Genomic DNA, 57671 nt, shown 5'->3' with positions numbered 1-57671 from the left:
GATCAGGGTTGCGGGGCTGGCAACGATGATGCCGGCGGTTTTCAGGCCGATCACCCCCAGGAACAGGCCTACCCCCGCGCCCATGGCGTGGCGCAGGCTCACCGGGATGCTATTGAGCAGCCATTCGCGGATGCGCGACAGCGTCAGGATCATGAACAGCACGCCCGAAATAAATACCGCACCCAGCGCGGTCTCCCAGGTGTAGCCCATGGTGCCGACCACGGTGTAGGTAAAGAACGCATTCAAACCCATGCCCGGCGCCAGGCCTACAGGCCAGTTGGCGTACAGGCCCATCAACAGGCAGCCGAGGGCTGCGGCGATGCAGGTCGCGACAAAGGCGGCGCCGTGGTCGATGCCGGCGTCGGCCATGATGTTGGGGTTGACGAAGATGATGTAGGCCATGGTGATGAATGTGGTGAGGCCGGCGATCAATTCGGTCTTCACTGTGGTGCCATGCAAGCTGAGTTTGAACAGGCGCTCCAGCCAGCCCTGTTTGGTGGTTGAACGGTCGGGCGGACTGAGGTCCAGGGTCGGGGCGTCGGATTTATGGCTTTCCACAGCAAGTACTCCTCAAGAGTTTTATTGTTATTTCCAGCGCCGGACACATGAGTGGGCAGCGGCGCTTTGAGGTACCAGCGGGCTTTGTTGACCAGTAGGTCAGGAACTCGCACGAAGCGAATTATGCTTTTGTATACAAAGAAAGCAAATAATGTTTGCGATTATGTGTGCAAAAAAGATGAAAGGCCAATTTCAGGGCAGGGTCAGGGCCTTGTTCACCGCCAGCCAGCCATTCACGGCGTCCTCGCCGGCCTCGGCAAAGGCGCGCTGCAGCAGCTTGACTTGCTCACGACGCAGGGCGTGTTCGAAGCGCTGGCCTTCTTCGGTCAAGTGCAGCAGGCGCTTACGTTTGTCGGTGGTCGAGGCCGTGCTGTCGACCAGGTGCATTTCCTGCAATTGGCGCAGCGGCATATTCAGCGCTTGCTTGCTTACCCCCAGCAACTCCAACAGTTGCTTGACGCTCAAGGCGGGGTAGCGGGCGATAAAAAACACGATGCGCTGATGCACCCGGCTCAAGCCCCGGCGTTCGAGCATTTCGTCGGCCTTGGCGGTAAAGGCCTGGTAGCCGAAGAAGAACGCTTCCATGGCGGCTTGCTGCGAGGTCTGGTTTTTAAGGTCAAGCATATTGACGTATCTACCTGGGGCGTCGTAATTTCGGTCAACCAGTTTGACGTATTTTCCCCAGCCTTTGCTACCGGTGACCCTATGGCTTTCTCTGAACGTGTTTCGCGCCTTAAAAGCTCCTTGATCCGTGAGATCCTCGCGGCGGCCCAACGCCCGCAGGTGATGTCATTTGCCGGTGGCCTGCCAGCCGAAGCCATGCTGCCGGCGCTGGATTGGCAAGGCATGCCGCCTGCCATGGGCCAGTACGGCATGAGCGAAGGCGAGCCGCAATTGCGCGAATTGCTGGCGGCCGAGGCGCGGGCGCTGGGGGTGGCCTGTGATGCCAGCCAGGTCCTGGTGGTCAGCGGTTCGCAGCAAACCCTGGACCTGGCGGCCAAGCTGTATATCGACCGAGGCACGCAGATCCTTCTGGAAGGCCCGACCTACCTGGCCGCCTTGCAGATCTTCCAACTGTTCGGTGCCGACTGCCTGAGCGTGGAACTGGAAGCCGACGGCCCGAACCTGGCGGCGCTGCGCAGCAGCCTGGAACGTCATCGCCCGGCGTTCATCTACCTGATCCCGACCTTCCAGAACCCCTCGGCCGTGCGCTATAGCCAAGCCAAGCGCGATGCGGTGGCGGCGCTGCTCGATGAGTTCGGCGTGACCCTGATCGAAGACGAGCCCTATCGCGAGCTGACCTTCGACGGTGGCAGCGCGCGGCCGATTGTCAGCCAGTTGCGCAAGGCCAGTTGGATCTACACCGGCACCGTATCCAAAACCCTGCTCCCGGGATTGCGGGTCGGCTATCTGATCGCCAGCCCCGACCTGTTCCCCCCTCTGCTCAAGCTCAAGCAGTCGGCGGACTTGCACACCAACCGCGTTGGCCAGTGGCAGGCCATGCAGTGGATCGGCACCGAGCGCTACCAGCAGCACCTGGGGCAACTGCGCAGTTTTTATCGTGAGCGCCGCGATGGGTTCCAACTGGCGCTGACCCGGCATTTCCAGGACTTGGCCGACTGGCAAGTGCCCCAGGGTGGATTATTCTTCTGGCTGACCTTGAAACAGCCCCTGGATACCCGCACCTTGTTGGCACAAGCGCTGGACCAGGACGTGGCGTTCATGCCCGGTGAACCGTTCTTTGCCGAGCCGGACCAGCACCACGGGCACCTGCGGCTCAATTTCAGCCACATCGACCCGGCGCGCCTGGACGAAGGTCTCAAGCGTCTCGCGGCGGTGATCCGTCAAGCACAGCGCGCGCAAGCGGCATAAGGGGAGCTTCATGTACAAGGTTTATGGCGATTACCGCTCGGGCAACTGCTACAAGGTCAAGTTGATGCTCAACCTGCTCGGCATCGCGTATGAGTGGGTGGATGTCGATATCTTGAACGGCGACACACAGACCGCCGAGTTCCTGGCGAAGAACCCCAACGGCAAGATCCCGGTCCTGGAGCTCGAAGACGGCACCTGCCTGTGGGAATCCAACGCGATCCTCAACTTCCTCGCCGACGGCAGCGAATTCCTGCCCAGCGAACCGCGCCTGCGTACCCAAGTGTTGCAGTGGCAGTTTTTCGAGCAGTACAGCCACGAGCCGTACATCGCGGTGGCACGGTTTATCCAGTTTTACCTGGGGCTGCCGGAAGATCGGCTGGAGGAATACAAGACCACCCACAAAGGCGGCTACAAGGCCCTGCGGGTCATGGAGAAACAGCTGCAAGCCACGCCATACCTGGTGGGCGACCAGTATTCGATCGCCGATATTGCGCTATATGCCTACACCCACGTGGCCCATGAGGGTGGTTTTGACCTGAGCCCTTATCCGGCCGTACAAGCCTGGCTTGCCCGCGTGGCCAGCCATCCGCGGCATGTGCCGATGCTCGACTGATAGGCGCGATTCCACTGTGGGAGCTGGCTTGCCTGCGATGGCGGCGTGTCAGTTGATGGATAGTTGACTGACACGCCGCCATCGCAGGCAAGCCAGCTCCCACAAGGGGTGATGCCTGCCTGTCAGATCGCGGCGAAGCGCTTGTCCAGGTAATCGATGATCACCTTGGATTCATACATCCAGGTGGTCTGGCCGTTTTCTTCGATACGCAGGCACGGCACCTTGATCTTGCCGCCTTGGGTAAGCAGCGTCTGGCGGTCTTGCTCGTTGTTCTTCGCATCCTTGAGCGCCACCGGCACATTGAGGCGGTGCAGGGTGCGGCGGGTCTTCACGCAGAACGGGCAGGCATGGAATTGATACAGGGTCAGGCCCTTGGCCGCTTCATTGACCTGCGCCTGTTGCTCGGCGGGGCGCTGTTTTTTCCGCGGGCGGGTAAGGAAGTCGCCCGCGATGATGACGTGGCCGAGGCCCACTCGAAGTGCTTTGACGAACATGGCTGAAACCTCTTGCCCATGACAGAAGGGGCCGCAGCTTACCTGATTTCTACAGGCGAAAAAAAACCGGCGATGAATGCCGGTTTTTTCTGACGCAGCCTGTTACTTGATCAGGCTGAGGAACTCGCTGCGGGTCGCCGCGTTTTCGCGGAACTCACCCAGCATCACCGAGGTGATCATCGACGAATTCTGCTTCTCCACACCGCGCATCATCATGCACATGTGCTTGGCCTCGATCACCACCGCAACGCCCAGGGCACCGGTCACCTGCTGGACCGCTTCGGCGATCTGGCGGCTGAGGTTTTCCTGGATCTGCAGGCGACGGGCATACATATCGACGATCCGCGCGACCTTCGACAGGCCCAGGACCTTGCCGCTGGGGATATAGGCGACATGGGCCTTGCCGATGAACGGCAGCAGGTGGTGTTCGCACAGCGAGTACAACTCGATGTCCTTGACCAGCACCATTTCACTGTTGTCGGAGCTGAACAGGGCACCGTTGGTGACCTCTTCCAGTGTCTGCTCATAGCCGCGGCAAAGGTACTGCATGGCCTTGGCGGCACGTTTTGGCGTGTCGAGCAGGCCCTCGCGGGAAACGTCCTCGCCGATTTGGCCGAGGATCGCTGTGTAATTCTGTTCCAGGGACATGAAACTACCTGTGGGATTTTCGCAAAGTGCAAGGGTACGGTGGCCGGCAGATCGCTGCAAGCTTGGGTTACTCGTCACGTCCTTCGAGCATCGTGCGCTTGAGCATCACATACACCGCCCCGGCACCGCCGTGGCGTGGTTGGCAGGAGGTGAAGCCGAGCACCTGGGGATGCTGGCGCAACCAGGTATTGACGTGGCTCTTGATCATCGGGCGCTTGCCGTCCAGGCGCACGGCTTTGCCGTGGGTCACGCGCACGCAGCGGATTTCGAATTTGGTGGCTTCGGCGAGGAAGGCCCACAGGGTTTCCCGGGCCTTTTCCACGGTCATGCCGTGCAGGTCGAGGCTGCCCTCGAAGGGGATCTGCCCGGCCTTGAGCTTGCGCACCTGGCTTTCCTGGACCCCATCGCGGGACCACATCAAATCGTCTTCGGGGCCTACGTCAATCACGAACTGGTCCGACAGACCGTCCACCGTGGTGGCGTCAGTGCGCACCGTGGCCGCCTGGCGCAGCTTGGCGATCTGCGCGCGGTCGGCCTTGGGTTTGCCGGTGTCGGCGCGGTCGTGCTTGATCGGCTTGACGCCGCGCAGCTCGTTCTTGAACAGGGAAAAATCGTCGTCTTGCATGTCAGCCTCCGCGAAGGGCGGGCAGTTTACCCAAATCGAGGCGGTTGATGCGGGACAAAACGCTATCAGTGTTCCCTCAATCGTGCTTTTTCATCAGGTGCGAAGCAATGTTCAGCGCCAGGGGCTGGCGCATACGGCGTCGGCAACGGCGCCACAACCAGACACCCAGCCACAGGATCAACAGCCCGCTGCCCAGCAGCACGGCGGCACCGCCCGGGCTGGCATTCAGTTCGCCCAGCGCGGGCGAGTGGCCCAACAGGCCGGCACCACCGGCCAACGCAAGCAGTAAGCCAAACAACGCGAGCAACGCGGCAAATGCCACGCCCAGGCGCAGACGCCAGTTGCTCGGGCCCTTGGGGCGCAAGCGACGAGCGTCAAAACCATCGGATATCTTCATTCCGACCTTTCCTCCAGGGTATCGGCCCTTCGACCGGAAGATAAACAACTTGTTCCGGGCTGGGAGGCAATTGCGGTAAATGACAGGCTTTAGCGGATGAGCGGGGCCGTTGCGGTGGCCGCGCCGCTCATCGACAGGGCGATCAGATCAGATCTTGGGTCAGGGCGAGGGTGGCGAAGTTGTCGGCCATGATGGCCATTTCGGTCTGCTGGACATGTTCGGCGCTGAGGATGCCGCCTTTGTAAGGCAGGTCACGGGTGGCGCAGGCGTCTTCGACCAGGGTGCAGCGAAAGCCCAGGTTCTTCGCCGCGCGCACGGTGGTGCTGACGCTGGAGTGGCTCATGAAGCCGCAGACGATCAGGTCCAGGGAGCCCAGGTCCTGCAGGGTTTTTTCCAGGAGCGTGCCGTGGAAAGCGCTGGGCAGCAGCTTGCCGATGATGGTTTCGTCAGCTTGCGGCTCCAGGCCGGGGATGAACTCGCCGCGCTCGCCCTGGGGGTCGAACAGGCCACCAACGGTGCCCAAGTGGCGGACATGCACGATGGGCCGCCCGGCCCTGCGTGCGGCAGCGCTCAGTTGCTTGATATTTTCTACGGCGGCGTCCATGCCTGACAGGGCGAGCGGGCCGCTCAAATATTCTTTCTGGGCATCGATGATCACAAGGGTCGCGTGGCTCAAATTGGCCGGTGCGTAACCGCGACCGCTGAGTTGAAACATCGTCTTTGGAACGGACATTCTGGGGCTCCTGTGAGTGGGGCTTTTGCGACATTGTCCTCTGGCTGAGCGGTTCTGTGAATCGCTACTAACGTAAGGTGCGCCGTTGTTGGCCTACAGCCATGTCAAGAGGGACTGCGGTGTAACAGAAAAACCTTGAATCAGGTTAAATCCGACGTGTCGCAAAGGTTTTTCATACATCGTCCGTACAGCTTAAGGCTGTTAGAATTGCCAGTCGTTTTTTCCTGGAGCTTGCCCCCGTGATCACTTCCCGCCTGCGCACCTTGCGCGACCATATCCGTTGGGCTGTCAGCCGTTTCCATGGGGAAGACCTGTTTTTTGGCCATGGTACCGACAATGCCTGGGACGAAGCCCGGCAATTGGTGTTGGGTGCGCTGCACCTGCCTTGGGAAATTGCCGACAGCTATTTGGACTGTAACCTCGAAGAAGAAGAGATTTCCCACGTACAGCGCCTGCTGCATCGGCGTATCCACGAGCGCGTGCCCACCGCCTACCTGTTGAAAGAGGCCTGGTTCTGCGGCATGTCGTTTATTGTCGATGAGCGCGTGCTGATCCCGCGCTCCCCGATTGGCGAGTTGATCGAAAACCGTTTCGAACCCTGGCTGGCCCAGCCACCGGCGCGCATCCTCGACTTGTGCACCGGTTCCGGTTGCATCGGTATCGCCTGTGCCTACGAGTTCCAGGAAGCCGAAGTGGTGCTGGGGGACTTGTCCTTCGAAGCGCTGGAAGTGGCCAACCAGAACATCGAGCGCCATGGCGTCGACGAGCGCGTGTACACCGTGCAGGGTGACGGCTTCGACGGTTTGCCCGGCCAGCGTTTCGACCTGATTGTGTCCAACCCGCCGTATGTCGATGCCGAAGACTTTGCCGACATGCCCGACGAATACCAGCACGAGCCCGAGTTGGGCCTGGCCTGCGGTGACGACGGCTTGAACCTGGTGCGCCGGATGTTGGCCGAGGCGGCCGACCATCTGAGCGAGAAGGGTTTGCTGATTGTCGAGGTGGGCAACAGCCAGGTGCACGTTGAAGCGCTGTACCCGGAAGTGGATTTTGCCTGGCTGGAATTCCAGAACGGTGGCCATGGCGTGTTCATGCTGACGGCGCAGCAGTGCCGGGAGCATCAGGCGGTGTTTGCCTCCAGGGTCTAACCCGGTCCATGTAGGAGCTGGCTTGCCAGCGATGGCATCAACTCGGTGTCGCTGATACACCGAGTCGTCCGCATCGCAGGCAAGCCAGCTCCTACATTTGGTTTGATCAGTTAAAGCGTGTTGTCAGCGGTGCGTCGCAATCCAGATCAACAGCCCCGCCTGGAACACGGTGAACGCCACCAGGCAGGTGATGGTGAAACGCAGGCCGCTGTCCTCGCGCTTGAACTTGATGACCTTTTCTTCTTCGTGGCGCAGCTTCACTTCCTGCTCCGCCAGGTTCTGCTCAGCCTGTTGCAGCATCTGCGCGGCTTCGAGGATTTCCACGAACTGCACCTTCTCGGTGTTCCAGCTGTCCAGCACTTCGCTGACCTTGCCCGGCTGCACATGCCCCTTCAGATGCTGGACATCGGCATAGGCCACATCAAAACCCTGGATCCGCAAAAAGTGGTCGCGGCGCAGGCGGGTGGCTTCGTTCAATGCATCCTTGTTCGCCAGGTCCACGCCGTCGACGCGATAGTGCGACCACTTCTTTTTCGCCCATGCGGCACCCTGGGCCACCAGGAAGCGGCCCAGGCCTCGGTTGGCCGGCTCGATTTCCAGGCTGTTGCCCGGGCCAAAATGCACGCGGTGGGTGGCGTGGTCGACCCACACGTCCAGGTGATTCTGTTCGCGTCGCACCCGTTGGGCGGGTAATTGGATGACCATGCGCAGCAGGCTGTGGTCCTTGTTGTTGCGCTCGGCATAGCCAAATTGCACAAAGCGCAACGGTCGGGCGCCGGTGGCGCGGTCGGTGGCCAAGGGGGCCAGGCGCAGCATCTTGAAGTGTTCGGCCTCAACCTCTGCCCACGGCAGCGCAGCCGCAGCCGCAGCCGCCGCTTCGGTGTCGGCGGTGGTTTCGGCGGGAGGTTGTGGTACTGCTTCGGTGTTCGTCATTCGGCGCGATCCTGTCCAAGCCCAGCAAGTCGACAGGCTTTTTGCTGTCGACCCTGTGCTTATCGGCCGTTTTCTCCAGGACTGGAGGGGCAATAGTCGCTTATCGGGGGCGAAGTCCGTCGATAAAGCCAACCAGGCGCCTGCCCAGCGCATCGGCGAGGGGCAACTGCGGGTCGTTGTAGGAGATCAATTGCTGTTTCACATCGCTGGGTACGATGCGCATCACGTGGTTCATGCCGGGGATCACCGCCAGTTCTGCGTCGGGTTTGGCCTGCTTGAGCCTTTCGGCATCGGCCACTCCCACTTGCAGGTCGGTGGTGCCCTGGACGATCAGGGCCGGCATCGTCAAGCGGGCGAACGCCGCGGCGGGGTCGGCACGAAACAGGCTGATCAGGTATGGCTGCACGCTGGGACGGAAAATCCCTTGCAGCGGGCCTGGCACATCGGCATCCACCTGGCCGGCCTTGAGTCGATCAAGGATTTGGTTGCTGCGTAGCAGCAGCGCCGGCGGCATGTGATCTGCCAGTTGCTGGCGAATCACCTGGTCTACCGGGCGGGCACTGCCGGACAGGGAGATCACCCCGGCAGGCTCGAGTTCAGGGGCGGCGAGGGCAGCCACCAAGGCGCCCTCACTGTGGCCCAGTACCACCAGGGGGCCGAAACGTGGATCGGCCTTGAGCAATTGGCCCCAGGCCACCGCGTCGGCCACATAGGCGTCCAGGGTCAGGTTGCGCTCGTCGGGTGTGGCCTTGAGGCTGGCGGCCACGCCGCGTTTGTCGTAACGCACGCTGGCAATGTTATGCCGGGCCAGGACCCAGGCTAGGCGCTTGAGGCTGTCGTTGCGTGCACCTTCGGCGCTGTTGCCGTTGCGGTCGGTGGGGCCGGAGCCGGCGATGATCAGCACCACGGGCACCGGTTTGTCAGACTGGGGTAGCAACAACGAGCCAAACAACTCGCCGCTGCCGGTGTCCAGGCTGATGGGGCGTTGCAGCACCACAGGGCTGGCGGCGTGGGCGACGGTACAGAACAGGGTGAGGGTGAACAGCAAAACTCGCAGCATCATCGCGCCATCATGAGGAAGGTGCCGGTTGGACCAACGTCTACCGGGAAGGTTTCGAGGATGAACTACTGGGTGAGCCTGCGTATACTGGCGCGCTTAGTTATCACGGTTGAGTTGATTCAACTGATTTCACGGAGCGCTCTGCATGTCCGGCAATACCTACGGCAAGCTGTTCACTGTCACCACCGCGGGCGAAAGCCATGGCCCGGCGTTGGTCGCCATTGTCGACGGCTGCCCGCCCGGCCTTGAGCTGTCCCTGGACGACCTGCAGCGCGACCTCGACCGCCGCAAGCCTGGCACCAGCCGCCACACCACCCAGCGCCAGGAGCCCGACGAAGTCGAAATCCTCTCCGGCGTGTTCGAAGGCCGCACCACTGGCTGCGCCATTGGCCTGCTGATCCGCAACACCGACCAGAAGTCCAAGGACTACTCGGCAATCAAGGATCTGTTCCGCCCGGCCCACGCCGACTACACCTACCACCATAAATACGGCGAGCGCGACTACCGTGGCGGTGGCCGCAGTTCGGCGCGGGAAACCGCAATGCGCGTGGCGGCCGGGGCCATTGCCAAGAAGTACCTGGCAACCCAGGGCATTGTGATCCGTGGCTACATGAGCCAGTTGGGCCCGATCGAAATCCCGTTCAAGAGCTGGGACAGCGTGCAAGACAACGCCTTCTTCAGCCCCGACCCGGACAAGGTGCCGGAGCTGGAGGCCTATATGGACCAACTGCGCCGTGACCAGGATTCGGTGGGTGCAAAGATCACCGTGGTCGCCGAAGGGGTGATGCCGGGCCTGGGCGAGCCGATTTTCGACCGCCTGGACGCCGAACTGGCCCACGCGCTGATGAGCATCAACGCGGTCAAGGGTGTGGAAATCGGCGCCGGTTTCGCCTGCGTGGCCCAGCGCGGCACCGAGCACCGCGATGAGCTGACCCCAGAAGGTTTTATCAGCAACAATGCGGGCGGCATTCTTGGCGGCATCTCGTCCGGCCAGCCGATTGTGGCGCACCTGGCGCTCAAGCCAACGTCGAGCATCACCACGCCGGGGCGCTCCATTGATGTGCATGGCAACCCGGTGGACGTGATCACCAAGGGCCGCCATGACCCGTGCGTTGGCATCCGCGCCACGCCGATTGCCGAGGCAATGATGGCCATTGTGCTGATGGATCACCTGCTGCGGCACCGTGGGCAGAATGCCGATGTGCGTGTAAGTACCCCGGTACTGGGCCAGCTGTGACGGTCTGACCGTGACCGCACTCCCGTACTGGCGACTTTCCAGCTTCTATCTGTTCTATTTCGCCCTGCTGGGGGCGACGGCGCCGTTCCTGGCGCTGTACTTCCATCATCTGGGGTTCTCCAGCGCGCGTATTGGCGAGTTGGTTGCAATCCCGATGCTGATGCGCTGCGTGGCCCCCAATATCTGGGGCTGGCTGGGGGACTACACCGGTCGGCGCCTGGCCATCGTGCGTTTTGGCGCGGTGTGTACGCTGCTCAGTTTTTCGCTGATCTTTGTAAGCCAGAGCTACGCCTGGCTGGCGCTGGTGATGGCCCTGCATGCGTTCTTCTGGCACGCGGTATTGCCGCAGTTCGAGGTCATCACCCTGGCGCACCTGCAAGGCCAGACCTCGCGCTACAGCCAGGTCCGCCTGTGGGGTTCGGTGGGGTTCATCCTCGCCGTCGTCGCCCTGGGGCGGCTGTTCGAGGCACTGAGCCTGGATATCTACCCGGTGGCGATCGTATTGATCATGGCCGGTATCATCGGTGCCAGCTGGTGGGTGCCCAATGCCCAGCCGGCTGCCACGGGCGAGCGCGGTGCCGGCGACGGCTTCCTGCGGCAACTGCGCAGCCCAGGTGTGCTGGCGTTTTATGCTTGTGTCGCCTTGATGCAAATGAGCCACGGCCCGTACTACACCTTCCTCACCCTGCACCTGGAAAGCCTCGGTTACAGCCGTGGCGTGATTGGTCTGTTGTGGGCTCTGGGCGTCGTGGCGGAAGTGCTGATGTTCATGGCCATGAGCCGGATCCTCTCGCGCTTTTCGGTGCGCCGGGTGCTGGTGGCCAGTTTCCTGTTGGCGGCGTTGCGCTGGTTGCTGCTGGGCGCGTTCGCCGAGTTCCTGTGGGTGCTGCTATTTGCCCAATTGCTGCATGCCGCAACCTTTGGCAGCTTTCATGCAGCGGCCATCCAATTTGTGCAGCGCAGCTTCGGTGCGCGCCAACAAGGCCAGGGCCAGGCCCTTTACGCCGCGCTGGCCGGTACCGGCGGCGCGCTGGGCGCCTTGTATTCCGGGTATAGCTGGAACCAGTTGGGGCCGACCCTGACCTTCAGTATCGCCAGCCTCGCAGCCCTGGCCGCTGCGTTGATCATGGCGCAGCGCTTGCCCGAGGAGCGGCCGTGAGCCCGGCCCATCATCTGCAGACTCTTACCGCCCGAGGACCCTTTTTATGAGCATTCTTTGCGTTTATCACGTTTCTACCCCGGACACCCCGAACAAGGTCCTGACCCACGCTGACGATATTGCCTCGACCCTGGCCGAGCAGGGCGTGGGTTTCGAGCGCTGGCAGGCGAGTACCCGTGTCGAGGCCGGCGCCAGTGCGGCCGAGGTGAGCGCAGCGTACCAGGCGCAAATTGACACCTGCATGACGGCACACGGTTATGCGCAGGTGCAGGTGTTGAGCGTGAGTCGCGAGCATCCGCAAAAGGATGCCGTGGCTGCAGGTTTGCGCGACGAGTATCGCCATGATGCCGACGAAATCCGCCTGTTTGCCGCCGGGCGTGGGTTGCTCGGCTTGCACATCGACGATTACGTGTACACGGTGCTCTGCGAAAAACACGACCTGCTGCGCATCCCTGCCGGCATGCCGCGCTGGTTCGACTTGGGGGAAGAGCCGCGCGTGGTCGCGATCAGCCTGTTCCAGACGGCGTCCGGGGCCGTTGCGCAAGTAAGCGGCAGTGACATCGCGCAACATTTCCCTGGGTTGGATGATTGACGTTAGTTCACTCTCCGAAAACTTATTCAATACACCTAAGTTGGAAAAGTTTGTGGGAATGGGCTCTATAGTTTGTAAGTTCCAGCTATTTGTCTGTGGGTCGATGTGTTAATCCCAGGCTTTATGTAACTCTCCCGTCGCTGTGTATTTCGTCTGTCAATAGGAGGAATCCGATTATTGACAGTGCAAATCAATAAGAGACGGAGAGGTATGTATGAGCAGCCCAGAGGAGCCAACCCCATCCGTGGAGCCTGCGGCAGACGAAGCCTGTGTACAGGCATGCGACGGCCAGGCCGGCGGCGCGCAACTGGCGTTGCCGGATAAACCGTTGACCGCCAAGGAGTTGGAAATACTGCGCTGGGCCACGGAGGGCAAGACAGTGTGGGAAATCAGCCGGATCCGCTGTGTCTCACAGGCCACGGTGAAGTTTCATTTGCGCAATATCTACAGCAAGTTGCACGTCAATAACCGGGTCCAGGCGGCAAGCGAAGCGATCCGGCGCGGTTTATGCGGGTAAAAAAAGGGCCGTGAAGCGCAACGGCTTCACGGCCCTGGGAAACAAGCTGGTACTCAGGCCGAGTGGTAGGTCGGCAGGGCAAAGCGATGCTGGCTTTGCAGCATCGAAATCTGTGGCAACTCGCTGGCCTGTTCTGCCAGGTCACGGCGGATTGCGCTAATGACCCAGGTCAGTTGGTCGGCGGTGTGCAGTTGCTGGTACGAGATCGAGCGCTTGATCTGCTTGCCCTCGGTGTTGCGCAGGGTCAGCAGGATGCCACCGTCGGGACGTGGCTGGGTGGTGACGTCGTAGTTGGAGAATACAGAAGCGAATTTGTCTTGGATCAGGCTCATGTCTATCGGCTCCATTGGCTCGTGTTGTGCGGCATGGAGTGATAGGTGCAGTGATTGTGCCAGTATCGCTATTTATAAAAACATCATATAAATCAGCATCTTATAAAAATTCGAAATTTTCAGATTCGTGCAATATGCATGAATGGCCATCGTGCATCCTGCATTTTGCGCTATTGGCCGCTGACGAGCGGTGCTGGCGTTCACCTCTGGGCGGGATACAAAACATTGCAAATCCTGCGTGTACAGCCAAGGAACGGCTGGCGTATTTTCCTGCAAGGCATTCAGGAACGGTCCTACGCCGCATGAAGGCCCGCGCACCCTACCAACAATAAGAAAAAGGACTTCTGTGCATGAGCAATCCGAACAGCGAGATGATCACCCTCGGCATGATGTTGCGTAAGGTGCCGACCATTGTCAGGGCCCTGCCACGGTTGGTGCGCGGGATCCGCGTCGCCAACATCACTGACCCCGACCAGCCCTGCGGGCTGGGCTGGACCTTCGAGCAGGCTACCCAGCGCAACCCCGAGGGCGCCGCGCTGTTATATGGCGACCAGGTGCTCAGTTACCGCCAGGCCAACCAGCACGCCAATCGCATCGCCCATCACTTGCAGGCCCAAGGCATTGGCAAGGGCGATGTGGTCGCCCTATTTATCGAAAACCGCCCTGAGCTGTTGCTGACTGTACTGGCGGTGGCCAAGGTCGGCGGTATCTGCGCCATGCTCAACACCGCGCAAACCCAGGCGGTGCTGGTGCATAGCCTGACCCTGGTCAACCCCGTGGCGATTGTAGTCGGCGCCGAACTGGTCGAGGCCTTCGACGCGGTGCGGGGGCAGGTGGCGATTGATCCGCTGCGTACCTGGTATGTCGCCGATCAGCAGGCGGCGCCGGTGCCCCAGGGCTATATCGACCTGATGGCCGCCAGCGCGGACTGCCCGACGGATAACCCGGCCAGCAGCCAACAGATCTACTTCAACGACCCTTGCTTCTATATCTACACCTCCGGCACCACGGGCTTGCCCAAGGCCGGCATCTTCAAGCATGGCCGCTGGATGAAGTCCTCGGCCAGCTTCGGCACCATTGCCCTGGACATGGGGCCTGAAGACGTCGTCTATTGCACCCTGCCGCTGTACCACGCCACCGGGCTGTGTGTGTGCTGGGGCTCGGCGATTGCCGGCGCGTCGGGGTTTGCCATCCGGCGCAAGTTCAGCGCCAGCCAGTTCTGGGACGATGTGCGCAAATTCAACGCAACCACCCTGGGTTACGTCGGCGAGTTGTGCCGCTACCTGATCGACCAGCCGCCCAGCGAGCGCGACCGCGACAACCGCGTGGTGAAGATGATCGGCAACGGCTTGCGTCCTGGTGTGTGGGGGCCGTTCAAGGAGCGCTTTGGCGTCGATCATATCTGCGAGCTGTACGCGGCCAGCGACGGCAATATCGGCTTCACCAACGTGCTGAATTTCGACAACACCATCGGCTTTTCCCTGATGCACTGGGCGCTGGTGGACTACGCCCACGACACCTGCGAGCCGATCCGTGGCAGCAATGGGTTTATGCGTGAAGTGCAGAAGGGCGGCCAGGGCCTGCTGCTGGCCAGGATCGACGACAAAGCGCCGTTCGATGGCTACACCGACCCGGAAAAGAACCGCAAGGTGGTGTTGAGTGATGTGTTCGAGAAGGGCGATCGCTATTTCAACACCGGCGATCTGTTGCGCAGTATCGGCTTTGGCCATGCGCAGTTCGTCGACCGCCTGGGCGACACTTATCGCTGGAAGGGCGAGAACGTCTCCACCACCGAAGTGGAGAACATCTTTATGCAGCACCCGCAGATCACTGAGGCGGTGGCCTACGGGGTGGAAATCGCCAACACCAACGGTCGTGCCGGTATGGCCGCGATTACCCCGTCCGAATCCCTGGCCACCCTGGATATGCAGGCGTTGCTGCAGTTCGCCCAGAGCCAGATGCCAGCCTATGCGGTGCCGCTGTTCCTGCGGATCAAGGTGAAGATGGAAACCACCGGCACTTTCAAGTACCAGAAGGTGCGGCTCAAGGAAGAAGCGTTCGACCCGGCCCGGGTTGGCGACGATCCACTGTATGCCTGGCTGCCGGGTACGGATGCCTACGTACCGGTAACCGGCCAGGTGCTGGCGGATATCCAGGGTGGAAAGTATCGCTACTAAGGCACTTGATAGAGTCTGGCTATCGAAGCTTTCGATAGAAAAGGGGTGACAGGCGTGGCGCTGCTCGGGAAACTGACGGCCTTACGCCACACCCTCCAGGGAGCCGCAGATGTCAGATCAAGCCAAACAAATGACCGAAGAAGAAGCCGCCGAATTTGCCGAGCAGGTCTTCGACGTCGCCCGTCGAGGCGATGCCGCCATGCTGGCCGCGCTGCTGGCCAAGGGCTTGCCGGTCAATCTGCGTAACCACAATGGCGACACCTTGTTGATGTTGTCCGCCTACCACGGGCACGCCGAGGCGGTGAAGGTGCTGCTGGAGTTCAAGGCCGACCCGCAGATCGCCAACGACAAGAACCAACTGCCGATTGCCGGCGCGGCATTCAAGGGCAACTTGGCGGTGGTCAAGGCATTGATCGAAGGCGGCAGCCCGGTTGACGGCGCTTCTGCCGATGGCCGCACGGCGCTGATGATGGCGGCGATGTTCAACCGTACCGAGATGGTCGAGTACCTGCTCAGCGTCGGGGCCAACCCCAAGGCCACGGATGCCCAGGGTGTGACCGCGCTGGGTGCGGCCCAGACCATGGGAGCAGCGGATACGACGGCGCAGTTGCAAAAACTGGTGTAGGCTTTGCGCCCTCAAAATCAGCCTCGCCACAGGATTCGCCCATGAACACCGCGCTCGTCGAACTCATCACTAAAATCAGTTCCGGTTGCCTGGGCGACGCCGAGATCGTGCGGATCGCCGATGAGGCCAGTCAGGCCTACGCCGATGCCGATGGGTTCCTAGCGGCCAACCCCGATATCAACTACGACGACAGCTTCCCCATCCCCCTGGGCGAGTGGATTGTGGTGGGCAGCCTGCCGGAGACGGTGCTGTTCCAGGCCGATACCTACCAGGACCTGTTCGCCCAGATCGTCGCCTCCTTCGGCCCCGACGTAGCGTTCAACCTCAAGCCCAAGCAACTGGCCAAGACCGAAGCGCTGACGGCGCTCAATCGCATCCAGATCCAGCTCGACGCCATGAACCCGGAAAACGGCGGCTATACCCTGATGAATTTCAGCCAGTTGCTCGATGACGAAATCCAGGCGGTGTTGGTGTATGGCAACGACGTGCCACGGGTGCTGGCGTTGTGTGCCGAACTCGGGATCAAGGGCGAACCGTCCCTGGAAGCCCTGCGCATCGCAGTGCATGTCTGAAATAAAACGGAACCCTGGCCAGGGCTGGCTATCCTAAACAGGCAAACCCTCACTTAGGAGCGACACCATGGGTTCCACATTTAATGGTCTGATCGGGTTGATCATCCTGGCGCTGGATATCTGGGCGATCATCAACGTGTTCAAAAGCGGCGCCAGCACCGGGGCCAAAGTGTTGTGGATCCTGTTGATCCTGCTGTTGCCGGTACTGGGCCTGATTATCTGGGCCATCGCCGGGCCACGGGGCAATGTGCGGATCTGACCCTTAGCGCGCACAAGCAGATAAATAATGTGGGAGCGGGCTTGCTCGCGATAACGGTGTGTCAGCCAATCAATCTGGTACTGATACACCGCTATCGCGAGCAAGCCCGCTCCCACCTTTAATTACGCTGTGTTCTGTAGATTTGTGTTTCGAGATATTCGCTGCACAAAATTTTCACACTTCATCCAAGACAATTCCCCCGCTTTATTTTCCTGCCACGGTCCGTCTGTGCCGCCAGGAGCCCTGCGCAATGAGTAATCAATAGCGTTGCCGATGTTGATCGGGCACCATCTGCCCACCGCGTAATACCCTGGACCCTGCGCCTTTATTGGCGGGGCAGGACGCCGCTGCATTATTTCGCAACTTAAACTTCCAATGGGTCCTCAAACAACATGGCAAACCCGGACGCCCTGAATCAGCAGCGAGCTGCTAATCGCCTGCTGCAACCGACCGTCAAATCCCACCTGGCCTACACGCTGCTCTGCGCCCTGGTCATGATGGTGATGCTTTCCCTGCTGCGCCTGGGACTGTTGGTGTACAACCGCGACATGATGCTCGACACCCCGGCCGCGACCTTCCTGGAAGCGTTCGCCAATGGCCTGCGCCTGGACTTGCGCCTGGTGGTGTACCTGAGCATCCCGCTGATCCTGGCCCTGTTCAGCGTGCGCGCCATGGCCGCCCGCGGGTTCTTCCGGCTGTGGCTGACCGTGGTCTCCAGCATTGCGCTGTTCCTTGGCCTGATGGAGATGGACTTCTACCGCGAGTTCCACCAGCGCCTCAACGGGCTGGTCTTCCAGTACGTCAAGGAAGATCCGAAAACCGTGATGAGCATGCTCTGGTACGGTTTCCCGGTGGTGCGCTACCTGCTGGGCTGGGCCGTGGGTACGTTTATCCTGAGCATCGCCTTCAAGGGCGCCGACCGCGCAACGCGCCCCCGTGGCCCGTTCAGCGGTGGCACCGTCGGCACCCGCCAGGTCGCGCCGTGGTACAGCCGCATCGCGGTGTTCGTGGTGTGCCTGCTGATTGCCGTGGTCGCCGCGCGCGGCACCCTGCGCCAGGGCCCGCCGCTGCGTTGGGGTGACGTGTACACCACCGACTCGAACTTCGCCAACCACCTGGGCCTCAACGGCACGTTGTCGCTGATCGGGGCGGCCAAGGCGCGGTTCTCCGAGCACCGCGAGAACGTCTGGAAAGCCACCCTGGAGCAGCCGCTGGCCACCCAGACCGTGCGCGACATGCTGGTGCTGCCTGACGAAAAACTGGTGGATACCGACACTGCCGCCGTGCGCCGTGACTTTACGCCACCGGCCGAGAAGACCCTGCCGATCAAGAACGTCGTGGTAATCCTGATGGAAAGCTTCGCCGGTCACTCGGTGGGCGCCCTGGGCAGTGGCGGCAAGATCACGCCGTACTTCGACGAGTTGACCAAGGAAGGCCTGCTGTTCGACCGCTTCTTCTCCAATGGCACCCATACCCACCAGGGCATGTTCGCCACCATGGCCTGCTTCCCGAACCTGCCAGGCTTTGAATACCTGATGCAGACCCCCGAAGGCAGCCACAAGCTGTCGGGCCTGCCGCAATTGCTCAGTGCCCGTGATTTCGACGACGTGTATGTCTACAACGGCGACTTCGCCTGGGACAACCAGTCGGGCTTCTTCAGCAACCAGGGCATGACCAACTTCATTGGCCGCAATGACTTCGTCGACCCGGTGTTCTCCGATCCGACCTGGGGCGTGTCCGACCAGGACATGTTCAATCGTGGCCTGCAGGAGTTGAAGGCACGTGAAGGCGGCAAGCCGTTCTACGCTCTGCTGCAAACCCTGTCCAACCATACGCCGTACGCCTTGCCGACGCCGTTGCCGGTCGAGGCGGTGACTGACCGTGGCCGCCTCAACGAGCATTTGACGGCCATGCGCTACTCCGACTGGGCCCTGGGCCAGTTCTTCGAGAAGGCCCGCAAGGAGCCGTACTTCAAGGACACCCTGTTTGTGATCGTCGGCGACCATGGTTTTGGTAACGAGCAACAGATCACCGAAATGGACCTGGGCCGCTTCAACGTGCCGCTGCTGCTGATCGCACCGGGCGTGCAGGACAAGTTCGGTGTGCGTGACCACACCGTGGGCACGCAGATCGATATCGTGCCGACCATCATGGGCCGCCTGGGCGGGGAAACCCGCCACCAGTGCTGGGGCCGTGACCTGCTCAACCTGCCGGAAGGCGACAAGGGCTTTGGCGTGATCAAGCCCTCGGGCAGCGACCAGACCGTGGCCTTGCTCACCGCTGACCGCGTGTTGGTACTGCCCAAGGAAATGCCACCCAAGCTGTGGCAATACGAACTGGGCGCCAACCCAAGTGGCAAGGTGATCCCTGAGTCGGCGGATGAGGCGCAACTCAAGCAGAAACTTGAGTCGTTCCTGCAAACCGCCACCAAGAGCCTGCTGGATAACACCGCAGGCGTAGTGGACGGCAAGCCGGACTAATCGCCCGGCAATAAAAAAGAGGCCTTTTACAAGGCCTCTTTTTTTTGCATTTTTTTTAACGCTGGGGGGTTATATCTTGCCCAGCAGCAACAGAATCAACAGCACCACCAGCACCGTGCCGAGAATACCCGATGGCCCATAACCCCAGTTGCGCGAGTGCGGGAACACCGGCAGACCGCCGACCAGCAGGAGGATCAGAACAATGATAAGAATGAGGCTCATAGTGTGTTTTCCTTATTCGTCTTCTGAAAAGACCTGATTGTTAATACCAGAGCCGAACATCTAAAACGGCTGCCTTAACTGATCCGACTCCTGCACTTTGCAGAAAATTCCCTGTTTTTTTAATGCGATTTGGCCGCTGGCTTATTTCCTTTTTAATTGTTGTGCTGTGTCGCACTTAGTTTAAAAAGATTGAACTTACCCCAGGCCCCGGCATCCGACCGGGCTTTTGGTTTGCCCCGGGCATTCAGCAACTTGATGGTGCATGGGCCGGTGAATAACCTTCGCTACACTGGCGCTTACTTCCTCCCTGAACCACAAGGCTACTTCCTATGCAAAATCGCATGATGATCACCGGCGCCGGATCCGGCCTGGGTCGCGAAATCGCTCTGCGCTGGGCCCGCGAAGGCTGGCAGCTGGCCTTGTCGGATGTGAGCGAGCCGGGCTTGCAGGAAACCCTCGCGCTGGTGCGCCAGGCCGGTGGCGACGGGTTTATCCAGCGCTGTGACGTGCGTGACTACAGCCAGCTCACGGCCTTTGCCCAGGCCTGTGAGGTCAAGCTGGGCGGCATTGATGTGATCGTCAACAACGCCGGGGTCGCCTCCGGTGGGTTCTTCAGCGAGCTGTCCCTGGAGGATTGGGATTGGCAGATCGCAATCAACCTGATGGGCGTGGTCAAGGGCTGCAAGGCCTTCCTGCCGCTGCTGGAAAAGAGCAAGGGCCGGATCATCAACATCGCCTCCATGGCGGCCCTGATGCAAGGCCCGGCCATGAGCAACTACAACGTGGCCAAGGCCGGTGTGGTGGCGCTCTCGGAAAGCCTGCTGGTGGAACTCAAGCAGCAGGAAGTCGGGGTGCATGTGGTGTGCCCGTCGTTCTTCCAGACCAACCTGCTGGACTCATTCCGCGGCCCGACCCCGGCGATGAAGGCCCAGGTCGGCAAATTGCTGGAAAGTTCGCCCATCACTGCAGCAGACATTGCCGATTACATCTACCAGCGTGTGGCCGTCGGTGAATTCATGATCCTGCCTCACGAACAGGGGCGGATGGCCTGGGCACTGAAGCAGAAAAATCCGCAGTTGCTGTATGACGAAATGACCAACATGTCGGAAAAAATGCGCGCCAAGGCGCAGTCGGCCAAAGGCTGAAAGATATAAACAATGGGTTTATGTTTTTGCGGACTTATTGGGCTGTTTGATATTCGTCTGTCAGTAAAGGCAGCTATGGTTTGTAGGGTGGATCTGTTTATCTAGCAGGTTATTGATGGCTCGTAGGGGAGGGCGCATGGTCGCGGTCCGGTAACTTTCCAAAGGACAAACGCCATGCTGGTACTTAGCCGCGCGGTAGGCGAAATCATTTCCATCGGCGATCACATCACCCTGCGGATCCTGGAGGTCAACAACCTCCAGGTGAAACTCGGCGTGGAAGCGCCGGCAGGGGTCAATGTGCATCGGGCGGAGGTCTACGAAAAGATCCGCAGCCTACAGGGGCACCCGGTGCCCGTGGCCAACCCTTAGTCGAACAGGTGCTTGGGCACGTCGTGCTTGAGCATCAACTGGCACTGTTCACTCTCCGGATCGAAAACGATCAGCGCCTGGCCCTTGGTCAACGCCTGGCGTACCCGCAGTACGCGGGTTTCCAGGGGCGTGTCGTCGCCGTTGTCGGTGCCGTCGCGGGTCACGAAGTCTTCGATGAGGCGGGTCAGGGTGTCGACTTCAAGTGCATCGTAGGGAATCAGCATACAAGCCTCAAATGGTGGATCCCGGCGATCCTACTGTGCCGGGATCATAGTTGCCAGCCTCAGGATTTCTGTCCGACCAGGCTGTCCACCGAGGGCACACGGGTGTCGCTCTCCATTTGTGTTTCATGTTCCAGTTGATGACTGAAGCGGTCCAGGGAGCCCTGGGCCGGTTGCGCATCGCTGGCAAATACCGGCGGGCTGAGGATGTAGGCGCCCAGCAGGCGGCTCAGGGCGGCGAGGCTGTCGATATGGGTGCGCTCGTAGCCGTGGGTTGCATCGCAGCCAAAGGCCAGCAACGCGGTGCGGATATCGTGGCCGGCGGTGACCGCCGAGTGCGCGTCGCTGAAGTAATAGCGAAACAGGTCACGGCGTACCGGCAGGTCGTTTTCCGCCGCCAGGTGCAGCAAGTGGCGGGACAGGTGATAGTCGTAGGGGCCGCCAGAGTCCTGCATCGCCACGCTTACTGCATGCTCGCTGGAATGCTGGCCGGGGGCGACCGGGGCAATGTCGATGCCGACGAATTCGCTGACATCCCAGGGTAATGCGGCGGCCGCGCCACTGCCGGTTTCTTCGGTGATGGTGAACAGCGGGTGACAGTCGATCAGCAACGGTTCGCCACTGTCCACGATGGCCTTGAGGGCCGCGAGCAAGGCTGCGACGCCGGCTTTGTCATCCAGGTGGCGGGCGCTGATATGGCCGCTTTCGGTAAATTCCGGCAGCGGGTCGAAGGCCACGAAATCACCGACGCTGATCCCCAGGGAATCGCAATCGGCGCGGGTGGCGCAGTAGGCGTCCAGGCGCAGTTCGATATGGTCCCAACTGATTGGCATTTCATCCACCGCGGTATTGAACGCGTGCCCGGAGGCCATCAGTGGCAGGACGCTGCCACGGATCACGCCATTGTCGGTGAACAGGCTGACGCGGCTGCCCTCGGCAAAACGGCTGGACCAGCAGCCCACCGGGGCCAGGGTCAGGCGGCCATTGTCCTTGATCGCCCGCACGGCGGCGCCGATGGTGTCCAGGTGCGCGGAAACCGCGCGGTCCGGGCTGTTTTTCTGGCCCTTGAGGGTGGCGCGGATGGTGCCGCGCCGGGTCATCTCAAAGGGGATGCCCAGCTCTTCCAGGCGCTCGGCGACGTAGCGCACGATGGTGTCGGTAAACCCGGTGGGGCTGGGGATGGCGAGCATTTCCAGCAGCACTTTCTGCAGGTAGTTGAGATCCGGTTCGGGGATGGTTCGGGTCATGGAAACTCCTGATGAGTTGAGGGCATCGATGGTTTCGATGAGGGGCTGGGTATGTGTTGCCTGGGCCGGCCCCATCGCAGGCAAGCCAGCTCCCACCTTTAAATGTGTTCACACATCAACCTGTGGGAGCGGGCTTGCCCGCGATGAGGCCCGTCCAGACAGCTCATGTCTCAAGCCGTGGTTTGGCTGTGGGGAAACAACAAATCCACAAACCGTTCTGCCGTGGGCTGTGGTTCATGGTTGGCCAATCCTGCGCGTTCGTTGGCTTCGATAAATACGTACTCCGGCTGGTCAGCGGCCGGCACCATAAGGTCCAGGCCGACCACCGCAATATCCAGGGCGCGCGCCGCACGCACCGCTGCATCCACCAGCGTCGGATGCAGCGTCGCCGTGACATCTTCCAGGCAACCCCCGGTGTGCAGGTTGGCGGTACGCCGCACCGCCAGCACTTCGCCCGAAGGCAGGATGCTGTCGTAGTCGTAACCCGCTGCCTTTAAGGTGCGCAGGGTTTCGTCGTCCAGGGGGATCCGGCTTTCGCCATCGGTGGCCGCTTGGCGTCGGCGGCTTTGCGCCTCGATCAAGGCGCCGACGCTATGCTTGCCGTCACCGATCACCTGGGCCGGGCGGCGGATCGCGGCGGCCACCACTTCAAAGCCGATCACCAGGATGCGCAGGTCCAGGCCTTCGTGGAAACTCTCGAGCAATACCCGCGAGTCAAACTGGCGCGCCGCCTCGATGGCGCCTTGCACTTCTTCGATGGTCTGCAAGTCCACGGCCACGCCTTGGCCCTGTTCACCGTCGAGGGGCTTGACGACGATGCGCTGGTGTTCGTCGAGAAACTCCAGGTTATCGTCGGCGCTGGCCGCCAGTTGTTGCGCTGGCAATTTCAAGCCGGCGGCGCTCAATACTTTATGGGTCAGGCTTTTGTCCTGGCACAGGGTCATGCTGATCGCACTGGTCAGGTCGCTCAACGACTCACGGCAGCGCACCCGGCGCCCGCCATGACTAAGGGTGAACAACCCGGCTGCGGCATCGTCCACCTGCACATCAATCCCGCGTCGGTGCGCTTCTTCGACAATGATGCGCGCATAGGGGTTGAACCCCGCCTGCGGCCCCGGCCCGAGGAACAACGGCTGGTTGATGCCGTTCTTGCGCTTGATGGCAAACGTTGTAAGGGCACGAAAGCCGAGCTTGGCGTACAGGCTTTTTGCCTGGCGATTGTCGTGTAATACCGACAGGTCCAGGTAACTCAGGCCGCGGCTCATAAAGTGCTCGATCAGGTGGCGCACCAGCACTTCGCCGACGCCAGGCCGCGAGCATTGCGGGTCCACGGCCAGGCACCAGAGGCTGCTGCCGCTTTCCGGATCATGGAAGGCCTTTTGATGATTGAGGCCCATGACGCTGCCGATCACTGCGCCGCTGTCTTCATCCTCGGCCAGCCAGTACACCGGGCCACCCTGGTGGCGCGGCGTCAGCAGGTTGGCATCCACCGGCAACATACCGCGCCCCTGGTACAGGCGATTGACCGCCTGCCAGTCGGCTTCGCTCTGGACGCGGCGAATGCGAAAGCCGCGAAACACCCGGGTGGCCGGGCGGTAGTCGGTGAACCACAGGCGCAAGGTGTCGGAGGGGTCGAGGAACAACTGTTGCGGATCAATCCCCAGGATCTGCTGGGGCGCAGCCACATACAGGGCGATATCCCGTTCTCCCGGCTGCTCGTTGAGCAGCTCCAGGGCCAGGCTCGCCGGGTCGGGGAAGGTATGGCCGATTAACAGCCGGCCCCACCCGCAATGCACGGCAATCGGTTGCGCGCTCGGTTCGCTGCCGTCTTCGGCCAGGCGCGCTTGCAGGCGTTCGTAGGACGGCGCCTGGCCGCGCAGCAGGCGTTGGCTGTAGGCCGTGGCGTGAGGTTTCATCAATCAGATTCCTTGTTCGCTGAGCCACAGGTTCAGCGCTGCCAATTGCCACAGCTTGGAGCCGCGCAGCGGCGTCAGTTGCCCTTGGGGGTCGGTGAGCAGGCGGTCGAGCATCGCCGGGTTGAACAAGCCACGGTCCTGGCTCGGATCCAGCAGCAGGTCACGCACCCAGTTCAGGGTATCGCCCTGCAAGTGCTTGAGGCCGGGCACTGGGAAGTAGCCCTTCTTGCGGTCGATCACCGCGCTGGGGATGACCCGGCGCGCGGCTTCCTTGAGCACTTGCTTGCCGCCGTCCGGCAGCTTGAATCGGCCCGGCACCCGCGCCGACAACTCCACCAGGCGGTAGTCGAGAAACGGCGTGCGCGCTTCCAGGCCCCAGGCCATGGTCATGTTATCCACACGCTTGACCGGGTCATCCACCAGCATCACCGTGCTGTCCAGGCGCAGGGCCTTATCCACAGGCGCCTCGGCGCCAGGTTGGGCGAAATGCTCGCGCACGAAGTCGCCGGCGGCGTCATTGGCGGTCAGCCATTGCGGGGCCACGGTGGCCGCGTAGTCGTCGTAGCTGCGGTCGAAGAAGGCCTCGCGGTAAGCCGCGTAAGGGTCGCTGGCGCCGTCCACCTGCGGGTACCAGTGGTAACCGGCGAACAGTTCATCGGCGCCCTGGCCGCTTTGCACCACCTTGCAATGCTTGGCCACTTCCCGCGACAGCAGGTAGAAGGCAATGCAGTCATGGCTGACCATCGGCTCGCTCATGGCACGGAACGCGGCCGGCAACTGCTCGATGATCTCGCTTTCGGCGATGCGCAGTTGGTGGTGTCGGGTGCCGTAATGCTTGGCGATCAGGTCGGAGTACTGGAACTCATCGCCACGCTCGCCGCCGGCATCTTCAAAACCGATGGAGAAGGTCGACAGGTCCTGCACCCCGACTTCACGCAGCAGGCCCACCAGCAGGCTCGAATCCACACCGCCTGACAGCAACACGCCCACATCCACTGCCGCCCGTTGGCGAATGGCCACGGCTTCGCGGGTGCTGTCGAGCACGCGGTCGGTCCAGTCTTCCAGGGTCAGGTGTTTTTCATCGTCATGGGGGCCGTAGGGCAGGGTCCACCAGGTTTTCTGCTCGGTGGCACCGTTGGCCTCGATACGCATCCAGGTGGCCGGCGGCAGTTTTTCGATGCCCGCCAGCAAGGTGCGCGGTGCCGGCACCACGGCGTGGAAATTCAGGTAGTGATTGAGCGCCACCGGGTCGAGGATCGGGTTGATATCACCGCCCTTGAGCAACGCCGGCAACGCCGAGGCAAAGCGCAAGCGCTGGCCGGTGCGCGACAGGTACAACGGCTTGACGCCCAGGCGGTCGCGGGCGATGAACAGGCGCTGGCTGTCGCGCTCCCAGATGGCAAAGGCAAACATGCCGTTGAGCTTGGGCAGCAAGGCTTCGCCCCAGGCGTGATAGCCCTTGAGCAGCACTTCGGTGTCACCGCCCGAATAGAAGGCGTAGCCCAGGGCTTCAAGCTCGGTGCGCAACTCCGGGAAGTTGTAGATCGCGCCATTGAACGCCAGGGACAGGCCCAGTTGGGCGTCGACCATCGGTTGGGCCGAGCCGTCCGACAGGTCCATGATTTTCAGGCGACGATGGCCCAGGGCAATTGGCCCTTGGGCATGGAAGCCCCACGCGTCAGGTCCGCGTGGCGCCAAGTGATGGGTGATTCGTTCCACCGCTGCCAGGTCGGCAGGTTGATGATCGAAACGCAGTTCTCCAGCTAATCCGCACATAAAGTCCTTACCGGTTTTTCCGTTGGGGAGGGGCAAACATGCACGCGCCAAAACGGCGGGTACCCAAGGACTGACCCGTGGCTATAGGTGGAGTTTTAGATCAATAAGTTATATGGCAAACGGCCTGCTTGTGTCGCGGGCCACGCCGCGGCCTGCGGGGCGTGGGTGAAACGGGGGGTAATCAGGTCAAGCTCAGATGCAAATAATGGGGTGTTTCGCCAGGCAACTCCCCAGCTATTTGAACCTTTTCAAGGCGAGCGTGGGCTTATCGTCTGGCGTCATTGAACAATGCAATGAAGGAACGTTGTGAATCACGCAAACAGGTCATTTGAGCCAGGTTGTCGAACCTGTGACTCAGGACGAATTGATGGCAACGCTGCTGGATCTCACCGGTGACCTGGACAAGGCGCAGGTCTTGTAAGACCGGCTGCCGACCTGGCTGGTCAACGCTGATTCCCAGGTGCTCCTGGCCATTGAGCAGGCGTATGCCGAAAGTGGCGGGCCGCGAGCTTAGCCAGGTGTTTTTGCCACGTTGCTGCGAATCAACGCCCGCAGCGCAAAACGGTTGGGATGACAGGCCTCGGCCACGCTGCGGGGCAGGGGCAGCGGTTCGTTGTCCAGCCATGCCGCCAGCAGTTCACTCGACAGCGGCGCGGTGATCAGGCCCCGTGAACCGTGGCCGCTGTTGACGTACAGGCCGTCCAACCATGGGCAGGCGGTGTCTGGTGTGTGGCGGGCGTCCTTGCGCAGGGCGGCAAAGGCCAGGGCGAAGGCTTGGGGATCGGCCAGTGGCCCGACAATCGGCAGATAGTCCGGGCTGGTGCAGCGAAACGCCGCGCGGCCCTTCAGGGTGTGCGGGTCGAGCATGGCGGTGCGCAGGCGCTGGGCCAGGTCGGGGGAGATTTCCTGCAACAGTTCCAGGTTCCCCGCGTGCTCGGCGACGGTGGGGGTCAGGTCATCGCTCTTGAAATCAAAGCTGGCGCCCAGGGTATGTTCGCCCAGGCGGGCCGGTGCCACATAGCCTTCGGCGCAGACCACGGTAGCCAACGCCTGGCTGGCGGCAGTCTGTGGCAAGCGGGTGATCTGTCCGCGAATGCGCTTGAGGGGCAGCTCGGCGCTGGCGGCAAACTGCTTGACCTCGGCCGCCCCGGCCAGCACCACCACGGGGGCGCTGGCCAGCAACCGGTCGCCGTCCCAGGCCTGCCATTGATCGTTGACTTTGCGCAGCGCCAACACTTGATGATGCACATGCACCGTGATCCCCGGCTGACTTGCCTGCCACTGGCACAACGCCGGCGGATGCACCCAGCCGCCCTCGGGGAAAAACAACCCGCCATGCTCCAGGCCAATCCCGGCGCGGGCCTGGGCCTGATCCCGGTCCAGCAGGTGCAGCAAGTCAGGGGCAAATGCCTGGGCCAGTTGCGCCTGGCGTTCGGCCTCCTTGGCATTGAACGCCAGTTGAAGCACGCCACAACCGTCCCAATCCACCCCCCGTTGCAAGTGTTCCAGCAGGCGCCGGGTATGCCCGAACCCGCTGACAATCATCTGCGAAAGGGCCGTGCCATGGGCCGACAGCTTGAGGTAGAGCACCCCTTGCGGATTGCCCGAGGCCTCTTGGGCCAGGCCGGCATGCCGTTCCAGCAGGCTGACTTGCCAGCCCCGTGCGGCGAGGCTGGCCGCGCTGGCGCAACCGGCCATGCCGCCGCCGATCACCAGGGCCCGCCGTTCGCCTTTGGGGGCCGGTGGCCTGGCGAACCACGGCTTGATCGCCGCAACTGGCGCCGCGTCGGCCGGCCAGCCAAGAAACTCACCGCGCAGGATTTCCCACTTATGGCCGATGCCCGGCGTGCGTTTCATCTTGAACCCGGCGCCATTGAGCAGGCGCCGCACCCAGCCGGTGCTGGTGAAGGTGCTGATGGTCGAGCCGGGGGCAGCCAGGCGCGCCAGTTCGGCGAACAGCTCGGCGGTCCACATCTCGGGGTTTTTCGCCGGGGCAAAACCATCGAGGAACCAGGCGTCGATCTGGGCGTCGAGCTGCGGCAGTTGCTCCAGGGCATCGCCGATCAGCAGCGTCAGCGTCACCCGCCCGTTATCCAGGACCAGGCGCTGGAAACCCGGGTGGATGGCGATGTACTGCGCCAGCAATTGCTCGGCCAACGGTTTGAGCTCTGGCCAGAGGGCGAGGGCGCGTTGCAGGTCGGCGTGGCTCAGCGGGTACTTTTCCACACTGACAAAATGCAGGCGCGCCCCCGGCGTCGCGTGCTGTGCAAACAGTTGCCAGGCACACAGAAAATTCAACCCGGTGCCAAACCCCGTTTCCCCGATCACCAGGCGCCCACCCACCGGCAGCGCGGCAAAGCGCTCTTGCAGGCGGTTCTGTTCAAGGAACACGTAGCGGGTTTCTTCCAGGCCCGACTGGTCGGAAAAATACACGTCGTCGAACACCCGCGAGCGCGGGCGTCCCTGGTCGTCCCAGTCGAGCTGGGCATTGGGCTGTACGGGGTTCATGGGCAACTCGGCAAAGGCAAGGCGGCCATTCTAGTCGATCACGGGGGCCAGGGTTGGCGCGGGTGTTAGCCGGCTATTTGATCCATGCAAAAAACCTCTGCAATGGCGCGCAAGCGATCAGGAATCAGCGTTAATCGAGCATGGCGCAGCGGGTATCGTGGTGTTTTGATCCATGGCAATAAGGAACATTGCGCATGCAGGCACAGGCTGATTTGACCCACACATTCACTCAATTGACCCGGCAGCAGTTGCAAGCTGCCTTGCTGGAGATGACCGGCGACCTGGCCAAGGCCCAGGTCCTGCAACAGCGCCTGCCGGGCTGGATGATCAATTCCCCGCCAGGGTTGCTGGAGGCGCTGGAGCGGGACGCGGCGTATGTTGAAGAGGCCAAGGCGGGCGTCACGCAGCACTTGCAGGCATTGCGCAGTCTGGACGAGTTTTGCAGCGAGCAGTTGCAGGCCTACGGCCAGGCGCAGTGGCAGGTCACGCTGGAGCCAAAAAAGGACCTGTTTATCCGGGCCTTCTACGAGTATCAGGCAGATGTGTTGCCGCGCGAGTATGAGCGCACCGTGCGCCTGGAAAAACACAGCCTGTTGCATAGGGCCATGCAGAACTTTTCGGCGGATGAGGCCCTTGCCGAGCGATATCCCGTCGAGTCGCGGCTGCAAGCGCAAGACCGCAGCGTTATCGACGTTGCGCCCCATGAGTTTGCCGAAGGTTGCCGGGCGCTCGACCTCGGGCGTCGGTACCAGCAGCACATCAATGAGGTGTTCCACCTCGATCGCGACGAGGGCGTTGCCAGTGACGTGGCGCTGGCGATCGGCCGGATGAAAACCCTGGACGTAAAGATCGATGCCCATATCGCCCTGATGCGCGGCGATATCAGCCGCGAAACCTACGCCATGTTGTGTGCATTGCTGGAGCAGGACCTCAGCCCGGCCGCGGCGAAGAGCCAGCTGTACCAAGGGCGCCCGGTGCTCTGGCAAGGCCTCAATGCACGCGATTGCTGCCTGTGGAGCGTGCTGGTGTTTTCGGCCCGCCCGATTGGCGAATACCCCCAGCAGCCTTGTGTGGTCTACATGCCCAATGAACCGCAGCGGCCGTTTTTCGAGTACCCATCCCTCAACGACTTCAAGGTTTACCTGGAACTGAAGCTGGAAGTGAGCAGCTATCGGCGCTTCTTTACCGGCTACCTGGGGGAGGTTGACCGGGTGGGGTTTTTCTCGCGATTCGACGAGCACCGCAGCCTTGGCGTGCTGGAGGCCCGGCCCATCATGGTGAGCCTGGCCAGGCACTTTTTCAGCACTTACGTGGGCAAGCTGCAGATCGATGCGCGCACGCTGGCGGTGCCCGTGGCGGACGTGGACGAAGAGGTGCGCAAGCAGCGCCTGATGGAGTATCTGGAGGCTGGATTGACCTTGCTCAACCTCGCCGGTTTTGTCGTCCCGGCCTTGGCCCTGCTGATGACGGGCGTGGCGGTGGGGCAACTGCTCGGCGAGGTGTATGACGGCATCGAGGACTGGCGGCGGGGGGACAAGGGCGAGGCGCTCAGGCAACTGGGCGCGGTGGCGCAAAGTATCACCTCGATGGTGGTGTTCGCAGCCGGCGCCAAAGTGGTGGGCAACGTGTTGAAGCGCGCGCAGTTGAGCATGGGGCGCTTTTTTGCGGAGCTGGAAGCGGTGCGCTCGACCGATGGACATCTGCGGCTCTGGCGGCCCGATATTGCCCGGTACGCGCACCGTCAGCAGTTGCCCGAGAACGTGATGGCGGACGCAGAAGGCATCTACCGGATTGGCGGCCATTGCTACGTCAAAGTGGTCGGTTTCGTTCATCGGATTGCCTTTGACGCCAAGCTGGGCCAATGGCACGCCCTCCATCCGACACGCCAGGATGCCTATCGCCCTGCGCTCCTGCACAACGGCGAGGGCGCCTGGCGCTTTGCATTCGAACAGCCTGAACGCTGGGAGGACCAGGATTACCTGTTCTCGCGCCTGGAGCCCGGCAGTCGTCACCCCCACCTGGATTCGCGCAAGCTGCGCCTGGTCAGCGACATCCTGGATATGCAGCCCCCCTGGGCGTACCACCTGGCTCGCGAGTGCTTGCCCTTTCCCGCGCGCTTTCGTGATGTGTATGAGCGGTTCCGGGTGGAGCAATCGATTCGCGACCTGATCTGGCTGCTGGAGCGTGGTGTGTACCTCAACGCCGAACACGCGACCGCGCAGATGCAGGCCTTGGCGCTGTTGCCGGGTTGGCCCGAGGGACGCTATTTCGAGGTGGTGGATGCGCAGGGCGCGGTGACGGCGCGTTACCCCGCTAGTGGCACTCATCGGCTGCCAATCACGCAGCATGCAGTGGCTGAAGGGCAAGTGTTTGATGTGCTGCTGTCGGAGCTCGACGAGTCGCAAAAACTCGCCCTGTTGGGGGAGGACGTTGCTGCCGACCAGCAACATGGGGTGTTGGCGCGGCGCTTACTGGCGCACCTCAAGGCGGATCGCAAGCCGCTGTTTGAGCAGATGTACCAGGCCTACGACGGGCCAGTGCCCGAGGAGTGGGCGGTACTGCGCAGCACCTATGCGCAATTGCCGTCCAGGGTGATGCGCGAGTTGATGGCGCGCGCCTCGTCGGTGGAGCTCGAGTTGCTGCGCGAGCAGCAGCGAGTGCCCATGGGCCTGGCAGAGGCGGTGCGTGCTGCGCTGGCCGAACAACGCCTGGACCGCGCCTTGGCCGGTTTCGAACAGCCGGAATTGGCCGGCCTCGACACCCAGTGCGTGGCGGTGCGCACGCTGCCGCGCATCGAGGGTTGGGATCCCCGGCTGCACCTGGAGATGCGCGCAGATTCACCCCAGGGGGCGTTACTGGCCGTGGGCGCCGTCGAAGGTGCCAGTTTGCGGCTGGTGGTGGTGCGTACGGCTGCAGGGTTCCAGGCGTTCGATGCCAGTGGCCTGAGCCTGGGGAGTGTGCGTTCCGGAGTGGACGGGCTATTTGAGGCCATTGAAGACGCAAGCACCCTGGGCAGGCCCCAGGCGCAGGCCGAGCATGGATGGCGGTTGCGCCGCTTGATTGCCGCCAGGGCCCAGAGTGAGCGTGATCGCGCCGCCGAGGCGTTTTCCGATGGGGCACTGGAGCCCCAGGCAGTGCAAGCACCTTGCCGTGTGGCGGATTCACCCACCGGCTCTTTTACCCAAAACTCGCCCCTGGTGCGCAAGTTGCAGTGGCTTTATCCGCTGTTCACGCAGGCTCAAGCCTCTGCGTTGCTGCAGGGCCTGGGGGCCGACGAACTTGCTCGTGCCCATGCGGTAGAGCGTCTGCGCGCCGAGCTTGGGCGCCTGCGTGCGGTACTCAAACACTGGAAAAACGACATCGGCGGCTTGGAGCAGCAACCGGGCCTGAGGAACATCCGCCAGAGCCGCCAGCAAGTGGCCGAGCGTATCGAGGCCTGCTGGCGCCAGCAGAGCTTTATGCCCAATGAGCGCGAGCTGCCCGTTGCTGGCCTGTCCCTGGACGGGATGCGCGTGGGCTCGTTGCCGAACCTGCCGCCTGAAATTCGCTTCGACCATGTGCAGTGCCTGTCACTGCGCAATATGCGCCTGGGTGATGACGTGGCTTATTTCCTCAAGTGCTTCAAGGGGCTGCGCCGCCTGGACCTGGACCGTAACCGCCTGACCCGGTTGCCGGAATATCTGTCGCGCATGCCTGATCTGGGCAGCCTGTCGTTGTCCCACAATCAGTTGGCGTTGACCGAATACACCCGGCGCAAGCTCGCCGATATGAGCACGTTGCAGCTGTTGGACCTGAGCCACAACCCGGTGGAAGGGCAGCTGGATGTCAGCGCCATGCGCGGCTTGCATACGCTGTTGCTACAGGATACCCGCATCGTCGACGTGCCCTCCGGGCTCGGGCGCCTGGCCTATCTGGACCAGGTGGACCTGCGCGACAACTGGATCACCCTGCTGCCCGAATGGCTGTTTAGCGCCACCCGGAGTTTCAGCCAGGCACTCAACCTGGCGGGCAACCCGTTGTGCACCTCGGCGGTGACGGCGCTCACGCGCTACCGCGAGGCGGTGGGTATTGGCATGGGCTATGTCGATGACGATCAATCGCGCTTCACCGAGTTGAAAGCCCGGGCGTTGTGGCTGCCGGATGAAGTGGCCAATCGCAATGCGATCAAGCGCGGCATCTGGGCCAACCTGCGCGATGACCCGGACTGCGCGCCGCTGTTCGAGTTGCTTGCGCAATTGTCCAGGACCGCTGACAGCCGGCACGTGCGCGAGGATTTGAGCCGGCGGGTGTGGGACGTCTTGCAGTCGAGCCATGACAGTATCGAGCTGCGCGAGCGGGTGTTTCAGCTGGCGGCGCATCCGGTGAATTGTGGCGATGGCGCCGCTGATATTTTCAGCCAGATCGAAGTCTTGATGGAGGTCGAGCAGGCGATGCTACAGGCCGGACGCAGGCAGGGCAGCCCCGGCGGATTCCTGAGCCTGGGCCGGCGCCTGTTTCGCCTGGGCGAGTTGGAAAAAATTGCCCTGGGCTATGCGGCCGAGCATGCCAGCGAGGATCCGCTGGAGGTCAGCCTGGCGTTTCGCATGGGGTTGGCCAAGGAGTTGGAGCTGCCGAGGCAACCCAAATACGCGCAGTATGTGTCGATTGCCAATGTGACCCCCGAAGGGCTGGCACTCGCCCATTCCCAGGTGCGCACGGCCGAGCTGTCACCTGCACTCCTGCAGTTTTTGACGCAACTGTCGTTCTGGAAAACCCATCTCAAGCAGCAATTTCCCAGCACCTTCCAGGCCGCGACTGAACCTTTTGATGTACAGCAGCAACTGCTCTTCGAGAACAGCCAGAGCCTCACCGACGGCGACTACCTCAGGCAAATGCAAGACCTGCAGGCTCCTCGCCGGCAGGCCATCGCCGAGGTGGTAGAGCGCCTGACCCTACAGATGCTGAAACACCAGGACCTGGGCATCTGCCATGTGCCCGAGGGCTGAGCCATTGATCCACGGCAAGTGGCCTGGAATTCCTTGCCCGCCACGCTGCCCAATCCGCTAGTCTTGATCCATCTTGGAAGGGAGTCGCCCATGTTTGAATCTGCCGAAATCGGTCACGCCGTCGATAAGGACACTTACGACGCTGAAGTCCCGGCCTTGCGGGAAGCTTTGCTGGAGGCGCAGTTCGAGTTGCACCAGCAGGGGCGCTTCCCGGTCATCGTGCTGATCAATGGCATCGAGGGCGCCGGCAAGGGTGAAACCGTCAAGCTGCTCAATGAGTGGATGGACCCGCGCCTGATCGAGGTGCGCACCTTCGACCAGCAGACCGACGAAGAACTGGCCCGCCCACCGGCCTGGCGCTACTGGCGGCAATTGCCGGCCAAGGGGCGCATGGGGGTGTTTTTCGGCAACTGGTACAGCCAGATGTTGCAGGCGCGGGTCCACGGCCAGATCAAGGATGCGCGCCTGGACCAGGCCATTGCCGGGGCCGAACGCCTGGAGCAGATGCTCTGCGATGAAGGGGCGCTGATCTTCAAGTTCTGGTTCCACCTGTCCAAGAAACAAATGAAGGCGCGGCTCAAGGCCCTGCAGGACGACCCGCTGCACAGCTGGCGCATCAGCCCGCTGGACTGGCAGCAGTCCGAGACCTACGACAAGTTCGTGCATTTCGGTGAGCGCGTGCTGCGCCGCACCAGCCGTGACTATGCGCCCTGGCATGTGATCGAAGGCGTGGACGCCAATTACCGCGGCCTGACCGTGGGCAAGATCCTCCTGGAGGGCCTGCAAAATGCCCTCAAGGTGCCCAAGGCCAGGGCCAGCGGGATCCAGCCGGCGCCATTGCCGTCGTCGGTGGACCAGATGAGCCTGCTCGACAGCCTGGACATGACCCAGCGCCTGGAAAAGGACGACTACGAAGAGCAACTGATTACCGAACAGGCACGGTTGTCGGGCCTGATGCGTGACAAGCGCATGCGCAAGCACGCGCTGGTCACGGTTTTTGAAGGGAACGACGCGGCGGGCAAGGGCGGGGCGATCCGCCGGGTCGCGGCGGCGCTGGACCCACGCCAGTACCGCATCGTGCCGATTGCCGCGCCTACTGAAGACGAACGCGCCCAGCCATACCTGTGGCGCTTCTGGCGGCAGATCCCGGCGCGGGGCATGTTCACGGTGTTCGACCGCTCCTGGTACGGCCGCGTGCTGGTAGAGCGCATCGAAGGCTTTTGCACCACGGCCGACTGGATGCGCGCCTACGCCGAGATCAACGATTTCGAGGAGCAACTGCGCGATTCCGGGGTGATCGTGGTCAAGTTCTGGCTGGCCATCGATAAACAGACCCAACTGGAGCGCTTCCAGGCCCGGGAAGAAATTCCGTTCAAACGCTTCAAGATCACCGAAGACGACTGGCGTAACCGCGACAAGTGGGATGCCTACCGGGCGGCGGTGGGCGACATGGTGGATCGCACCAGCACCGAGATCGCGCCCTGGACCCTGGTGGAAGCCAATGACAAGCGCTGGGCGCGGGTCAAGGTGTTGCGCACCATCAATCTGGCGCTGGAAGAGGCGTTCGCCAAGTCCGACAAGCACGACAAAAAGAAGAAGCACAAATAGCGCCATGCTTTTGCATACGCCAGGTGAATGATCGTCGCGATCGCCCGGCGCTGGATCTATCCTCGATCTGTCTCCCAACAACGACAAGATTGAGGTAGCCCATGCGTGAAGTAGTGATCGTCGACAGCGTGCGAACCGGCCTGGCCAAGTCCTTTCGCGGCAAGTTCAACCAGACCCGCCCCGATGACATGGCCGCGCATTGCGTCAATGCGCTGCTGAGCCGCAGCGGCATCGACCCGGCCAGTGTCGAGGATTGCATTGTCGGTGCCGGCTCCAACGAAGGCGCCCAGGGCTACAACATCGGTCGCAACGTGGCGGTGCTGTCGCGCCTGGGCACCGGCACCGCCGGCATGACCCTCAACCGTTTCTGCTCCTCAGGGCTACAGGCGATTGCCATTGCGGCCAACCAGATTGCCTCGGGGTGCAGCGACATCATTGTCGCCGGTGGCGTCGAGTCCATCAGCCTGACGATGAAGAGCGTGAATACCGACAACCTGATCAACCCTTTGCTCAAGGAGCAGGTGCCGGGCATCTATTTCCCCATGGGCCAGACCGCCGAGATTGTCGCCCGCCGCTATAACGTCAGCCGCGAGGAGCAGGACCTGTACGCCTTGCAAAGCCAGCAACGCACCGCCCAGGCCCAGGCCGACGGGTTGTTTGACGATGAAATCGTGGCCATGGCGGTCAAGTACAAGGTCGAGGATAAGAACACTGGCCAGGTGCAGATTCTCGATGGCGTGGTCGACCGCGACGACTGCAACCGCCCGGACACCACCCTGGCCAGCCTGAGCGGGCTCAAGCCAGTGTTTGCCGAGGACGGCTCGGTGACAGCGGGAAACTCGTCGCAATTGTCCGATGGCGCATCGATGACCCTGGTGATGAGCCTGGAAAAAGCCCTGGAACTGGGGCTCAAGCCCAAGGCGTTTTTCCGTGGCTTTACCGTTGCCGGTTGTGAGCCGGACGAGATGGGCATCGGCCCGGTGTTCTCGGTGCCCAAATTGCTCAAGGCCCGTGGCCTGCAAGTGGCGGACATCGACCTGTGGGAACTCAACGAGGCGTTTGCTTCGCAGTGCCTGTATGCGCGCAATCGCCTGGAGATCGACAATGCTCGGTACAACGTCAACGGCGGCTCGATCTCCATCGGCCATCCGTTCGGCATGACCGGCTCGCGGCAGGTGGGGCATCTGGTACGGGAGCTGCAACGGCGCAATTTGCGCTATGGCATCGTCACCATGTGCGTCGGCGGCGGGATGGGGGCGACCGGGTTGTTTGAAGCCGTGCGCTGATCTATTAAACACCGCAGATCAAATGTGGGGGGCTTGCCTTAATGCCAGTCAGTTAAGCGCAGATCCCCTGTGGGAGCGGGCTTGCTCGCGAAAGCAGTGGGTCAGTCAACATCAATGTTTACTGGGCCGACGTCTTCGCGGCGATACGGCGATCCGACAAGCCCACTCCCACAGTTGGTTTGTGGTGTGCCTGATAAAAAACTTCGCCAAGGTTTACCCACATCCCCCTAGAATGCGGGTTCCTCTACCTCTGGCTCTTGGGGCACTCATGCACATCTCTTCCGGCCGCTGGGTCTACGGCTTATCCCTGACCCTGCTGACCGCGCTGCTCTGGGGCATTTTGCCGATCAAGCTCAAACAGGTACTGCAGGTGATGGACCCGATCACCGTGACCTGGTTTCGCCTGATGGTGTCCGGCAGTTGCCTGTTCGTCTACCTGGCCGCGGTCAAGCGCCTGCCCAGCCCGAAAGTCCTGGGCAAGCGCGGTGGCTGGCTGGTGGCGATGGCGGTGTGCGGCCTGGTGGGCAACTACGTGCTCTACCTGGTCGGGCTGAAGATGTTGAGCCCCGGCACGGCGCAACTGGTGGTACAGATGGGGCCGATCTTCTTGATGATTGCCAGTGTGTTCCTGTTCAAGGAGCGTTTCAGCCTGGGGCAGGGCGTTGGCTTGCTGGTATTGATCATTGGCTTTGGGCTGTTCTTCAACCAGCGCCTGGCGGAGCTGTTGACGTCCCTGGGCACCTACACCGCCGGGGTGCTGACGATTCTGCTGGCGACCACCATCTGGGTGTTCTACGCCCTGGGCCAGAAGCAGTTGCTGACGGTGTGGAATTCGTTGCAGGTGATGATGGTGATTTACCTGTGTTGCGCGTTTCTCCTGTTGCCGTGGGTGCATCCCATGGAGGCGCTGCAACTGAGCCCCTTGCAAGGCTGGCTGTTGCTGGCGTGCTGCTTCAATACGCTGATTGCCTATGGCGCATTTGCCGAGGCCCTGGCCCATTGGGAGGCGTCGCGGGTCAGTGCGACGTTGGCGATCACACCGCTGGTGACCTTTGTGGCGGTGGCGATTGCGGCCTGGTTGTGGCCCGACTATGTGCATGCCGAGCAGATCAACGGCCTGGGTTACGGCGGTGCGGTGCTGGTGGTGCTGGGGTCAGCGTCGGTGGCGCTGGCGCCGTCCTTGATCGCCGGGCTCAAGGCCCGGCGCGCAAGGTTGATACAACCTCTGTAGGAGCCGGCTTGCCGGCGAAAAACCCAAGGGCAACGCGGGGCATCAGTCACCCCGCGTTATCGTTGACGTTTTTCGCCGGCAAGCCGGCTCCTAAAGGAGAGGGGATCAGTGCCCGGCTTCGAGCATGTTTTCCGGGCGTACCCACTGGTCGAACTCGGCATCGGTGAGGTAGCCCAGCTCCAGCGCGGCTTCGCGCAGTGTCAGCCCTTCGGTATAGGCCTTCTTGGCAATCTGCGCCGACTTGTCATAGCCGATATGCGGGTTCAACGCCGTCACCAGCATCAAGCCACGCTCCAGGTGCGCGGCCATTTGCTCGGCGTCGGGCTCAAGGCCGGCGATGCAATGCTCCTGGAAGTTGCGGCAGCCGTCGGCCAGCAAACGGATCGACTCCAGCAGGTTGTGGATAATCACCGGCTTGTACACGTTCAACTGCAAATGCCCTTGGCTGGCGGCAATGCCGATGGTCACGTCGTTGCCCAGCACCTGGCAGGCCAGCATCGACAGCGCTTCGCACTGGGTCGGGTTGACCTTGCCGGGCATGATCGAGCTGCCCGGCTCGTTGGCTGGCAGGCGCACTTCGGCCAGCCCCGCACGTGGGCCCGAGCCCAGCAGGCGCAGGTCGTTGGCGATTTTCATCAAGGCCACGGCCAGGGTCTTCAGGGCGCCAGACAGGGTGGTCAGCGGCTCATGGCCCGACAGCGCGGCGAACTTGTTGGGCGCGGTGACAAACGGCAACCCGGACAACGCGGCGATTTCTGCGGCAATCGCCTCGCCAAAGCCATGGGGCGAGTTCAGGCCGGTGCCGACCGCCGTGCCGCCCTGGGCCAGTTCGTAGACGGCGGGCAGGGCGCTGCGAATGGCGCGCTCGGCATAATCCAGTTGCGCGATAAACGCCGAGACCTCCTGGCCAAAGGTGATGGGCGTGGCATCCATCATATGGGTGCGACCGGTCTTGACCAGCTTCATATGGCGCGCCGACAACTCCGCCAGCCCGCCGGACAGCTCACGCAGCGCCGGCAGCAATTGCTCGTGCACCGCCTGCACGGTGGCGATGCTCATGGCGGTGGGGAAGCAGTCGTTGGAGCTCTGGGAACGGTTGACGTGATCGTTGGGGTGCACCGGGCTCTTGCCGCCACGGGCCTTGCCCGACAGCTCGTTGGCGCGGCCGGCGATCACTTCGTTGGCGTTCATGTTGCTCTGGGTGCCACTGCCGGTCTGCCAGACCACCAGCGGGAACTGGTCATCATGCTTGCCGTCGAGCACTTCGTCAGCGGCCTGTTCGATCAGCCGGGCGATGTCGGCGGGCAGGTCGCCGTTGCGGTCGTTGACCCGCGCTGCAGCTTTCTTGATCAGGACCAGGGCGTGGAGTACCGCCAGTGGCATGCGTTGCTCGCCGATGGCGAAATTGACCAGTGAACGCTGGGTCTGTGCGCCCCAGTAAGCGTCATCCGGGACTTGTACTTCGCCCAGGCTGTCGGTTTCGATACGGCTCATCGCAGGGACTCTCCTTGTAGTCGGTTTGCGCAGTTTAGGCCCTGGCGGCACGTTTGGGTTCCATAAAAGCCATTTCATCGGGCAAACCCTCGCAAAACCAGGCCCTACAAGGCGTGGGGTTGAGTGCCGGCGTTTTTTAGGCGCAGAATGGTCGCCCTTGGGGTCTTACCTCGCCTGCTAGAAAAGGAAACTCGATGACTCGTCTTCGTGCCATCTGTACCGCGGTTGCTCTGGTCTGTGCCAGCGGCCAGGTTCTTGCCGATACCGCCAGCCACAACGCCAGTGCCGAAGCCTTCCTGACCCTGGCTCACGCAGACAAGCTGGGCACCCCGGTGTACATGCAAGTGCAACAAATGTTCGCCCAGCGCTTCGAGCAGACCAAGGCGCCTGCCGCCAAGCAAACCGTTCTGGACACCTACCAGGCCAAGGCCAACGCAGCCCTGGACCAGGCCATTGGCTGGAACAAGCTCAAGCCGGACATGGTCAAGCTGTACACCAGCAACTTCAGCGAGTCCGAACTCAAAGACCTGGTTGCCTTCTACAAGTCGCCACTGGGCAAGAAAGTTTTGGAGAAAATGCCGCAACTGACCCAGCAATCGGCCCAACTGACCCAGGCCAAGCTGGAAAGCGCGGTACCTGTCGTGAACAAGCTGTTGGAAGACATGACCAACGAGCTGACCCCCAAAGCCGCACCCGCCAAGAAGAAGTAAGCAATGACCATGCAGCAGCGTATCGAATCGGCACTTGCCGCCCTGAGCCCGGAACACCTGAGTGTGCTGGACGAAAGCCATATGCACAGCCGTGGATTGCAGACGCATTTCAAGGCCGTGCTGGTCAGCCAGCAGTTCGAGGGGCTCAACCGGGTCAAGCGCCATCAGAAGGTCTACGCCACGTTGGGTGACCTGATGAGCGAGTTCCATGCGCTGGCGCTGCACACCTACACGCCTGAAGAATGGGCAAAAACCGACGCAGCCCCGGCCTCGCCGACCTGCGCTGGCGGTAGCAAACACTGATATCCGGCTGCTACAAAGGCCTATGTTTTGCTAGAATCCGCAACGCGCCGCTCAGTCGGCGCGTTTTTTTTTGCATCCGGTTCACCCTTTACGAGGGTAGCCACCTGGAGAGAACACCCATGACACAACCCATCGTCGTGGCGGCACTGTATAAGTTCGTCACCCTCGAAGATTACGTGGCCCTGCGCGAGCCGCTGTTGCAGGCCATGGTCGACAACGGCATCAAGGGCACCTTGCTGATCGCCGAAGAAGGCATCAACGGTACCGTTTCCGGCAGCCGCGAAGGCATTGATGGCCTGATGGCCTGGCTGAAGAACGACCCACGCATGGTCGATATCGATCACAAAGAGTCGTACTGCGACGAGCAGCCGTTCTACCGCACCAAGGTCAAGCTGAAAAAAGAGATCGTGACCCTGGGCGTCGAAGGCGTCGACCCGAACAAGAAAGTCGGGACCTACGTTGATCCACAAGACTGGAACGCGTTAATCAGCGATCCAGAAGTGCTGTTGATCGATACCCGTAACGACTATGAAGTGTCGATCGGCACCTTTGAAGGCGCAATCGACCCGAAGACTACGAGTTTTCGCGAATTTCCCGACTACATCAAAGCCAACTTCGACCCGGCCCGGCACAAGAAAGTCGCCATGTTCTGCACCGGCGGCATTCGTTGTGAAAAAGCCTCGAGCTATATGCTCAGCGAGGGCTTCGATGAGGTGTATCACCTCAAGGGCGGCATCCTCAAATACCTCGAGGAAGTGCCCCAGGAAGAGACCAAGTGGCAGGGCGACTGCTTTGTTTTCGATAACCGCGTGACCGTGCGCCACGACTTGAGCGAAGGTGACTACGATCAATGTCATGCCTGCCGTACTCCGGTTAGCGTAGAGGACCGCGCATCCGAGCATTACGTGGCCGGCATCAGTTGCCCGCACTGCTGGGATAAGCTGTCCGAGAAGACCCGTCGCAGTGCGATCGACCGTCAGAAGCAGATCGAGCTGGCCAAGGCCCGCAACATGCCGCACCCGATTGGTTACAACTACAAGCAATCATCCACCGAGGCTTGAACCATGTCTGCGCGCCTGCTCTATGTGATGGACCCGATGTGTTCCTGGTGCTGGGGTTTTGCCCCGGTGGCCAAGGCCCTGGTTGAGCAGGCCCAGGCAGCGGGCGTGGAGTTACACCTGGTGGTGGGCGGCTTGCGCACCGGCAGTGGCGCGGCGCTGGAGCCGGCTACCCGGCGCTATATCCTGGAGCACTGGCAGGCGGTGACTGAAGCCACTGGCCAGCCGTTCCGCCTGGAGGGCGCCTTGCCTGATGGCTTTGTGTATGACACGGAGCCGGCCTGCCGGGCCCTGGTCACCGCTCGCGGCCTGGCGCCGGATTGCGCCTGGACCTTGCTCGGGCTGATCCAGCAGGCGTTTTATGTCGAGGGCCGCGACGTGACCCGCGCCAGTGTGCTGGTGGAGCTGGCCGAGACCGCCGGGGTGCCGCGTATCGAGTTTGCCGAGGCCTTTGACCGTGCCGAGCAGCATGCAGCCACGGCCGCCGATTTTACCTGGGTGCAGGATCTGGGCATTGCCGGCTTCCCCACCTTGCTGGCCGAGCGCAATGGCCAATTGGCCTTGTTGACCAACGGCTACCAGCCGCTGTCCGAGCTCGCACCTTTGCTCGGTCGCTGGCTGGAGCGAGCTGCCTGTGCATGATCAGCCAACGCCACGGGTTGATCGGCTGACCTGGGCAGAAATCCGCCGCCTGGCCCTGCGCCATAAAAAAGCCCTGTGGATCGCCAATGGTGTCGCCGTCCTGGCGACCCTGTGCAGCGTGCCGATTCCCTTGCTCCTGCCCCTGCTGGTGGACGAGGTGCTGCTGGGCAATGGCGATGGCGCGTTGAAAGTGATGAACCATGCGTTGCCAGCAGCCTGGCAGCAGGCCGCCGGCTATATCGGCCTGATGCTGCTGATCACCCTGGTGCTGCGTTGCGCGGCGCTGGTGTTCAACGTGGTCCAGGCGCGCCTGTTTGCCGGGCTGGCCAAGGACATTGTCTATCGCATCCGTGTGCGGTTGATCGAACGGCTCAAGCGTATCTCCCTGAGCGAATACGAAAGCCTGGGCGGCGGCACCGTGACCACGCACCTGGTCACCGACCTGGACACGGTGGACAAGTTTGTCGGTGAAACCTTGAGCCGGTTCCTGGTGGCCACGTTGACCCTGGTCGGCACCTCCGGGATCCTGATGTGGATGCACTGGAAGCTGGCGCTGTTGATCCTGCTGTTCAACCCGTTGGTGATCTATGCCACGGTGCAGTTGGGCAAGCGGGTCAAGCACCTGAAGAAGCTGGAAAACGACAGCACCTCGCGGTTTACCCAGGCGCTGACGGAAACCCTGGATGCGATCCAGGAAGTGCGCGCCGGCAATCGCCAGGGCTTTTTCCTCGGGCGCCTGGGGCAGCGTGCCCAGGAAGTGCGCGACTTTGCCATCAACTCCCAATGGAAAAGCGACGCCTCCAGCCGCGCCAGTGGCCTGCTGTTCCAGTTTGGTATCGACATCTTTCGCGCGGCGGCAATGCTCACCGTGCTGTTTTCCGACCTGTCCATCGGCCAGATGCTCGCGGTGTTCAGCTACCTGTGGTTCATGATCGGCCCGGTGGAGCAACTGCTGAACCTGCAATACGCCTACTACGCTGCCGGTGGTGCGCTGACGCGCATCAACGAACTGCTGGCCCGCGCCGACGAGCCGCAATATGCCGGGGGCGAGGATCCGTTTACCGGGCACGAAACCGTGGGTATCGAGGTGCGGGGCCTGGACTTTGGCTACGGCGAAGACCTGGTGCTCAACCAACTGAACCTGGCCATCGCTCCCGGCGAGAAGGTGGCGATTGTCGGCGCCAGTGGCGGCGGTAAAAGCACCCTGGTGCAACTGCTGTTGGGGCTCTACACCCCGCAGGCGGGCACGATCCGCTTTGGCGGCGCGACCCAGCAGGCGATTGGCCTGGAAACCATCCGCGAGCATGTCGCGGTGGTGCTGCAGCACCCGGCACTGTTCAACGATACCGTGCGCGCCAACCTGACCATGGGCCGCGAACGCAGCGACCAGGCCTGTTGGCAGGCCCTAGAAATCGCCCAGCTGGAGGCTACGGTCAAAGGGTTGCCCCAGGGCCTGGACAGTATTGTCGGGCGCTCTGGCGTGCGCTTGTCCGGTGGCCAGCGCCAACGCCTGGCGATTGCCCGAATGGTACTGGCCGAGCCAAAGGTGGTGATCCTCGACGAAGCCACCTCGGCCCTGGATGCGGCCACCGAATACAACCTGCACCAGGCGCTGGCGCGGTTTCTCAGTGGGCGTACTACACTGATCATTGCTCACCGTTTGTCGGCGGTGAAGCAGGCTGATAGGGTATTGGTGTTTGACGGTGGACACATTGCCGAAGATGGCGACCACCAGCAACTGATAGCCGATGGCGGTTTGTACGCCAAGCTTTATGGACACTTGCAACAAGTTCGCTGAATCGATCCCGTATCCGATCCTGGAGGGATCGCGTTTGGCCTCGGCTGTGCTGTCAGGAGCAGTTTTTACTCGCCTGTGCTGATGCAAGGGACCTCATGAAGCAGAAGCGAACTCTCGGAACACCAAGGTTGCTGGGCATTGTCTGGCCCTTTATTGCCGTCGTCCTGTTTCAGGCACTGCTGGGCTGCGTCAGCCTCTACATGCTGTCGGCCGTGCGCGGCTATGTGGCGGGCGAGAGCCTGTGGTCCAAGGGCCAGAAAGACGCCATCTACTATCTGACGCTATACGCCGACAACCGCGACCAGGCGACCTTTCTCAAATACCAGAATGCGATTGCGGTGCCCCAGGGCGGGCACGAGTTGCGGGTTGCCCTTGATCGCCCCAGCCCTGACCTCGCGGCGGCGCGCTTGGGGATTCTCAAGGGCGGCAACCATCCAGATGATGTGTCGAGCCTGATCTGGCTCTATCTCAACTTTCGCCATTTCAGCTACCTGGAAAAAGCCATCGAACTGTGGACCATCGGTGATGGCTACCTGGTGCAACTCGATGACCTGGCGCAGGAGATGCACAGGGGGATCATTGCCAATCGGGTCAGCAGCGCCGACATCCATGCCTGGAAAGAGCGGATTATCGCCATCAACGATGGCGTGACACCGGCGGCCAAGGCCTTCAGCGATGCCCTGGGCGAAGGCTCCAGGATGATTCTGCGCCTGCTGGTGACCACCAACCTGGCCACCGCCCTCGGCCTGATCGCCCTGGCGTTGCTGCGCACCCGCAAGCTCTTGGCCCAGCGGCACGCGTTTGCTGATGCCTTGCAACTGGAGAGGGAGCGGGCGCAGATCACCCTGGAGTCCATTGGCGATGGGGTGATCACCACCGATGTCGACGGGGCGATCGCCTATATGAACCCGGCGGCGGAATCCCTGACCCACTGGAACGCGGCCCAGGCCCAGGGCTTGCCGTTGGCCGCGCTGTTCAATCTGCTGGATGAACACGCCCAGGCCGATGGGTTTACCCTGATCGATCACATTCTTGACGGCCAACTCAGTGGCGGCAGCGAGCACTCCAAGCTGATCCAGCGCCTGGATGGCAGTACCGTGTCCGTGACCCTGGTGGGCGCACCGATCCGCAGTGCTGGCAAGGTCAGCGGGGCGGTGCTGGTGTTGCACGACATGACCCAGGAGCGCCAATACATTGCCAACCTGTCCTGGCAGGCGACCCATGATGCATTGACCGGGCTGGCCAACCGGCGCGAATTTGAGTATCGCCTGGAGCAGGTGCTACACGGCATCGGGCGCCAGCAGTCGGCGCGGCATGCCTTGATGTTCCTCGACCTGGACCAGTTCAAACTGGTCAACGACACCTGTGGCCATGCGGCAGGCGATGAATTGCTGCGGCATATCTGCGCCCTGCTGCAATCGGACCTGCGCGAAGGCGATACCCTGGCCCGCCTGGGCGGCGATGAGTTTGGCATTCTGCTGGAGAACTGCCCGGCGCCGGTGGCCGAGAAAATCGCCGAGAGCCTGCGTCATACCGTGCAAAACCTGCACTTCGTCTGGAAAGGCCGACCGTTTGTCACCACGGTCAGTATCGGCCTGGTGCATATCACCCACACCCCGACCACCCTGGAAACTTCGTTGCGTGCTGCCGATATGGCCTGCTACATGGCCAAGGAGAAGGGACGCAACCGGGTGCAGGTCTATCACGCCGATGACACCGAATTGTCCCTGCGTTTTGGCGAAATGGCCTGGATCCAGCGCTTGCACATGGCCCTGGAAGAGGACCGTTTTTGCCTGTATGCCCAGGAAATCGCCCCCTTGGGCCACACCGAGGCGGGCAACGGGCATATCGAGATTCTGCTGCGCCTGCACGATGAGGCCGGGCGGATGATCTTGCCCGACAGCTTTATCCCGGCCGCCGAGCGTTATGGGTTGATGACCTCCCTGGACCGCTGGGTGGTGGAGAACGTGTTCAAGCTGATTGCCCGCTGCATGGTCGAGCGACCGGGCAGGCCCATGGCGATGTGTGCGATCAACCTGTCGGGCATTACCATCGGCGATGACGACTTCCTGCGCTTTTTGCGGGAGAAGTTCAGCGCCTACGGCATTCCGCCGGGGATGATCTGTTTTGAAATCACTGAAACCAGTGCAATTTCCAACCTGGGCAGCGCGATTCGTTTTATCAATGAGCTCAAGGCCTTGGGTTGTTGCTTCTCCCTGGATGACTTTTGTGCGGGGATGTCCTCATTCGCCTACCTCAAACATTTACCTGTAGACTTCCTGAAGATCGATGGAAGTTTCGTAAAGGATATGCTGGACGACCCGATTAACCGCGCCATGGTCGAAGTGATCAACCACATCGGCCATGTCATGGGTAAGCGCACTATTGCCGAGTTTGTCGAAACGCCGCACATCGAGCAGGCATTGCTCGAGATCGGCGTGGACTACGCTCAGGGCTACCTGATTGAACGCCCGCAATTGTTTACCTTCGATAGTTTGCAGTGTCGACCTGCGCGCCCGCAGCCTCTGTTGTTCAGGGCGCCCGGCACGTTCCGCTGAAACATCTGCTGGTCTGTACACATCACACATCAAAAGGAGCCCGACAGTGATCGACACATTCAGCAGAACCGGCCCGCTTATGGAAGCCTCAAGTTACCCCGCCTGGGCTCAGCAACTGATCCAGGACTGTAGCGAGAGCAAGCGCCGAGTTGTCGAACACGAACTGTACCAGCGCATGCGCGATAACAAGCTCAGTGCCAAGACCATGCGCCATTACCTGATTGGTGGCTGGCCAGTGGTGGAACAGTTCGCGTTGTACATGGCACAAAACCTGACCAAGACCAAGTTTGCCCGTCACCCTGGCGAGGATATGGCGCGACGTTGGTTGATGCGCAATATTCGCGTGGAACTGAACCATGCCGATTATTGGGTGCATTGGGCGCGCGCCCATGGTGTTGGCCTGGAAGAGTTGCAGGCGCAGAACGTACCGCCCGAGTTGCATGCACTGAGTCATTGGTGCTGGCACACCAGTTCGGCCGACTCGTTGATCGTCGCGATTGCCGCCACCAACTACGCCATCGAGGGGGCCACTGGGGAGTGGTCTGCGCTGGTGTGTTCGACGGGCGTGTATGCCGCAGCGTTCCCCGAAGAAGATCGCAAGCGCGCCATGAAGTGGCTGAAGATGCATGCCCAGTACGATGACGCCCACCCGTGGGAAGCACTGGAAATCATCTGCACCCTGGCGGGGATGAACCCGAGCAAGGCGTTGCAAGTGGAGCTGCGCCAGGCCGTGTGCAAGAGCTACGACTACATGTACCTGTTCCTGGAACGCTGCATGCAGTTGGAGAAAACCCCAGTGACCCGCGAGCGCCAGGTATTGGCGACCAGCGAAGCCTGACCCAGGCAGGGCGGGGTAGCGTTTACCCCGCCATTGCCAGGCGGTTGCGGCCTTCGCGCTTGGCCACATACAAGGCATTGTCGGCCCGGCGCAGCAGGCTCTCGGCCGACTCGCCCGCCAGCAAGGTCGCGCAACCCAGGCTCACCGTCAATTCGATACGCGTAGTGTCCGCCCAGTAGTCCTGGGCCTGTGCTGCCTGGCGCAGGCGTTCGCCCACCATGGCCGCGGCATCGCGTCCGGTGTTGGACAGCAGGATCAGGAACTCTTCCCCGCCAAACCGAAACACCATATCCACATTGCGCAACTGGCCCTTGATCGAGGCTGCGACGGCCTTGAGCACCTTGTCGCCGGTGGCGTGGCCGTGGCTGTCGTTGATGCGCTTGAAGTGATCGATATCGAGCATCAGCAAGGACAGCGGATGCAGGTGCCGCTTGGCCATCTCGATCTCCCGGCCCAGGGTCTGGTCCATGGCGATGCGGTTGCCGGTCTCGGTCAGCGGGTCACGCAGGGCGCTGCGGGTCGCGGTGCGATACAGCAGGGCGTTGCGCATCGGGTAGAGCAGGCTGGCCAGTAGCGACTCCAGGTTGCCCTGTTCTTCTTCGCTGAAACGCTGGTTACGGCGAAACACCAGCTCTCCCAGATGCTCGCCCTGGTGGCTGAGGCTATAGCTCACGGAGTGATGGCCGCGCTGGCCATATTCCAGGCGCAGGTCGCTGGCTTCATGGCGGTATTGCAGGGCGTCCAGGGGCACCAGGCGCTGCACTTCGCGAAAGAACAGGCCAAGGATCCGCTCGGCTTCCAGGCTGGTCTGCAATTGCAGGTTCAGCTGCTGGCGCAGTTGCGCGAGGCTGATGGGGCGCCGTGCGATAAGGGAAGGCTGGCCAAAGCCCAGGCGTTGCAATTTGGCACTATCGAAGTCAATTGCGTTGGTCTGGGTCGGTGTTTTCATAAACGGGCAGGCCTCTAAGCACAGAATGCTGTCTTACAGGCTCGATGGGAGCGGCCACTGGCGGGCGTCTTACTGTTCCTTCAGTTCCGTAAAACTTAGGTAACAGTCTAGTCCGCTTTGCCGGGGGTTATAACCCCTGATCCCATGCCGCACGTCTTGATGTCGCGCTGCCTGCTTAAGCATATTGGAGCGAAAACCGTGCCAGTTAGTGCAATTAGTTTTTAGTGCTTATAAAACAAGGGGATGGGATTTATTGAGGAAAGGGAGCGGTGGGAATTTGGCGCAGGCCCATTGAGCCCGACACTGCGCCATCGCGGGCAAGCCCGCTCCCACAATGGCGTGGTGTCATGTCCGAAGATTATTGCGCGTCGAACGCCTGCCCAGTGATCCCCGAGCTATCCGGGCCCATCAGGTACAGGTACACCGGCATGATCTCTTCCGGCAGCGGGTTGTTGGCCGGGTTTTCCCCTGGATAGGCCTGGGCGCGCATGCTGGTGCGGGCGCCGCCGGGGTTGATGCTGTTGGCACGTACTGCCGCGACGGTGTCGAGTTCGTCGGCCAGGGTTTGCATCAGGCCTTCGGTGGCAAATTTCGACACACCATAGGCGCCCCAGTAGGCCCGGCCCTTGCGCCCGACGCTGCTGGAGGTGAACACCACCGAAGCGTCCTGGGACAGCTTGAGCAGCGGCAGCAGGGTGGCGGTCAGCATAAACATGGCGTTGACGTTGATATGCATGACCCGCATGAAATTCTCGCCCGACAGCTGTTCGATCGGGGTGCGTGGGCCGATGATCGAGGCGTTGTGCAGCAGCCCGTCGAGATGACCGAATTCTTTTTCAATCATTGCCGCCAGCTCATCGTATTGATGGGGCAGGGCGGTTTCCAGGTTGAACGGGATCACCACCGGTTGCGGGTGACCGGCGGCTTCGATTTCATCGTAGACCTGGGCCAGGTTGGCTTCGGTCTTGCCCAGCAACAGTACGGTGGCACCGTGGGCGGCATAGGTCTTGGCCGCCGCTGCACCAATCCCGCGACCGGCACCGGTGACCAGGATGACCCGGTCCTTGAGCAATTCTGGGCGTGCGGAGTAATCAAACATAATCGACCTCAACAAAAATTCAGTCTGAATGTGGGGCGGGCTTGCTCGCGATAGCACAGTGGTCAGTCAATAAATCGGCAACTGATTCACTGCTATCGCTGGCAAGCCAGCTCCCACATTGATCTCAGTGTTTCAGTGTCAGCAACTGCAGAGTGCGCTATCGAGCACCTTGCGCAGTTCCAGAGGGTGATCGACCACGACGTCGGCGCCCCAGTTGCGGGCGTTGTCGTCAGGGTGGATGTAGCCGTAGGTGACGGCCGCAGTACGGGTGCCGGCGTCGCGGCCCGACTCGATATCCCGCAGGTCGTCGCCCACGAACAGTACGCTGGCCGGGTCCAGGTCAAGCATCTTGCAGGCCAGGATCAGCGGCTCCGGGTCGGGCTTGCTGTTCTTTACGTGGTCCGGGCATATCAGCAGCGCCGAGCGCTGGGCCAGGCCCAGTTGTTCCATGATCGGCTCGGCAAAGCGCAGGGGCTTGTTGGTGACTACGCCCCAGATCAGCTTGGAACGCTCGATGTCTTCCAGCAGTTCGGCCATGCCATCAAACAACTTGCTGTGGATTGCGCAGCCCTTGACGTAGCGTTCGAGGAACTCCAGGCGCAGCTCTTCAAAGCCTGGGGACTGCGGGTCCATGGAAAACGTCACGGCGACCATGGCCCGGGCACCGCCGGAAATTTCATCGCGGATATGCTGGTCGTTGATCGGCGCAAGCCCGCGCTCGGTGCGCATGGCCTGGCAGATGGCGATAAAGTCCGGCGCGGTATCGAGCAGCGTACCGTCCATGTCGAAAAGAACCGCTTTCAACTTCACAGGCTTATTCCTCTCGCAGGGTCTGGATCATGTAATTGACGTCGACGTCGCTGGCCAGCTTGTAGTGCTTGGTCAGTGGGTTGTAGGTCAGGCCGATGATGTCCTTGACGGTCAGCCCGGCCTGGCGGCTCCAGGCGCCCAGTTCGGAAGGGCGGATGAACTTCTTGAAGTCATGGGTGCCGCGTGGCAGCAGCTTCATGATGTATTCGGCGCCGATGATCGCGAACAGGTAGGCCTTGGGGTTGCGGTTGATGGTGGAGAAGAACACCTGGCCGCCGGGCTTGACCATGCGGAAGCAGGCGCGGATCACCGACGATGGGTCGGGCACGTGCTCCAGCATCTCCAGGCAGGTCACTACGTCAAACTGCTCGGGCATTTCCTCGGCCAGGGCTTCGGCGGTGATCTGCCGGTACTCCACGCTCACGCCCGACTCCAACTGATGCAGCTGGGCCACGGCCAGGGGCGCTTCGCCCATGTCGATGCCCATCACCGTGGCGCCGCGCTGGGCCATGGCCTCGCTGAGAATGCCGCCACCGCAGCCCACGTCGAGGACCTTCTTGCCGGCCAGGTTGACGCGCTCGTCGATCCAGTTGACCCGCAGCGGGTTGATGTCGTGCAGCGGCTTGAACTCGCTTTCGCGGTCCCACCAACGGTGAGCCAGGGCTTCGAATTTGGCGATTTCGGCGTGGTCGACGTTACTCATGGGTAGTCCTCTAAATCCGATAAAACGGTGTGCCTGGCCCGGAAGGCTGATCCGGGGGCGGCGTTATTCTGGGTGTCCGCTGATGCGCCGGCCCCAGGCAGCGGCCGTGGCGCTCAGTTGCTGTTCATCCATGCGGGTCAGTTGCCGGTCGTCGAGCAGTTGCTTGCCGCCGACCCAAAGGTGTTTCACACAATCGCGGCCGGTGGCATATATAAGCTGCGAGACCGGATCGTAGATCGGTTGCTGGGCCAGGCCAGAAAGGTCGAAGGCTACGATATCCGCGGCCTTGCCCACTTCCAGCGAGCCGATTTCTGTTTCCAGGCCCATGGCCCGCGCACCGTTGAGGGTGGCCATGCGCAGCGCGCGATGGGCATCCAGGGCGCTGGCCGAGCCAGCAACGGCCTTGGCCAGCAGCGCGGCGGTGCGGGTTTCACCCAGCAGGTCGAGGTCATTGTTGCTTGCCGCGCCGTCGGTGCCTACTGCCACATTGACGCCGGCCTGCCACAGACGTTCCACCGGGCAGAAGCCACTGGCCAGTTTCAGGTTGGATTCCGGGCAGTGGATCACGCTGCTGTTGCTTTCTACCAGCAACGCCAGGTCGTCTTCGCTGATTTGGGTCATATGAACGGCCTGCAGCCGCGGGCCGAGCAAGCCCAGGCGGGCGAGGCGGGCCAGGGGCCGTTCGCGATACTGCTCGATGGACTGCTGCACTTCAAAGGCCGTCTCGTGGACATGCATATGAATGGCGGCGTCCAGCTCCTCGGCGATCACCCGGACTTTTTCCAGGTTCGCATCGCTGACGGTATAGGGCGCATGGGGGCCAAAGGCGATTTTGATCCGTGGGTGATGCTTGAGGTCGCCAAACAACTCCACGCCCTGGCGGATCGCCTCATCGGCGGTGGCGGCGCCGGGGATCGGGAAGTCGAGGATCGGCATCGCAATCTGCGCGCGCATACCGCTGTTGTGCACGCGTTCGCTGGCGACCTTGGGGAAGAAGTACATGTCTGAGAAGCAACTGATGCCGCCCTTGATCTGCTCGGCGATCGCCAGATCAGTGCCGTCGCGCACGAAGGCTTCATCGACCCACTTGGCTTCGGCCGGCCAGATATGGTGTTGTAGCCAGGTCATCAGCGGCAGGTCGTCGGCCAGGCCGCGAAACAGACTCATCGCCGCATGGCCGTGGGCATTCACCAGGCCCGGGCTGAGCAGCACCCCCGGCAGCTCGCGTACTTCGTGGGCTGCCAGCTTCAGCGCCTGGGCGCGCGGGCCGATAAATGCGATGCGGCCATCGCGAATGCCCAGGCCATGTGCTTTGAGCACCACGCCCGCAGGCTCGACCGGTACCAGCCAGCTTGGCAGCAGCAGTAAGTCGAGCGGGGCGGCAGGTGGCGTCATAGCGGGCATCGTCCGGGGCGGTTATATAAAGAGGGCGAAGTATACCCGAGCGTCCTGGCTGGCGGATCGCTATAATCCGCGGCTTTTGTTGATGAGTACGGGGTGAGGGATGCGCGATCGACTGTTGGCGGCGGAGAAAGTGAGGGCCATCGATTGGCGTGATGGCGCACTGCACCTGCTCGATCAGCGTGCGCTGCCGTCCCGGGAAAGCTGGGTCATATGCTCGTCGGTCGACGAAGTGGCCGCAGCCATTCGCATGATGGTGGTGCGCGGCGCGCCGGCCATTGGCATCAGCGCGGCCTACGGCCTGGTGCTGGCTGCCCGTGCACGGATTGCCGAGGGCGGTGACTGGCAGGCTGCATGGGAAGAGGACTACGCGCTGCTGGCCGAATCCCGGCCCACAGCGTCAAACCTGTTCTGGGCCCTCAAGCGCATGCGCGATCGCCTCGATCGCCTCAAGAAGCACGCCGACCCGTTGGCGGTGCTGGAGGCCGAAGCTATCGCGATCCATGAAAGCGACCGTGAAGCCAACCTGACCATGGCGCAATTGGGCGTCGAATTGATCCGCAAACACCAGGGCAATGCCCAGGCCATCCTCACCCACGGCAATGCCGGGGCCTTGGCTAGCGGTGGCGTGGGCACCGCGCTGGGGGTGATCCGCGCGGCGTTTCTGGAAGGAATGGTCGAGCAGGTCTATGCCAACGAAACCCGCCCCTGGTTGCAAGGCTCGCGGCTGACTGCCTGGGAGCTGGCGAGCGAGGGCATCCCGGTTACGGTGAATGCCGACTCGGCCGGCGCGCATATCCTCAAGACCAAAGGCGTGACCTGGGTAATTGTTGGCGCCGACTGCATCGCGGCCAATGGCGATGTGATCAGCAAGATCGGCACTTACCAACTGGCGGTAAGCGCCATGCACCATAGTGTGCGCTTCATGGTAGTGGCCCCCAGCTCTACGCTGGACCTGATGATGGCCACTGGCGATGACGTTGCCCTGGAAGAGCGGGATGCCGGCGAGCTGCTGGAGGTCGCCGGGCAGCGGTTTGCCGCCGATGTCGCAGCCTTTAACCCGGTGTTTGACGTCACGCCGGCGGACCTGATCGACGTGATCGTCACCGAAAAAGGCATTGTCGAGCGGCCGGACGCGGCCAAGCTGGCCCAGTTGATGTGTCGCAAGCGTCTGCATTAAGGGCTGTAATATCTGGCAGATTGCAATCGCGGGCACGCGTGGCCCCACACGTTGAATGCATTTAGAAATCAACTGTGGGAGTGGGCTTGTCCGCGATGGGCTTCGAAAGCCAACAAAACCCTCGGTTCCATAGGCAAATCCAAGCCTCGATTCAGCTCTGAGCCCCTCTCGTCGCCCTCAAGCCTGTCATCGGTCAACTTACTACGCTCCATGCGCATCTGGGGGATAGGTGCGTGGCGGCGATTGTGATACCATTCGGCGGTTTCCAGGGTCACCCCAAGGGGCGGCCCTTAATGCGCAGATCCGTGTCATAACTCGTTGATTTGTCGTAAGTCGTTGCCAGGCATCATGTCGGCGGCGGCGAGCTTCGTTCGTCCCAAATGGATGTGACGAGGTTTCACCCGAAAAAGGAATCAGGCTTCTCATGGGCGAACTGGCCAAAGAAATCCTCCCGGTCAATATCGAAGACGAGCTGAAACAGTCCTACCTCGACTACGCGATGAGCGTAATTGTCGGGCGGGCACTGCCTGATGCGCGCGATGGCTTGAAGCCCGTGCACCGGCGTGTGCTGTTCGCGATGAGCGAGCTGGGTAACGACTGGAACAAGCCGTACAAGAAATCTGCCCGTGTTGTCGGTGACGTGATCGGTAAGTATCACCCTCACGGCGACACTGCGGTGTACGACACCATCGTTCGGATGGCCCAGCCGTTTTCCCTGCGCTACCTGCTGGTAGACGGCCAGGGCAACTTCGGTTCGGTGGACGGCGACAACGCGGCGGCCATGCGATACACCGAAGTGCGCATGACCAAGCTGGCACACGAGCTGCTGGCCGACCTGCACAAGGAAACCGTGGACTGGGTGCCGAACTACGACGGCACCGAAATGATCCCGGCGGTCATGCCGACCCGTATTCCCAACCTGTTGGTCAACGGCTCCAGCGGTATCGCCGTGGGCATGGCCACCAACATCCCGCCACACAACCTCGGTGAAGTCATCGACGGTTGCCTGGCCCTCATCGACAACCCTGAGCTGACCGTCGATGAGCTGATGCAGTACATCCCTGGCCCGGACTTCCCGACCGCCGCGATCATCAATGGTCGTGCCGGCATCATCGAAGCCTACCGCACCGGTCGTGGCCGCATCTACATGCGTGCGCGCTCGATGATCGAAGACATCGACAAGGTCGGTGGCCGCCAGCAGATCGTCATCACCGAACTGCCTTACCAGCTGAACAAGGCGCGTCTGATCGAGAAGATCGCCGAGCTGGTTAAAGAGAAGAAACTCGAAGGTATTACCGAGCTGCGCGACGAGTCCGACAAAGACGGTATGCGCGTGGTGATCGAGCTGCGTCGTGGCGAAGTGCCTGAGGTGATCCTCAACAACCTCTACGCCCAGACCCAGCTGCAAAGCGTGTTTGGTATCAACGTCGTGGCCTTGATCGACGGTCGCCCGCGCATCCTGAACCTCAAGGATCTGCTGGAAGCCTTCGTCCGTCACCGTCGCGAAGTGGTGACCCGCCGTACCGTGTTCGAGCTGCGCAAGGCCCGTGAACGTGGGCACATCCTGGAAGGCCAGGCGGTTGCGCTGTCGAACATCGACCCGGTCATCGCCCTGATCAAGGCCTCGCCGACCCCGTCGGAAGCCAAGGAAGCACTGATCAAAATGCCGTGGGAATCCAGCGCCGTCGTGGCGATGGTTGAACGTGCCGGTGCCGATTCGTGCCGTCCGGAGACCCTGGATCCGCAATACGGCCTGCGCGATGGCAAGTACTTCCTGTCGCCGGAACAGGCCCAGGCCATCCTGGAACTGCGCCTGCACCGCCTGACCGGTCTGGAGCACGAGAAGCTGCTGGCCGAGTACCAGGAGATCCTCAACCAGATCGGCGAGCTGATCCGCATCCTCAATAGCGCCGTGCGCCTGATGGAAGTGATCCGCGAAGAACTGGAAGTGATCCGCGCCGAATACGGCGACGTGCGCCGCACCGAAATTCTCGATGCACGCCTGGACCTGACCCTGGGTGACATGATCCCGGAAGAAGAGCGCGTGGTGACCATTTCCCACGGCGGCTACGCCAAGACCCAGCCTTTGGCTGCGTACCAGGCCCAGCGTCGTGGTGGTAAAGGCAAGTCGGCGACTGGCGTCAAGGATGAGGACTACATCGCTCACCTGCTGGTAGCCAACAGCCACACCACGCTGCTGCTGTTCTCCAGCAAAGGCAAGGTGTACTGGCTCAAGACCTACGAGATCCCGGAAGCGTCCCGCGCTGCCCGTGGTCGTCCGCTGGTCAACCTGTTGCCGCTGGACACCGACGAATACATCACCACCATGCTGCCGGTCGAGGAATACACCGAGGGTCACTTCATCTTCATGGCCACCGCCAAAGGCACCGTGAAGAAGACCCCGCTGGAATCCTTCAGCCGCCAGCGCAGCGTGGGCCTGATCGCCCTGGAGCTGGACGAGGGCGACGTACTGATTTCCGCCGCCATTACCGATGGCGAGCGCGAAGTCATGCTGTTCTCCGACGGTGGCAAGGTGACGCGCTTCAAGGAATCCGACGTACGTGCCATGGGTCGTACCGCCCGTGGTGTGCGCGGCATGCGCCTGCCGGAAGGGCAGAAGCTGATTTCCATGCTGATCCCGGAAGAAGGCAGCCAGATCCTTACCGCTTCGGCTCGTGGTTATGGCAAGCGCACCGCCATCAGCGAGTTCCCCGAGTACAAGCGTGGCGGCCAGGGCGTTATCGCCATGGTCAGCAACGATCGCAACGGCCGTCTGGTCGGCGCGGTGCAGGTGCTGGATGGCGAGGAAATCATGCTGATTTCCGACCAGGGCACCCTGGTGCGTACCCGGGTTGATGAAGTGTCGAGCCTGGGCCGTAACACCCAGGGCGTGACCTTGATCAAGCTGGCCAGCGACGAGACCCTGGTGGGTCTGGAGCGTGTCCAGGAGCCATCGGAAGTCGAAGGCGAGGAGCTGGAAGGCGAGGAGTTTGATGGCGAGGTGATCGCAGCCGGCGATGACAGCGTCGACGAGCCAACCCTCGATGCTGCCGCAGACGAGGAAGAACCGCAGGAATAAGCGGACAACCAAGGGGGCGGATGAAGATTCGCCCCCTTGTTATTTGTCCCTTTTGAAAATTTGCGATACTGCGCATTCCCCTGTGGGAGCGGGCTTGCTCGCGAAGGCGGCGTGTCAGTCAACACATGTGCTGGCTGAGACTCCGCCTTCGCGAGCAAGCCCGCTCCCACATGGGGTTATATGTCGAACACGAATTATGTGACCACCAGATCAGAGCGAGATTGGATGTGAGCAAGAGAGCCTATAACTTCTGTGCTGGTCCCGCGGCACTTCCTGAAGCAGTCCTGCAGCGCGCGCAGGGTGAACTCCTCGACTGGCATGGCAAAGGCCTCTCGGTCATGGAAATGAGCCATCGCAGCGATGAGTTTGTGTCCATTGCCACCAAGGCCGAGCAGGATCTGCGTGACCTGCTGGATATCCCGTCGGACTACAAGGTGTTGTTCCTGCAAGGTGGCGCCAGCCAGCAATTTGCCCAATTGCCGCTGAACCTGCTGCCGGAAGACGGCACTGCCGACTATATCGATACCGGTATCTGGTCGCAAAAAGCCATTGAAGAAGCCTCGCGCTACGGCAATATCAATGTGGCCGGTACTGCCAAGCCCTACGATTATTTCGCTATCCCGGGTCAGAACGAGTGGAAGCTATCCAAGGACGCGTCCTACGTTCACTACGTGCAGAACGAAACCATCGGCGGCCTGGAGTTCGACTGGGTGCCTGAAGTCGGTGACGTCCCGTTGGTGTGCGACATGTCCTCGGACATTCTCTCGCGCCCGATGGATGTGTCGCGCTACGGCATGATCTACGCCGGCGCACAGAAGAACATTGGCCCCAGCGGCATCCTGGTCAATATCATCCGTGAAGACCTGCTCGGCCGTGCCCGTTCGGTGTGCCCGACCATGCTCAACTACAAAGTCGCGGCCGACAACGGCTCGATGTACAACACCCCGCCGGCCTTTGCCTGGTATCTGTCGGGCCTGGTGTTCGAGTGGCTGAAAGAGCAGGGCGGCGTGGCCGCCATGGGCAAGCTCAACGAAGAGAAGAAGCGCACCCTGTACGACTTCATCGACGCCAGCGGCCTGTACAGCAACCCGATCAACCTGAGCGACCGCTCGTGGATGAACGTGCCGTTCCGCCTGGCCGATGACCGCCTGGACAAGCCATTTCTGGCCGGCGCCGACGAGCGTGGCCTGCTGAACCTCAAGGGCCATCGTTCGGTAGGCGGCATGCGCGCCTCGATCTACAACGCAGTCGACATCAATGCCATCAAGGCGCTGGTGGCCTACATGGCAGAGTTCGAGAAGGAACACGGCTAATGTCTGAGCAAGAACTCAAGGCCCTGCGTGTGCGCATTGACGCCCTGGACACCAAAGTCCTGGAGCTGATCAGTGAGCGTGCGCGGTGTGCCCAGGAAGTGGCGCGGGTCAAGATGGCCTCCCTGGCTGAAGGTGAAGTGCCGGTGTTCTACCGTCCGGAGCGCGAAGCCCAGGTGCTCAAACGGGTGATG

The 57671-nt window shown here is 61.7% G+C and carries 51 protein-coding genes (2 of these 51 running past the window's edge); 29 read left to right on the top strand and 22 right to left on the bottom strand.

Annotated elements, in window-relative coordinates:
* On the bottom strand, positions 1-528 hold the 5' end (the start) of the coding sequence (locus ACSSVH_RS17350; RefSeq protein ID WP_187699240.1) for an NCS2 family permease. 804 nt of this gene lie to the left of the window's left edge; the window shows 528 of its 1332 coding nt (coding positions 1-528); its start codon is at positions 526-528; its stop codon lies off the left edge, out of view.
* 222 nt (positions 529-750) lie between these two features.
* Complete coding sequence (locus ACSSVH_RS17345; RefSeq protein WP_169952812.1) at positions 751-1182, bottom strand: MarR family winged helix-turn-helix transcriptional regulator; 432 nt, start codon at positions 1180-1182, stop codon at positions 751-753.
* Positions 1183-1263: 81 nt separating this feature from the next.
* Here ACSSVH_RS17345 and ACSSVH_RS17340 point away from each other — a divergent pair, with 81 nt between their 5' ends.
* Positions 1264-2430, top strand: a complete 1167-nt coding sequence (locus ACSSVH_RS17340; protein WP_169952810.1) for an aminotransferase-like domain-containing protein — start codon at positions 1264-1266, stop codon at positions 2428-2430.
* A gap of 10 nt (positions 2431-2440) precedes the next feature.
* Entirely contained in the window at positions 2441-3043 is a 603-nt protein-coding gene (locus ACSSVH_RS17335; RefSeq protein WP_492633541.1) for a glutathione S-transferase family protein, read from the top strand.
* Between the two features lie 122 nt (positions 3044-3165).
* On the opposite strand, the gene ACSSVH_RS17330 is transcribed toward ACSSVH_RS17335, so the two are convergent.
* The 5 genes from ACSSVH_RS17330 to ACSSVH_RS17310 all read right to left on the bottom strand — a co-directional run bounded on the left by ACSSVH_RS17330 (position 3166) and on the right by ACSSVH_RS17310 (position 5940).
* Positions 3166-3537 carry a glutathione S-transferase N-terminal domain-containing protein gene (locus tag ACSSVH_RS17330; protein ID WP_492633540.1) on the bottom strand — a complete coding sequence of 124 codons (372 nt, stop codon included), beginning with the start codon at positions 3535-3537 and terminating at the stop codon, positions 3166-3168.
* 102 nt (positions 3538-3639) lie between these two features.
* Complete coding sequence (folE, locus tag ACSSVH_RS17325; RefSeq protein ID WP_057440723.1) at positions 3640-4185, bottom strand: GTP cyclohydrolase I FolE; 546 nt, start codon at positions 4183-4185, stop codon at positions 3640-3642.
* A 67-nt stretch (positions 4186-4252) separates the two neighbouring features.
* Positions 4253-4810, bottom strand: a complete 558-nt coding sequence (locus ACSSVH_RS17320; protein ID WP_169952807.1) for a Smr/MutS family protein — start codon at positions 4808-4810, stop codon at positions 4253-4255.
* 76 nt (positions 4811-4886) lie between these two features.
* On the bottom strand, positions 4887-5207 hold the full coding sequence (locus ACSSVH_RS17315) for a hypothetical protein (protein WP_169952804.1): 321 nt from the start codon (positions 5205-5207) through the stop codon (positions 4887-4889).
* A gap of 142 nt (positions 5208-5349) precedes the next feature.
* Positions 5350-5940, bottom strand: a complete 591-nt coding sequence (locus tag ACSSVH_RS17310; RefSeq protein ID WP_172314028.1) for a cysteine hydrolase family protein — start codon at positions 5938-5940, stop codon at positions 5350-5352.
* Positions 5941-6179: 239 nt separating this feature from the next.
* Here ACSSVH_RS17310 and prmB point away from each other — a divergent pair, with 239 nt between their 5' ends.
* A complete protein-coding gene (gene prmB / locus ACSSVH_RS17305) occupies positions 6180-7088 on the top strand; it encodes a 50S ribosomal protein L3 N(5)-glutamine methyltransferase (protein ID WP_169952800.1) in 909 nt (302 codons plus the stop codon).
* Positions 7089-7211: 123 nt separating this feature from the next.
* On the opposite strand, the gene ACSSVH_RS17300 is transcribed toward prmB, so the two are convergent.
* On the bottom strand, positions 7212-8021 hold the full coding sequence (locus tag ACSSVH_RS17300) for a hypothetical protein (RefSeq protein ID WP_492633539.1): 810 nt from the start codon (positions 8019-8021) through the stop codon (positions 7212-7214).
* A gap of 100 nt (positions 8022-8121) precedes the next feature.
* The gene (locus ACSSVH_RS17295) at positions 8122-9084 is read right to left on the bottom strand and encodes an alpha/beta hydrolase (protein WP_492633538.1); all 963 of its coding nucleotides are present in this window, start codon (positions 9082-9084) and stop codon (positions 8122-8124) included.
* Between the two features lie 142 nt (positions 9085-9226).
* Between ACSSVH_RS17295 and aroC the strand changes: the two genes are divergently transcribed.
* From aroC to ACSSVH_RS17275, 4 genes are all read left to right on the top strand, one after another.
* On the top strand, positions 9227-10318 hold the full coding sequence (gene aroC, locus ACSSVH_RS17290) for a chorismate synthase (protein ID WP_492633537.1): 1092 nt from the start codon (positions 9227-9229) through the stop codon (positions 10316-10318).
* A 10-nt stretch (positions 10319-10328) separates the two neighbouring features.
* Positions 10329-11477, top strand: coding sequence for an MFS transporter (locus tag ACSSVH_RS17285; protein WP_169952792.1), 1149 nt, complete (start codon positions 10329-10331; stop codon positions 11475-11477).
* Positions 11478-11523: 46 nt separating this feature from the next.
* Positions 11524-12069 (top strand): 1,2-dihydroxy-3-keto-5-methylthiopentene dioxygenase, encoded by a 546-nt coding sequence (locus ACSSVH_RS17280; RefSeq protein ID WP_169952790.1) that lies wholly within the window; start codon positions 11524-11526, stop codon positions 12067-12069.
* A 214-nt stretch (positions 12070-12283) separates the two neighbouring features.
* A complete protein-coding gene (locus ACSSVH_RS17275; protein ID WP_169952788.1) occupies positions 12284-12586 on the top strand; it encodes a response regulator transcription factor in 303 nt (100 codons plus the stop codon).
* Positions 12587-12639: 53 nt separating this feature from the next.
* Here ACSSVH_RS17275 and ACSSVH_RS17270 read toward each other — a convergent pair whose 3' ends face one another.
* A complete protein-coding gene (locus ACSSVH_RS17270; protein WP_038447301.1) occupies positions 12640-12918 on the bottom strand; it encodes a DUF3509 domain-containing protein in 279 nt (92 codons plus the stop codon).
* 350 nt (positions 12919-13268) lie between these two features.
* On the opposite strand from ACSSVH_RS17270, the gene ACSSVH_RS17265 reads away from it, so the two are divergent.
* The 5 genes from ACSSVH_RS17265 to ACSSVH_RS17245 all read left to right on the top strand — a co-directional run bounded on the left by ACSSVH_RS17265 (position 13269) and on the right by ACSSVH_RS17245 (position 19031).
* Positions 13269-15095, top strand: coding sequence for a long-chain-acyl-CoA synthetase (locus tag ACSSVH_RS17265; protein ID WP_492633536.1), 1827 nt, complete (start codon positions 13269-13271; stop codon positions 15093-15095).
* Positions 15096-15204: 109 nt separating this feature from the next.
* A complete protein-coding gene (locus tag ACSSVH_RS17260) occupies positions 15205-15720 on the top strand; it encodes an ankyrin repeat domain-containing protein (RefSeq protein WP_169952784.1) in 516 nt (171 codons plus the stop codon).
* Positions 15721-15761: 41 nt separating this feature from the next.
* The gene (locus ACSSVH_RS17255) at positions 15762-16292 is read left to right on the top strand and encodes a hypothetical protein (protein WP_169952782.1); all 531 of its coding nucleotides are present in this window, start codon (positions 15762-15764) and stop codon (positions 16290-16292) included.
* 67 nt (positions 16293-16359) lie between these two features.
* Positions 16360-16551, top strand: coding sequence for a PLDc N-terminal domain-containing protein (locus ACSSVH_RS17250; RefSeq protein ID WP_003172956.1), 192 nt, complete (start codon positions 16360-16362; stop codon positions 16549-16551).
* 392 nt (positions 16552-16943) lie between these two features.
* On the top strand, positions 16944-19031 hold the full coding sequence (locus tag ACSSVH_RS17245) for an LTA synthase family protein (RefSeq protein ID WP_169952780.1): 2088 nt from the start codon (positions 16944-16946) through the stop codon (positions 19029-19031).
* A 69-nt stretch (positions 19032-19100) separates the two neighbouring features.
* Here ACSSVH_RS17245 and ACSSVH_RS17240 read toward each other — a convergent pair whose 3' ends face one another.
* The gene (locus ACSSVH_RS17240; RefSeq protein WP_032863216.1) at positions 19101-19253 is read right to left on the bottom strand and encodes a DUF3309 family protein; all 153 of its coding nucleotides are present in this window, start codon (positions 19251-19253) and stop codon (positions 19101-19103) included.
* 329 nt (positions 19254-19582) lie between these two features.
* On the opposite strand from ACSSVH_RS17240, the gene ACSSVH_RS17235 reads away from it, so the two are divergent.
* Together ACSSVH_RS17235 and csrA are read left to right on the top strand one after the other, a co-directional pair.
* Positions 19583-20398: an SDR family oxidoreductase gene (locus ACSSVH_RS17235; RefSeq protein ID WP_169952778.1), complete on the top strand. Its 816-nt coding sequence runs from the start codon at positions 19583-19585 to the stop codon at positions 20396-20398.
* A gap of 174 nt (positions 20399-20572) precedes the next feature.
* Positions 20573-20767: a carbon storage regulator CsrA gene (gene csrA, locus ACSSVH_RS17230; protein ID WP_170057027.1), complete on the top strand. Its 195-nt coding sequence runs from the start codon at positions 20573-20575 to the stop codon at positions 20765-20767.
* Here csrA and ACSSVH_RS17225 read toward each other — a convergent pair.
* From ACSSVH_RS17225 to mnmC, 5 genes are all read right to left on the bottom strand, one after another.
* Positions 20764-20991 (bottom strand): YheU family protein, encoded by a 228-nt coding sequence (locus ACSSVH_RS17225; protein ID WP_003192759.1) that lies wholly within the window; start codon positions 20989-20991, stop codon positions 20764-20766. The genes csrA and ACSSVH_RS17225 overlap by 4 nt on opposite strands.
* 59 nt (positions 20992-21050) lie before the next feature.
* Complete coding sequence (locus ACSSVH_RS17220) at positions 21051-22235, bottom strand: osmoprotectant NAGGN system M42 family peptidase (RefSeq protein ID WP_115127811.1); 1185 nt, start codon at positions 22233-22235, stop codon at positions 21051-21053.
* A 170-nt stretch (positions 22236-22405) separates the two neighbouring features.
* Positions 22406-24151, bottom strand: a complete 1746-nt coding sequence (gene ngg / locus ACSSVH_RS17215; protein ID WP_169952774.1) for an N-acetylglutaminylglutamine synthetase — start codon at positions 24149-24151, stop codon at positions 22406-22408.
* 3 nt (positions 24152-24154) lie between these two features.
* Complete coding sequence (locus ACSSVH_RS17210) at positions 24155-25927, bottom strand: N-acetylglutaminylglutamine amidotransferase (protein WP_169952772.1); 1773 nt, start codon at positions 25925-25927, stop codon at positions 24155-24157.
* Positions 25928-26437: 510 nt separating this feature from the next.
* The gene (gene mnmC, locus ACSSVH_RS17205) at positions 26438-28435 is read right to left on the bottom strand and encodes a bifunctional tRNA (5-methylaminomethyl-2-thiouridine)(34)-methyltransferase MnmC2/FAD-dependent 5-carboxymethylaminomethyl-2-thiouridine(34) oxidoreductase MnmC1 (RefSeq protein ID WP_169952770.1); all 1998 of its coding nucleotides are present in this window, start codon (positions 28433-28435) and stop codon (positions 26438-26440) included.
* A 194-nt stretch (positions 28436-28629) separates the two neighbouring features.
* Between mnmC and ACSSVH_RS17200 the strand changes: the two genes are divergently transcribed.
* The 4 genes from ACSSVH_RS17200 (at position 28630) to ACSSVH_RS17185 (ending at position 37545) form a co-directional block, all read left to right on the top strand.
* A complete protein-coding gene (locus ACSSVH_RS17200; protein ID WP_492633535.1) occupies positions 28630-33420 on the top strand; it encodes an NEL-type E3 ubiquitin ligase domain-containing protein in 4791 nt (1596 codons plus the stop codon).
* Between the two features lie 90 nt (positions 33421-33510).
* Entirely contained in the window at positions 33511-35028 is a 1518-nt protein-coding gene (gene pap, locus ACSSVH_RS17195; RefSeq protein ID WP_169952768.1) for a polyphosphate:AMP phosphotransferase, read from the top strand.
* Positions 35029-35129: 101 nt separating this feature from the next.
* On the top strand, positions 35130-36314 hold the full coding sequence (locus tag ACSSVH_RS17190; RefSeq protein WP_169952767.1) for a thiolase family protein: 1185 nt from the start codon (positions 35130-35132) through the stop codon (positions 36312-36314).
* 268 nt (positions 36315-36582) lie between these two features.
* Positions 36583-37545 (top strand): DMT family transporter, encoded by a 963-nt coding sequence (locus tag ACSSVH_RS17185; RefSeq protein ID WP_170042771.1) that lies wholly within the window; start codon positions 36583-36585, stop codon positions 37543-37545.
* Positions 37546-37650: 105 nt separating this feature from the next.
* On the opposite strand, the gene ACSSVH_RS17180 is transcribed toward ACSSVH_RS17185, so the two are convergent.
* A complete protein-coding gene (locus tag ACSSVH_RS17180; protein WP_169952765.1) occupies positions 37651-39039 on the bottom strand; it encodes a class II fumarate hydratase in 1389 nt (462 codons plus the stop codon).
* 194 nt (positions 39040-39233) lie between these two features.
* Between ACSSVH_RS17180 and ACSSVH_RS17175 the strand changes: the two genes are divergently transcribed.
* From ACSSVH_RS17175 to ACSSVH_RS17145, 7 genes are all read left to right on the top strand, one after another.
* Complete coding sequence (locus ACSSVH_RS17175; RefSeq protein WP_115127820.1) at positions 39234-39749, top strand: DUF2059 domain-containing protein; 516 nt, start codon at positions 39234-39236, stop codon at positions 39747-39749.
* Between the two features lie 3 nt (positions 39750-39752).
* Complete coding sequence (locus ACSSVH_RS17170) at positions 39753-40052, top strand: BolA family protein (RefSeq protein WP_115127821.1); 300 nt, start codon at positions 39753-39755, stop codon at positions 40050-40052.
* A gap of 119 nt (positions 40053-40171) precedes the next feature.
* Positions 40172-41113: an oxygen-dependent tRNA uridine(34) hydroxylase TrhO gene (gene trhO / locus ACSSVH_RS17165; protein ID WP_170057031.1), complete on the top strand. Its 942-nt coding sequence runs from the start codon at positions 40172-40174 to the stop codon at positions 41111-41113.
* Positions 41114-41149: 36 nt separating this feature from the next.
* The gene (locus tag ACSSVH_RS17160; RefSeq protein WP_169952869.1) at positions 41150-41752 is read left to right on the top strand and encodes a DsbA family protein; all 603 of its coding nucleotides are present in this window, start codon (positions 41150-41152) and stop codon (positions 41750-41752) included.
* The gene (locus ACSSVH_RS17155; protein WP_169952763.1) at positions 41745-43550 is read left to right on the top strand and encodes an ATP-binding cassette domain-containing protein; all 1806 of its coding nucleotides are present in this window, start codon (positions 41745-41747) and stop codon (positions 43548-43550) included. The genes ACSSVH_RS17160 and ACSSVH_RS17155 overlap by 8 nt, the downstream gene beginning before the upstream one ends.
* A 95-nt stretch (positions 43551-43645) precedes the next feature.
* Positions 43646-46108: an EAL domain-containing protein gene (locus ACSSVH_RS17150; protein ID WP_172314001.1), complete on the top strand. Its 2463-nt coding sequence runs from the start codon at positions 43646-43648 to the stop codon at positions 46106-46108.
* Between the two features lie 79 nt (positions 46109-46187).
* Positions 46188-46946 (top strand): iron-containing redox enzyme family protein, encoded by a 759-nt coding sequence (locus ACSSVH_RS17145; RefSeq protein ID WP_178123756.1) that lies wholly within the window; start codon positions 46188-46190, stop codon positions 46944-46946.
* Positions 46947-46968: 22 nt separating this feature from the next.
* Here the strand turns inward: ACSSVH_RS17145 and ACSSVH_RS17140 are convergent, their stop codons facing one another.
* The 5 genes from ACSSVH_RS17140 to ACSSVH_RS17120 form a co-directional block, all read right to left on the bottom strand.
* Positions 46969-47895 (bottom strand): GGDEF domain-containing protein, encoded by a 927-nt coding sequence (locus ACSSVH_RS17140; protein ID WP_169952758.1) that lies wholly within the window; start codon positions 47893-47895, stop codon positions 46969-46971.
* A gap of 358 nt (positions 47896-48253) precedes the next feature.
* Positions 48254-48994, bottom strand: coding sequence for a YciK family oxidoreductase (locus tag ACSSVH_RS17135; protein WP_492633534.1), 741 nt, complete (start codon positions 48992-48994; stop codon positions 48254-48256).
* Positions 48995-49132: 138 nt separating this feature from the next.
* Positions 49133-49804, bottom strand: coding sequence for an N-acetylmuramic acid 6-phosphate phosphatase MupP (mupP, locus tag ACSSVH_RS17130; protein ID WP_169952756.1), 672 nt, complete (start codon positions 49802-49804; stop codon positions 49133-49135).
* A 4-nt stretch (positions 49805-49808) separates the two neighbouring features.
* The gene (ubiG, locus tag ACSSVH_RS17125) at positions 49809-50507 is read right to left on the bottom strand and encodes a bifunctional 2-polyprenyl-6-hydroxyphenol methylase/3-demethylubiquinol 3-O-methyltransferase UbiG (RefSeq protein ID WP_003172645.1); all 699 of its coding nucleotides are present in this window, start codon (positions 50505-50507) and stop codon (positions 49809-49811) included.
* Between the two features lie 63 nt (positions 50508-50570).
* Positions 50571-51902 (bottom strand): TRZ/ATZ family hydrolase, encoded by a 1332-nt coding sequence (locus ACSSVH_RS17120; protein WP_492633533.1) that lies wholly within the window; start codon positions 51900-51902, stop codon positions 50571-50573.
* Between the two features lie 109 nt (positions 51903-52011).
* Here ACSSVH_RS17120 and mtnA point away from each other — a divergent pair, with 109 nt between their 5' ends.
* The 4 genes from mtnA to pheA all read left to right on the top strand — a co-directional run.
* Positions 52012-53088 carry an S-methyl-5-thioribose-1-phosphate isomerase gene (gene mtnA, locus ACSSVH_RS17115; protein ID WP_492633532.1) on the top strand — a complete coding sequence of 359 codons (1077 nt, stop codon included), beginning with the start codon at positions 52012-52014 and terminating at the stop codon, positions 53086-53088.
* A gap of 424 nt (positions 53089-53512) precedes the next feature.
* Positions 53513-56167: a DNA gyrase subunit A gene (gene gyrA / locus ACSSVH_RS17110; protein ID WP_029298707.1), complete on the top strand. Its 2655-nt coding sequence runs from the start codon at positions 53513-53515 to the stop codon at positions 56165-56167.
* 227 nt (positions 56168-56394) lie between these two features.
* Complete coding sequence (gene serC / locus ACSSVH_RS17105) at positions 56395-57480, top strand: 3-phosphoserine/phosphohydroxythreonine transaminase (RefSeq protein ID WP_169952750.1); 1086 nt, start codon at positions 56395-56397, stop codon at positions 57478-57480.
* On the top strand, positions 57480-57671 hold the 5' portion of the coding sequence (gene pheA, locus ACSSVH_RS17100; protein WP_025113086.1) for a prephenate dehydratase. 903 nt of this gene lie beyond the right edge of the window; 192 of the gene's 1095 nt are visible here — the first part of the coding sequence; the start codon lies at positions 57480-57482; its stop codon lies off the right edge, out of view. Before serC ends, pheA begins: the two co-directional genes overlap by 1 nt.

The sequence above is a fragment of the Pseudomonas sp. HC1(2025) genome (genome assembly GCF_058742075.1).
Note: the sequence above shows the minus strand (reverse complement) of the source record. Positions and strands in the feature narration are given on the sequence as shown.

Bases quoted from the DNA above. Each gene is read 5' to 3' on its own strand.
- ACSSVH_RS17265 (WP_492633536.1), top strand. From the start codon at position 13,269: ATGAGCAATCCGAACAGCGAGATGATCACCCTCGGCATGATGTTGCGT.
- ACSSVH_RS17135 (WP_492633534.1), bottom strand. From the start codon at position 48,994: ATGTTTGATTACTCCGCACGCCCAGAATTGCTCAAGGACCGGGTCATC.
- ACSSVH_RS17140 (WP_169952758.1), bottom strand. From the start codon at position 47,895: ATGAAAACACCGACCCAGACCAACGCAATTGACTTCGATAGTGCCAAA.
- ACSSVH_RS17210 (WP_169952772.1), bottom strand. From the start codon at position 25,927: ATGTGCGGATTAGCTGGAGAACTGCGTTTCGATCATCAACCTGCCGAC.
- ACSSVH_RS17260 (WP_169952784.1), top strand. From the start codon at position 15,205: ATGTCAGATCAAGCCAAACAAATGACCGAAGAAGAAGCCGCCGAATTT.
- ACSSVH_RS17150 (WP_172314001.1), top strand. From the start codon at position 43,646: ATGAAGCAGAAGCGAACTCTCGGAACACCAAGGTTGCTGGGCATTGTC.
- ACSSVH_RS17225 (WP_003192759.1), bottom strand. From the start codon at position 20,991: ATGCTGATTCCCTACGATGCACTTGAAGTCGACACCCTGACCCGCCTC.
- ACSSVH_RS17295 (WP_492633538.1), bottom strand. From the start codon at position 9,084: ATGATGCTGCGAGTTTTGCTGTTCACCCTCACCCTGTTCTGTACCGTC.
- csrA (WP_170057027.1), top strand. From the start codon at position 20,573: ATGCTGGTACTTAGCCGCGCGGTAGGCGAAATCATTTCCATCGGCGAT.
- ACSSVH_RS17300 (WP_492633539.1), bottom strand. From the start codon at position 8,021: ATGACGAACACCGAAGCAGTACCACAACCTCCCGCCGAAACCACCGCC.
- ACSSVH_RS17270 (WP_038447301.1), bottom strand. From the start codon at position 12,918: ATGAGCCTGATCCAAGACAAATTCGCTTCTGTATTCTCCAACTACGAC.
- ACSSVH_RS17275 (WP_169952788.1), top strand. From the start codon at position 12,284: ATGAGCAGCCCAGAGGAGCCAACCCCATCCGTGGAGCCTGCGGCAGAC.
- pap (WP_169952768.1), top strand. From the start codon at position 33,511: ATGTTTGAATCTGCCGAAATCGGTCACGCCGTCGATAAGGACACTTAC.
- ACSSVH_RS17145 (WP_178123756.1), top strand. From the start codon at position 46,188: ATGGAAGCCTCAAGTTACCCCGCCTGGGCTCAGCAACTGATCCAGGAC.
- trhO (WP_170057031.1), top strand. From the start codon at position 40,172: ATGACACAACCCATCGTCGTGGCGGCACTGTATAAGTTCGTCACCCTC.
- ACSSVH_RS17310 (WP_172314028.1), bottom strand. From the start codon at position 5,940: ATGTCCGTTCCAAAGACGATGTTTCAACTCAGCGGTCGCGGTTACGCA.
- ngg (WP_169952774.1), bottom strand. From the start codon at position 24,151: ATGAAACCTCACGCCACGGCCTACAGCCAACGCCTGCTGCGCGGCCAG.
- ACSSVH_RS17240 (WP_032863216.1), bottom strand. From the start codon at position 19,253: ATGAGCCTCATTCTTATCATTGTTCTGATCCTCCTGCTGGTCGGCGGT.
- ACSSVH_RS17175 (WP_115127820.1), top strand. From the start codon at position 39,234: ATGACTCGTCTTCGTGCCATCTGTACCGCGGTTGCTCTGGTCTGTGCC.
- ACSSVH_RS17340 (WP_169952810.1), top strand. From the start codon at position 1,264: ATGGCTTTCTCTGAACGTGTTTCGCGCCTTAAAAGCTCCTTGATCCGT.
- ACSSVH_RS17180 (WP_169952765.1), bottom strand. From the start codon at position 39,039: ATGAGCCGTATCGAAACCGACAGCCTGGGCGAAGTACAAGTCCCGGAT.
- ACSSVH_RS17320 (WP_169952807.1), bottom strand. From the start codon at position 4,810: ATGCAAGACGACGATTTTTCCCTGTTCAAGAACGAGCTGCGCGGCGTC.
- gyrA (WP_029298707.1), top strand. From the start codon at position 53,513: ATGGGCGAACTGGCCAAAGAAATCCTCCCGGTCAATATCGAAGACGAG.
- ACSSVH_RS17185 (WP_170042771.1), top strand. From the start codon at position 36,583: ATGCACATCTCTTCCGGCCGCTGGGTCTACGGCTTATCCCTGACCCTG.
- ACSSVH_RS17120 (WP_492633533.1), bottom strand. From the start codon at position 51,902: ATGACGCCACCTGCCGCCCCGCTCGACTTACTGCTGCTGCCAAGCTGG.
- ACSSVH_RS17315 (WP_169952804.1), bottom strand. From the start codon at position 5,207: ATGAAGATATCCGATGGTTTTGACGCTCGTCGCTTGCGCCCCAAGGGC.
- ACSSVH_RS17345 (WP_169952812.1), bottom strand. From the start codon at position 1,182: ATGCTTGACCTTAAAAACCAGACCTCGCAGCAAGCCGCCATGGAAGCG.
- ACSSVH_RS17250 (WP_003172956.1), top strand. From the start codon at position 16,360: ATGGGTTCCACATTTAATGGTCTGATCGGGTTGATCATCCTGGCGCTG.
- mtnA (WP_492633532.1), top strand. From the start codon at position 52,012: ATGCGCGATCGACTGTTGGCGGCGGAGAAAGTGAGGGCCATCGATTGG.
- ACSSVH_RS17160 (WP_169952869.1), top strand. From the start codon at position 41,150: ATGTGTTCCTGGTGCTGGGGTTTTGCCCCGGTGGCCAAGGCCCTGGTT.
- ACSSVH_RS17280 (WP_169952790.1), top strand. From the start codon at position 11,524: ATGAGCATTCTTTGCGTTTATCACGTTTCTACCCCGGACACCCCGAAC.
- ACSSVH_RS17245 (WP_169952780.1), top strand. From the start codon at position 16,944: ATGGCAAACCCGGACGCCCTGAATCAGCAGCGAGCTGCTAATCGCCTG.
- ACSSVH_RS17200 (WP_492633535.1), top strand. From the start codon at position 28,630: ATGCAGGCACAGGCTGATTTGACCCACACATTCACTCAATTGACCCGG.
- ACSSVH_RS17220 (WP_115127811.1), bottom strand. From the start codon at position 22,235: ATGACCCGAACCATCCCCGAACCGGATCTCAACTACCTGCAGAAAGTG.
- folE (WP_057440723.1), bottom strand. From the start codon at position 4,185: ATGTCCCTGGAACAGAATTACACAGCGATCCTCGGCCAAATCGGCGAG.
- ubiG (WP_003172645.1), bottom strand. From the start codon at position 50,507: ATGAGTAACGTCGACCACGCCGAAATCGCCAAATTCGAAGCCCTGGCT.
- ACSSVH_RS17170 (WP_115127821.1), top strand. From the start codon at position 39,753: ATGACCATGCAGCAGCGTATCGAATCGGCACTTGCCGCCCTGAGCCCG.
- mnmC (WP_169952770.1), bottom strand. From the start codon at position 28,435: ATGAACCCCGTACAGCCCAATGCCCAGCTCGACTGGGACGACCAGGGA.
- ACSSVH_RS17330 (WP_492633540.1), bottom strand. From the start codon at position 3,537: ATGTTCGTCAAAGCACTTCGAGTGGGCCTCGGCCACGTCATCATCGCG.
- ACSSVH_RS17190 (WP_169952767.1), top strand. From the start codon at position 35,130: ATGCGTGAAGTAGTGATCGTCGACAGCGTGCGAACCGGCCTGGCCAAG.
- ACSSVH_RS17255 (WP_169952782.1), top strand. From the start codon at position 15,762: ATGAACACCGCGCTCGTCGAACTCATCACTAAAATCAGTTCCGGTTGC.
- ACSSVH_RS17235 (WP_169952778.1), top strand. From the start codon at position 19,583: ATGCAAAATCGCATGATGATCACCGGCGCCGGATCCGGCCTGGGTCGC.
- ACSSVH_RS17335 (WP_492633541.1), top strand. From the start codon at position 2,441: ATGTACAAGGTTTATGGCGATTACCGCTCGGGCAACTGCTACAAGGTC.
- aroC (WP_492633537.1), top strand. From the start codon at position 9,227: ATGTCCGGCAATACCTACGGCAAGCTGTTCACTGTCACCACCGCGGGC.